The organism is Pedobacter zeae, assembly GCF_014196715.1.
Lineage (GTDB): Bacteria > Bacteroidota > Bacteroidia > Sphingobacteriales > Sphingobacteriaceae > Pedobacter > Pedobacter zeae.
The window spans coordinates 1,151,553-1,209,223 of record NZ_JACIEF010000002.1 but is presented as its reverse complement, the minus strand read 5'-3'; the positions used below and the strand labels follow the sequence as shown (position 1 = coordinate 1,209,223).

General features: G+C 42.8%; 47 protein-coding genes and 4 tRNA genes (2 of these 51 cut by a window edge). 28 read left to right on the top strand and 23 right to left on the bottom strand.

The genetic code is table 11. From position 1 onward, the window contains the following. Positions 1-235: the 3' end of a rhomboid family intramembrane serine protease gene (locus GGQ60_RS11845; protein WP_183764087.1), read on the top strand. Its footprint begins 1,235 nt before the window's first position; the window shows 235 of its 1,470 coding nt (coding positions 1,236-1,470); the start codon falls outside the window, past its left edge; the stop codon is at positions 233-235. A gap of 303 nt (positions 236-538) precedes the next feature. On the opposite strand, the gene GGQ60_RS11840 is transcribed toward GGQ60_RS11845, so the two are convergent. From GGQ60_RS11840 to trpD, 5 genes are all read right to left on the bottom strand, one after another. Next, entirely contained in the window at positions 539-1,180 is a 642-nt protein-coding gene (locus tag GGQ60_RS11840) for an NAD(P)-dependent oxidoreductase (RefSeq protein ID WP_183764084.1), read from the bottom strand. A 408-nt stretch (positions 1,181-1,588) separates the two neighbouring features. After that, positions 1,589-2,356 carry a tryptophan synthase subunit alpha gene (gene trpA / locus GGQ60_RS11835; protein ID WP_183764080.1) on the bottom strand — a complete coding sequence of 256 codons (768 nt, stop codon included), beginning with the start codon at positions 2,354-2,356 and terminating at the stop codon, positions 1,589-1,591. Between the two features lie 94 nt (positions 2,357-2,450). Further along, on the bottom strand, positions 2,451-3,632 hold the full coding sequence (gene trpB / locus GGQ60_RS11830) for a tryptophan synthase subunit beta (protein WP_183764077.1): 1,182 nt from the start codon (positions 3,630-3,632) through the stop codon (positions 2,451-2,453). A gap of 176 nt (positions 3,633-3,808) precedes the next feature. Further along, positions 3,809-4,438: a phosphoribosylanthranilate isomerase gene (locus tag GGQ60_RS11825; protein WP_229685013.1), complete on the bottom strand. Its 630-nt coding sequence runs from the start codon at positions 4,436-4,438 to the stop codon at positions 3,809-3,811. Beyond that, the gene (trpD, locus tag GGQ60_RS11820) at positions 4,432-5,421 is read right to left on the bottom strand and encodes an anthranilate phosphoribosyltransferase (protein WP_183764074.1); all 990 of its coding nucleotides are present in this window, start codon (positions 5,419-5,421) and stop codon (positions 4,432-4,434) included. Before trpD ends, GGQ60_RS11825 begins: the two co-directional genes overlap by 7 nt. Positions 5,422-5,765: 344 nt before the next feature. Between trpD and GGQ60_RS11815 the strand changes: the two genes are divergently transcribed. Further along, positions 5,766-6,707: an ion channel gene (locus tag GGQ60_RS11815; protein WP_183764071.1), complete on the top strand. Its 942-nt coding sequence runs from the start codon at positions 5,766-5,768 to the stop codon at positions 6,705-6,707. 645 nt (positions 6,708-7,352) lie between these two features. On the opposite strand, the gene GGQ60_RS11810 is transcribed toward GGQ60_RS11815, so the two are convergent. The 3 genes from GGQ60_RS11810 to recR form a co-directional block, all read right to left on the bottom strand. Then, a complete protein-coding gene (locus tag GGQ60_RS11810) occupies positions 7,353-8,192 on the bottom strand; it encodes an alpha/beta hydrolase (protein WP_183764068.1) in 840 nt (279 codons plus the stop codon). Positions 8,193-8,411: 219 nt separating this feature from the next. Continuing rightward, positions 8,412-9,230 carry an SDR family oxidoreductase gene (locus tag GGQ60_RS11805; RefSeq protein ID WP_183764065.1) on the bottom strand — a complete coding sequence of 273 codons (819 nt, stop codon included), beginning with the start codon at positions 9,228-9,230 and terminating at the stop codon, positions 8,412-8,414. A gap of 188 nt (positions 9,231-9,418) precedes the next feature. Beyond that, positions 9,419-10,036 carry a recombination mediator RecR gene (recR, locus tag GGQ60_RS11800; protein ID WP_183764062.1) on the bottom strand — a complete coding sequence of 206 codons (618 nt, stop codon included), beginning with the start codon at positions 10,034-10,036 and terminating at the stop codon, positions 9,419-9,421. A gap of 402 nt (positions 10,037-10,438) precedes the next feature. On the opposite strand from recR, the gene GGQ60_RS11795 reads away from it, so the two are divergent. The 4 genes from GGQ60_RS11795 to GGQ60_RS11780 all read left to right on the top strand — a co-directional run bounded on the left by GGQ60_RS11795 (position 10,439) and on the right by GGQ60_RS11780 (position 13,938). After that, positions 10,439-11,947 carry a sodium:solute symporter gene (locus GGQ60_RS11795; protein ID WP_183764059.1) on the top strand — a complete coding sequence of 503 codons (1,509 nt, stop codon included), beginning with the start codon at positions 10,439-10,441 and terminating at the stop codon, positions 11,945-11,947. A gap of 17 nt (positions 11,948-11,964) precedes the next feature. Beyond that, the gene (locus GGQ60_RS11790) at positions 11,965-12,672 is read left to right on the top strand and encodes an LOG family protein (RefSeq protein WP_183764056.1); all 708 of its coding nucleotides are present in this window, start codon (positions 11,965-11,967) and stop codon (positions 12,670-12,672) included. A gap of 238 nt (positions 12,673-12,910) precedes the next feature. Next, a complete protein-coding gene (locus GGQ60_RS11785) occupies positions 12,911-13,414 on the top strand; it encodes a hypothetical protein (protein WP_183764053.1) in 504 nt (167 codons plus the stop codon). 29 nt (positions 13,415-13,443) lie between these two features. Beyond that, positions 13,444-13,938 carry a hypothetical protein gene (locus GGQ60_RS11780; protein ID WP_183764050.1) on the top strand — a complete coding sequence of 165 codons (495 nt, stop codon included), beginning with the start codon at positions 13,444-13,446 and terminating at the stop codon, positions 13,936-13,938. A 23-nt stretch (positions 13,939-13,961) separates the two neighbouring features. On the opposite strand, the gene arsC is transcribed toward GGQ60_RS11780, so the two are convergent. The 3 genes from arsC to GGQ60_RS11765 all read right to left on the bottom strand — a co-directional run bounded on the left by arsC (position 13,962) and on the right by GGQ60_RS11765 (position 17,654). Beyond that, entirely contained in the window at positions 13,962-14,306 is a 345-nt protein-coding gene (gene arsC, locus GGQ60_RS11775; RefSeq protein ID WP_183764047.1) for an arsenate reductase (glutaredoxin), read from the bottom strand. A gap of 13 nt (positions 14,307-14,319) precedes the next feature. Beyond that, positions 14,320-14,910, bottom strand: coding sequence for a DUF502 domain-containing protein (locus tag GGQ60_RS11770; RefSeq protein WP_183764043.1), 591 nt, complete (start codon positions 14,908-14,910; stop codon positions 14,320-14,322). 284 nt (positions 14,911-15,194) lie between these two features. Further along, positions 15,195-17,654 (bottom strand): bifunctional UDP-N-acetylmuramoyl-tripeptide:D-alanyl-D-alanine ligase/alanine racemase, encoded by a 2,460-nt coding sequence (locus tag GGQ60_RS11765; protein WP_183764041.1) that lies wholly within the window; start codon positions 17,652-17,654, stop codon positions 15,195-15,197. 61 nt (positions 17,655-17,715) lie between these two features. Here GGQ60_RS11765 and GGQ60_RS11760 point away from each other — a divergent pair, with 61 nt between their 5' ends. The 3 genes from GGQ60_RS11760 (at position 17,716) to GGQ60_RS11750 (ending at position 18,504) form a co-directional block, all read left to right on the top strand. Continuing rightward, positions 17,716-18,204, top strand: a complete 489-nt coding sequence (locus tag GGQ60_RS11760; protein ID WP_183764038.1) for a regulatory protein RecX — start codon at positions 17,716-17,718, stop codon at positions 18,202-18,204. A 94-nt stretch (positions 18,205-18,298) separates the two neighbouring features. Next, positions 18,299-18,371 (top strand) — tRNA-Gly (locus GGQ60_RS11755). Positions 18,372-18,419: 48 nt separating this feature from the next. After that, positions 18,420-18,504: transfer RNA gene (locus tag GGQ60_RS11750), tRNA-Leu, on the top strand. A 131-nt stretch (positions 18,505-18,635) separates the two neighbouring features. Here the strand turns inward: GGQ60_RS11750 and GGQ60_RS11745 are convergent. Further along, on the bottom strand, positions 18,636-19,661 hold the full coding sequence (locus GGQ60_RS11745; RefSeq protein ID WP_183764035.1) for a serine hydrolase domain-containing protein: 1,026 nt from the start codon (positions 19,659-19,661) through the stop codon (positions 18,636-18,638). 309 nt (positions 19,662-19,970) lie between these two features. Then, positions 19,971-20,942 (bottom strand): ROK family protein, encoded by a 972-nt coding sequence (locus GGQ60_RS11740; protein ID WP_229685014.1) that lies wholly within the window; start codon positions 20,940-20,942, stop codon positions 19,971-19,973. Positions 20,943-21,391: 449 nt separating this feature from the next. Between GGQ60_RS11740 and GGQ60_RS11735 the strand changes: the two genes are divergently transcribed. Both GGQ60_RS11735 and GGQ60_RS11730 read left to right on the top strand, forming a co-directional pair. Next, a tRNA-Gly gene (locus GGQ60_RS11735) sits at positions 21,392-21,467 on the top strand. A gap of 63 nt (positions 21,468-21,530) precedes the next feature. Further along, positions 21,531-21,615 (top strand) — tRNA-Leu (locus tag GGQ60_RS11730). Positions 21,616-22,227: 612 nt separating this feature from the next. Here GGQ60_RS11730 and GGQ60_RS11725 read toward each other — a convergent pair. Beyond that, positions 22,228-26,103 carry an RICIN domain-containing protein gene (locus GGQ60_RS11725; protein WP_183764032.1) on the bottom strand — a complete coding sequence of 1,292 codons (3,876 nt, stop codon included), beginning with the start codon at positions 26,101-26,103 and terminating at the stop codon, positions 22,228-22,230. A 431-nt stretch (positions 26,104-26,534) separates the two neighbouring features. On the opposite strand from GGQ60_RS11725, the gene GGQ60_RS11720 reads away from it, so the two are divergent. The 5 genes from GGQ60_RS11720 (at position 26,535) to GGQ60_RS11700 (ending at position 31,169) form a co-directional block, all read left to right on the top strand. Further along, a complete protein-coding gene (locus GGQ60_RS11720; protein WP_221235933.1) occupies positions 26,535-27,575 on the top strand; it encodes an SDR family oxidoreductase in 1,041 nt (346 codons plus the stop codon). A gap of 10 nt (positions 27,576-27,585) precedes the next feature. Continuing rightward, positions 27,586-28,374, top strand: a complete 789-nt coding sequence (locus GGQ60_RS11715) for a helix-turn-helix domain-containing protein (RefSeq protein ID WP_183764030.1) — start codon at positions 27,586-27,588, stop codon at positions 28,372-28,374. A 220-nt stretch (positions 28,375-28,594) separates the two neighbouring features. Then, positions 28,595-29,395 carry an SDR family oxidoreductase gene (locus tag GGQ60_RS11710; RefSeq protein ID WP_183764027.1) on the top strand — a complete coding sequence of 267 codons (801 nt, stop codon included), beginning with the start codon at positions 28,595-28,597 and terminating at the stop codon, positions 29,393-29,395. 4 nt (positions 29,396-29,399) lie between these two features. Then, the gene (locus GGQ60_RS11705; RefSeq protein WP_183764024.1) at positions 29,400-30,203 is read left to right on the top strand and encodes an SDR family oxidoreductase; all 804 of its coding nucleotides are present in this window, start codon (positions 29,400-29,402) and stop codon (positions 30,201-30,203) included. 45 nt (positions 30,204-30,248) lie between these two features. After that, entirely contained in the window at positions 30,249-31,169 is a 921-nt protein-coding gene (locus tag GGQ60_RS11700; RefSeq protein WP_183764020.1) for a helix-turn-helix domain-containing protein, read from the top strand. Positions 31,170-31,319: 150 nt separating this feature from the next. Here GGQ60_RS11700 and GGQ60_RS11695 read toward each other — a convergent pair whose 3' ends face one another. Then, positions 31,320-31,913 (bottom strand): dihydrofolate reductase family protein, encoded by a 594-nt coding sequence (locus GGQ60_RS11695; protein WP_183764017.1) that lies wholly within the window; start codon positions 31,911-31,913, stop codon positions 31,320-31,322. 40 nt (positions 31,914-31,953) lie between these two features. After that, complete coding sequence (locus GGQ60_RS11690) at positions 31,954-32,826, bottom strand: alpha/beta fold hydrolase (RefSeq protein ID WP_183764014.1); 873 nt, start codon at positions 32,824-32,826, stop codon at positions 31,954-31,956. Positions 32,827-33,213: 387 nt separating this feature from the next. Here GGQ60_RS11690 and GGQ60_RS11685 point away from each other — a divergent pair, with 387 nt between their 5' ends. Further along, positions 33,214-34,356 (top strand): epoxide hydrolase family protein, encoded by a 1,143-nt coding sequence (locus tag GGQ60_RS11685; RefSeq protein ID WP_183764011.1) that lies wholly within the window; start codon positions 33,214-33,216, stop codon positions 34,354-34,356. A gap of 90 nt (positions 34,357-34,446) precedes the next feature. On the opposite strand, the gene GGQ60_RS11680 is transcribed toward GGQ60_RS11685, so the two are convergent. Both GGQ60_RS11680 and GGQ60_RS11675 read right to left on the bottom strand, forming a co-directional pair. After that, a complete protein-coding gene (locus GGQ60_RS11680; protein WP_183764008.1) occupies positions 34,447-34,701 on the bottom strand; it encodes a hypothetical protein in 255 nt (84 codons plus the stop codon). A gap of 258 nt (positions 34,702-34,959) precedes the next feature. Further along, the gene (locus GGQ60_RS11675) at positions 34,960-35,778 is read right to left on the bottom strand and encodes an alpha/beta hydrolase (RefSeq protein WP_183764005.1); all 819 of its coding nucleotides are present in this window, start codon (positions 35,776-35,778) and stop codon (positions 34,960-34,962) included. Between the two features lie 103 nt (positions 35,779-35,881). Here GGQ60_RS11675 and GGQ60_RS11670 point away from each other — a divergent pair, with 103 nt between their 5' ends. The 6 genes from GGQ60_RS11670 (at position 35,882) to GGQ60_RS11645 (ending at position 44,666) form a co-directional block, all read left to right on the top strand. Then, entirely contained in the window at positions 35,882-37,075 is a 1,194-nt protein-coding gene (locus GGQ60_RS11670) for an SGNH/GDSL hydrolase family protein (RefSeq protein ID WP_221235931.1), read from the top strand. Between the two features lie 106 nt (positions 37,076-37,181). Continuing rightward, positions 37,182-37,610, top strand: coding sequence for an SRPBCC family protein (locus tag GGQ60_RS11665; protein WP_183764003.1), 429 nt, complete (start codon positions 37,182-37,184; stop codon positions 37,608-37,610). Positions 37,611-37,894: 284 nt separating this feature from the next. Beyond that, positions 37,895-39,286: a TolC family protein gene (locus GGQ60_RS11660; protein ID WP_183764000.1), complete on the top strand. Its 1,392-nt coding sequence runs from the start codon at positions 37,895-37,897 to the stop codon at positions 39,284-39,286. A 13-nt stretch (positions 39,287-39,299) separates the two neighbouring features. After that, on the top strand, positions 39,300-42,584 hold the full coding sequence (locus GGQ60_RS11655) for an efflux RND transporter permease subunit (protein WP_183763997.1): 3,285 nt from the start codon (positions 39,300-39,302) through the stop codon (positions 42,582-42,584). Positions 42,585-42,598: 14 nt separating this feature from the next. Beyond that, positions 42,599-43,699 (top strand): efflux RND transporter periplasmic adaptor subunit, encoded by a 1,101-nt coding sequence (locus GGQ60_RS11650; RefSeq protein ID WP_183763994.1) that lies wholly within the window; start codon positions 42,599-42,601, stop codon positions 43,697-43,699. A 64-nt stretch (positions 43,700-43,763) separates the two neighbouring features. Continuing rightward, complete coding sequence (locus tag GGQ60_RS11645; RefSeq protein ID WP_183764794.1) at positions 43,764-44,666, top strand: helix-turn-helix domain-containing protein; 903 nt, start codon at positions 43,764-43,766, stop codon at positions 44,664-44,666. Between the two features lie 241 nt (positions 44,667-44,907). Here the strand turns inward: GGQ60_RS11645 and GGQ60_RS11640 are convergent, their stop codons facing one another. After that, a complete protein-coding gene (locus tag GGQ60_RS11640; protein WP_183763991.1) occupies positions 44,908-48,426 on the bottom strand; it encodes an ABC transporter permease/M1 family aminopeptidase in 3,519 nt (1,172 codons plus the stop codon). After that, the gene (locus GGQ60_RS11635; protein WP_183763988.1) at positions 48,423-49,322 is read right to left on the bottom strand and encodes an ABC transporter ATP-binding protein; all 900 of its coding nucleotides are present in this window, start codon (positions 49,320-49,322) and stop codon (positions 48,423-48,425) included. The genes GGQ60_RS11640 and GGQ60_RS11635 overlap by 4 nt, the downstream gene beginning before the upstream one ends. Positions 49,323-49,595: 273 nt before the next feature. On the opposite strand from GGQ60_RS11635, the gene GGQ60_RS11630 reads away from it, so the two are divergent. The 5 genes from GGQ60_RS11630 (at position 49,596) to GGQ60_RS11610 (ending at position 55,003) form a co-directional block, all read left to right on the top strand. Next, on the top strand, positions 49,596-51,092 hold the full coding sequence (locus GGQ60_RS11630; RefSeq protein ID WP_183763985.1) for a sensor histidine kinase: 1,497 nt from the start codon (positions 49,596-49,598) through the stop codon (positions 51,090-51,092). Beyond that, positions 51,089-51,814 (top strand): LytR/AlgR family response regulator transcription factor, encoded by a 726-nt coding sequence (locus GGQ60_RS11625; RefSeq protein ID WP_183763982.1) that lies wholly within the window; start codon positions 51,089-51,091, stop codon positions 51,812-51,814. The genes GGQ60_RS11630 and GGQ60_RS11625 overlap by 4 nt, the downstream gene beginning before the upstream one ends. 158 nt (positions 51,815-51,972) lie before the next feature. Further along, complete coding sequence (locus tag GGQ60_RS11620) at positions 51,973-52,977, top strand: phosphotransferase enzyme family protein (RefSeq protein ID WP_183763979.1); 1,005 nt, start codon at positions 51,973-51,975, stop codon at positions 52,975-52,977. A gap of 62 nt (positions 52,978-53,039) precedes the next feature. After that, the gene (locus GGQ60_RS11615; RefSeq protein WP_183763976.1) at positions 53,040-53,903 is read left to right on the top strand and encodes a dienelactone hydrolase family protein; all 864 of its coding nucleotides are present in this window, start codon (positions 53,040-53,042) and stop codon (positions 53,901-53,903) included. A gap of 794 nt (positions 53,904-54,697) precedes the next feature. Beyond that, positions 54,698-55,003, top strand: a complete 306-nt coding sequence (locus GGQ60_RS11610; RefSeq protein WP_183763973.1) for a GIY-YIG nuclease family protein — start codon at positions 54,698-54,700, stop codon at positions 55,001-55,003. 460 nt (positions 55,004-55,463) lie between these two features. On the opposite strand, the gene GGQ60_RS11605 is transcribed toward GGQ60_RS11610, so the two are convergent. The 3 genes in view from GGQ60_RS11605 to GGQ60_RS11595 are tightly spaced (at most 27 nt apart) and all read right to left on the bottom strand, a layout consistent with a single transcriptional unit that may run on beyond the window. Continuing rightward, complete coding sequence (locus GGQ60_RS11605) at positions 55,464-56,426, bottom strand: hypothetical protein (RefSeq protein WP_183763970.1); 963 nt, start codon at positions 56,424-56,426, stop codon at positions 55,464-55,466. 8 nt (positions 56,427-56,434) lie between these two features. Continuing rightward, entirely contained in the window at positions 56,435-57,532 is a 1,098-nt protein-coding gene (locus GGQ60_RS11600; protein WP_183763967.1) for a toxic anion resistance protein, read from the bottom strand. A gap of 27 nt (positions 57,533-57,559) precedes the next feature. Then, a protein-coding gene (locus tag GGQ60_RS11595; RefSeq protein WP_183763964.1) for a TerD family protein crosses the window boundary here: on the bottom strand, positions 57,560-57,671 show its end. Its footprint extends 503 nt past the window's final position; the window shows 112 of its 615 coding nt (coding positions 504-615); its start codon lies off the right edge, out of view; the stop codon is at positions 57,560-57,562.

The following is a 57,671-nucleotide window of genomic DNA, read 5'->3' as shown; positions in this document are numbered from 1 at the left end:
CGACCGTGGAATTTATTACTGGAATGAAAACATCAGTTTATTAGATAGTTTAGATCAATTGAACCTTCCGCCAATGGTTAAGGAGCGAGATAAGGTTTTAAAAGAATATTGTAATTTACGTATTAAGGCCTACGAGTTGATGTATAAAGCTGTGGATGAAAATTCGCACAAATACGACGCTGATATTGCAAAAATAAACAAGCAGATCGAATCCGTACTTAAATCTTTTGAATAATGTAATTCGATTTATCGGCTGCCATTTTTAAATCGGCATGTGGATCTGATCATGACCGATGCCAATAAAAGCCTGGTCGCTTCGCGGGTAGCCCTAAAACCATATAAGACAGATAAGTTGCATGTAAGCTCGATTCTTACTATGTACTTAAATGCCTTATATGGTAATTATACAGTATTTACCATGTAAGACAGGTAAGTTACCTATAAGCCCAATTCCTGATCTGTTCTTAAATTTCTTATATGGTGATATTAACCAGGCACAAAGTTATATGGTGTCTTCGTGCCTTAGTGGTAAAACAATCTAATTATTCCAGATAAAGGGGGCCTGTTTTATAAACGCCTCCTCTCTTAACTGCTTAATAATAAACTGTGCAAGGTTGGCCGCATTAATCTGATCGCCAGCGCAATTAATTAAACTCGTACCAATTGGTGTTTGCTCATCAGTTTGTATAATAAGGGGCAGGCGGATTAAAGTCCAATCCAGATCACTTTCAGCCAAGATGTTATATTCCGCTTGTTTATTGGTGGTAGAAACGGGAAAATGATCGTACATCCATTGGGTAGCCAAGCGGGTCTTTTCGTCCTTATGATCTAAAGGGGTGTTTACATTCAAACCCGTAATAGCGATATAACGCTTTAAGCCCATCGTTTCCATAGCGGTAATGATATTTAGGGTTGATTGGGTAAATATGGTTTTCTCACTGGCAGGATGACCTAAACCCAATGCACTGATTACGATATCGCAACCCTTGATAAGATGGTGTACCGCTCCGCTGTCACCAACATCGCCTGTTGTAACGGTTAAAGCCGGATGATTGACCTTGATTTTTTCCGGATTCCTGACCAGGGCTTTTACCTGGAAGTTTTGCGCCAGCAGCGCTTTTAAAATATAAGTACCAGCTTTACCTGTAGCACCGATTAACGCAATTTTTAAATCTTGCATGATGTTCTCTTTATAAAATTTAGAAAATAATGTTTTAACCCTGTATCGGACGATAAGGGGAATGCAGAACCAGGTTCTGTTAGGGGAAATATGTTATAAAGAGATTTTAATGAGACTAATATATGAAATTTTCCGTCATTTCGATTGAATAGTAATCCAGTGCAGTATTCCGTCATCTCGACCGGTGCATAGCGGAGTGGAGAGATCTAAATTCAACATCATCCCAATATAGATTTCTCGACTGCGTTGCACTTCGCTCGAAATGACGCCCCGGAAGAGGATGTCACGTATATTGATTTTTATACAATAAATTATTCCTCAGGGTGACGAACCGCAAGCGTGATCGTCAATTGCGAGAAAGCTTCGTCGTTCCTCCTCGCAATGACGGTTACTCAAAGGAGTTTAGATTTAATCCCTAAACTTCTTCATGAAGTTGCTTATGCTTTCTTCCAGGTTTCCACCGGCAAGGGCCTTAACAAAAGCGGTACCGATAATAGCCCCATTGGCATAACTACAGGCTTTATCGAAAGTTTGTTTATCGCTGATCCCGAAACCGATCATGGTTGGGTTTTTCAGATTCATGGCTTTAATGCGGCTAAAATAAGCTTCGGTGGTATTACCCACTTCTAAATTTTTACCGGTAGTGGCCGATGATGAAAGCAGGTAAATAAAGCTGTTGGTTAGCCCGTCTATTTTATGGATGCGTTCTTCAGCCGTTTGTGGCGTAATCAGGAATACATTGCTCAGGTTGTGTTTTTCAAAACAATCCTGGTAAAATTCTTCGTACTCTGCTATCGGCAAATCGGGTACAATACAACCATCTACCCCTACTTCGGCACAGGCTTTACAAAAGTTTTCTACGCCGAACTGCAAAACCGGGTTTACGTAGCCCATCAACAAAACCGGGATGCTCACGTGTTTACGTAAATCTTTCAACTGTTCGAAAAGCACCTTGAGGGTCATGCCCTGATCTAAAGCTTGCTTGCTGCTGGCCTGGATCACCGGTCCGTCGGCAACAGGATCTGAATAGGGAAAGCCGATTTCCAGCAGATCAGCACCCGATTTTTGCAGTGCTTCAGCAATCTGGATGGTATCGCCCAAATTAGGGTAACCGGCGGTATAATAAATTGATAATATATTTTTCTTCTCCTGGAAGAGTTTTTTGATTCTGTTCATGTTTTTGAGATGTGAGATGGGAGATTGGAGATTGGAGATTTTAGATTGGAGAACCAGACAGGAGGTCTAATAGCTCATCTCTATTGTCTCCTATCTATAAGTTAAAATATTTAATGTACGTATCCAGGTCCTTGTCGCCGCGGCCCGAAAGGCAAACCACTACATTTTCGCCGCCTTTAAACTCCATTTTTTCCAGGTAAGCCAATGCATGTGCACTTTCTATGGCGGGGATAATGCCTTCCAGTTTGGTGCACAATAAACCGGCTTCCAGGCTTTCGTCGTCGGTAATGGAAACATACTGCCCCCTGCCGGTTTTAAACAAATGGGCATGTTGCGGACCAATGCCAGGGTAATCCAGTCCGGCAGAAACCGAATGCGGCTCCACCACCTGGCCATCTGCTGTTTGCATTAAGATGCTCCGGCTACCGTGTAAAACACCTTCTTTACCCAGGTAGGTGGTTGCGGCCGAGAATCCGCTCGAAACCCCTTTACCTGCAGCTTCTACGGCAATCAGTTTTACCTGCTCATCGTCCATAAAGTGGTAGAACATCCCCATGGCATTACTGCCGCCCCCCACACAGGCCAATACATAATCGGGCTGGTCGCTGCCGGTTTGCTCCAGTAATTGCTTTTTGGTTTCTTCTGAAATGATGGACTGGAAAATGGCTACCATATCAGGATAAGGGTGCGGACCCACTACCGAACCAATAATATAATGCGTATCAACCGGGTTGTTAATCCAATCGCGCATGGCCTCGTTGGTGGCATCCTTTAATGTTTTGCTGCCCGAACTTGCCGGAACCACCTTTGCACCCAGCATTTTCATACGGGCCACGTTAGGTGCCTGGCGTTCAATATCGACCTCGCCCATGTAAATAACACACTCCAGGTTACGCAAAGCACAAACTGTAGCCGTAGCCACACCGTGCTGGCCGGCACCGGTTTCGGCAATGATCCGTTTTTTGCCCAGCTTCTCGGCCAGTAAAATCTGCCCGATGGTATTGTTGATTTTATGCGCGCCGGTATGGTTTAAATCTTCCCTTTTCAGGAAAATATTGGCGCCATATTTTTCAGAATACCTTTTGGCCAGGTACAGGGGCGAAGGGCGGCCAACGTAATCTTTCAGCAGCTGATGAAATTCCTTCTGGAAATCAGGGTCAGCAATAATCTTTAAATAATTCTGACGCAATTCTTCTACATTCGGATAAAGCATCTCGGGAATGTACGCGCCTCCAAAATCTCCGTAATATCCTTTTTCGTTTACTTTGTATTTCATGATATTTTTATCAAATCTTGTATCGTTATTATCAGAACATCATCCTTTCATATCAGGAGAACAATCGTCATCTCGACTGGAGTGAGCGGAATGGAGAGATCTAAATATTCACCATATAGATTTCTCGACTGCGCTCGAAATGACGACCTGTGTTAACCAGATCTTGGGAAAATATTCTATATAGTCATTTCTCTAATAAATTCTTTAATTTTTGCAACATCTTTCAGCCCTGGTTCTGTTTCGAACCGGCTGTTAATGTCGAGTGCATATAAACGACTGTCGTTTAGTTTTTTAATGGTAGTGCTATGTTCCAAATCAATTCCACCGCTTAAAAAATAAGGTTTATTGTAGGTATACCGGTTTAAAACAGACCAGTTGAAGGTTTTACCCGATCCGCCATGCGCCTTGGTTTTGGTATCGAACAGAAAATAATCTGCCGTTCCTAAATAAGCTTCCAAAACCGAAAAATCAAAATCTTCATCTATTCCAAAAGCCTTAATCACTTCAATGTTGGGGAAACTCGATTTTAACGCTGCACCATATTCTGGCAACTCGCTTCCATGCAATTGAACGGCTTTTAACTTTAAGCTGCTTATTTTTTCTTTTACCTTTTCCAGATCTTCGTTCACAAATACACCTGTTGTTTTAATTTCGGCAGGGATGTATCTGATCAATTCTGCAGAGACCTCGCTGATAAAACGCGGGGATTTTTCATAAAAGATAAAGCCCAGGTAATCGGGCTGAAGCTCAGCCACCGCAGCAATATTGGCGGCCAAACGCATGCCGCAAACCTTTAATTTTAGCATGCCAGTAATTGTTTAAAACTGTGTAAGGCTTTTTTACTCATCAGCGATTCTTCCGCTTCGTAATAGCAATCGGCAAATGAGCGTTCCGGTTTAATGGTCCGGATGGCCAATGCCGAATTACAAAGTACCACGTTGTTCTGCACATCGGTTGCCTCGCCATTTAATACATCCATAAATATTTTAGCCGACGATTCTACCGTATCGCCACCTTTTATCGCACTGGTGGATACTTTTTCGAATCCCATATCATCAAGGGTTAAAATCTGCTCGCCTTTGTTGCTGAAGGTTTTCACATCGCAGGTAAGCGAAACTTCATCGTAACCTTCCAGTGCATGCACAATGGTATAGTTTTTATCGGTTTCCTGGTATAAATACGCATACAGGCGGGCCAGCTCCAGGCTAAACACGCCTACCATCTGGTGTTTGGGCTGCCCGGGGTTAACCATTGGCCCCAGCATATTGAAAAAGGTTTTTACACCCAGTTCTTTCCTGATCGGAGCTACAATTTTCATGGCCGGGTTAAAAAGCGGCGCGTGTAAAAAGCAAATGCCTGCTGCATCCAGGTTGCGTTTTAAAGTGGCTTCATCATTGGTGAAACGATAGCCCAGGTATTCCATTACGTTTGATGATCCGCAGCCCGAAGAAACACCGTAGTTGCCGTGTTTGGCTACATGGTGCCCCGCCCCTGCTACCACAAATGAGGATAAGGTAGAAATGTTGAAGGTATCTTTGCCATCGCCGCCGGTACCGCAAAGGTCGATCAGTTCGTAAGCAGAAAGGTCTACTTTTACGCACATATCCAGCATGGCATCCCTAAAGCCCTGTAATTCCTGTACGGTAATATTGCGCATGGCATAGGCGGTGATAAAAGCGGCAATTTGCGAGGAATTAAAAGCACCTTCCGAAATGGAAATCAGGATGTTTTTGGCTTCTTCCCTGCTAAAACTTTTGTTCTCGAATAAATGGTTTAATATCTTTTTCATGTTTTGCATACATCTTACCGTCATGCTGAACTCAATTCAGCATGACGATTCCTCAAAAAATTTATCTGTAACAGGGTCCGTATCTGCACGAACCATTTATTTAAACTCCATTTAGTGAGGACACGAAACGGGGCGTTGTTAAAAAAATATCACAAAAAAAGAGGATTGCTTTTTAGGCAATCCTCTTCGTTGTGTATAAAATATTTTAAAATATATAACAATAGAAATGCCTAACGAATTTCGTTATGCCACCACCAATTGTTATTTAAATTTTTAATTATCATGTTTGTATAAAGCAAATATTGATATACTTTTTTAATATTCCAAAATCTTTCTGAAAATATATGGTCTTTTTTAAAAGAAAAGTACAGTTTAACGATGATCTGGGTTTTGCATCAAATCCGGTAACCAAAAACCAGCGGATGATTAATCCCGATGGATCGGCCAATATCGAGCGTACGGGCCTGCCCTGGTTTAAGTTCGACGATACCTATACCCGCCTGGTTACCATGAGCTGGCCCCGTTTCTTCCTCGTTATCCTGGTGGCCTACCTCCTGGTGAACACTTTTTTTGCCATTCTCTATAACCTCATCGGGATCGAAAATTTAGTCGGGGCAAATGGCGTTACCCTGCGCGATCAGTTTTTCGATGCTTTTTTCTTTTCGGCGCAAACCATCTCTACTGTAGGCTACGGCCACATTTCGCCGCAGGGTTTTATTACCAGTGTGCTGGCCGCTTTCGAAAGTATGCTTGGCCTATTGGCCTTTGCCCTCGCCACCGGTTTATTGTACGGCCGTTTTAGCCGCCCCACATCGAAAGTAAGTTTCAGTAAAAAAATGGTCATTGCACCTTATAAGAATGGCCATGGCTTAATGTGCCGGCTGGTTAATTTACGGCGCAACCAGCTTATTGAAGTGGAAGTGCAGATGGTGATGTCGTACAACGAAATGGTTGATGATAAACAGGTAAGGCGTTTTTACCCGCTTCAGCTGGAGCGCGATAAAATCAGCATCCTCTCCTTAAACTGGACACTGGTGCATCCCATTACCGAAGAGAGTCCGCTGTTCGAAAAATCACTTATCGAATTGCAGCTGGCAGAAGTTGAGGTATTTGTGATGTTAAAGGCTTTTGATGATACTTTTGCACAAACCATCCACACGCGCACCAGTTACCAGGACGAAGAAATTGAAATGGATGCCCGTTTCGAGAAAATGTATTACCATAACGAAGCCGGTAAAACGGTGATGGATTACAGTAAGCTCGACGAGATCACAAAAACGGTATAGGGGTCTTTTGTTTTTGAACAGTCTTTTTTGGAAAGCAATGGTCGTGCTCATCGGTCACTGCAGTCCCGTCATCCGCTGCAATCTTTTTGTTTACTGTTATTCCGGAGGCACGAAGGAGCTGCAGGCTATGAAACAGTTGCTTCGTACCTCAGCATGACGGTCTATTGAAAGTTACTGCAAACAAAAAGGATTTCCGCTGCTACCGGGTTTAATGATGAAAGCTTCTGCAAAAAAGCCCGGCTACCGCACTATACTTTTGCACAAAGCATCCACACGCGCACCAGCTACCAGGACGAAGAAATTGAAATGGGTACCCGTTTCGCGAAGGTGATGGATTACAGTAAACTCGACGAGATCACAAAACGGTATAGGGGTCTTTTGTTTTTGAACAGATCTTGGTTTTTTGGAAAGCAATGGTCGTGCTCATCGGTCACTGCAGTCCCGTCATCCGCTGCAATCTTTTTGTTTACTGTTATTCCGGAGGCACGAAGGAGCTGCAAGCTATGAAACAGCTGCTTCGTACCTCAGCATGACGGTCTACTGAAAGTTACTGCAACAAAAAGGATTTCCGCTGCTACCGGGTTTAATGATGAAAGCTTCTGCAAAAAAGCCCTGCTACCGCATTAAGGCATTAAGATTGCCATGCTATGGCGATGTGTTTTGAATAAAATCCAAAATATCCTGATACAACCGGTTGCCTCCAAAAATCATCTGACTGATCATCGGGATATGGCTTTTGCCTTTAATTTCTCTCAGCTCAACCGGAATGCCATTGGCTTTGAGTTTTTCGTATAACCTGGGTGTTTGTAATTTAATGGCACCATAAGTTTTAGCCCCATAAAAAAGCAGGTGCGGGTTTTTGATCTCCTTTACATATTCCATCGGCGAAGCAGTTTTCCAAACGTTAGCCTGCCGGGTAAAGGTTCTGATGAAATCGAAATAATAATGATCCTTTTCGGCCGTGGTTAAATACTCGTGCATATCCAGCCCGAAAGGATCGTTAAGGATAACGCCATTAATCGGGTTCGCTATGCCTGCCTGCTTAAAATATTTCGGGTCGGCGTTAATCAGCTCGGCCAGGTGCCCGCCCGCCGAATGGCCCATTACGAAGATCTTACCCGGACTTGCCTGGTAACTGCTTATATTTTCGTGCACCCATTTTACTGCCAGAGCGCAATCACCGGCCATTTTTTCGTATTGCACGTTGGGAGCGAGAGGATAATTGATAATAACACTAACCACACCTTTCCGTGCAAAATTACGGCCCAACCACCAATAGGTTTCTTTCTTGCCGCTGCTCCAGGAGCCCCCGTGAATGAAAACCAGTACCGGTTTATTTTTTAAGCTATCATCACGGTAAAATACATTCAGCGTATTGGCTTCTTCGTGGTTACCCGCGTAGTTAATGTTTTTTACTTTTTTAACCTGAGCCGAAGTCAATAGGGTTTGAAACAGGAGCATAAATAAAAGCAGGGATTTGGGCATACAGCAGTTAATTATCGAAATAGTAAATAAACGAAATTGTTAAAAGCGTGGATTTTTGGCACAGTACTGAGCAGAGCGAAGTATCAAGTATCAAAACAGATTAAACTGTATCATAAGTGCTCACATATAACCTTCAGCCCTAAACCCTACACCCTATACCTTCAGCCCTAAGCCTTAAACCCTATACCTTAAGCCCTACACCCTATACCTAAAGCCTTTCTACCCTTTAATCAACGGATTTTTCTCCTTCGCAAACAAATCAAAAACCTTTTTATCTACAAAAGCCGGGAAGAGTTTATTCATCCATACCGCCAGTTTGCCTTGCCTGGTCATCACCAGCGTGCGTTTACGCTGTTCAATACCATCGGCAATAATACTGGCCACTTCTTCTGACGACATCATTTTACCTTCATCCATACTGGTTTCGCCGTGGGCTGCACCATCTTTTGATAGGGCCGTTACACGGATATTGGAAGCGGTAAAACCCGGGCAGGCTACCATCACATGTACCCCGGTTTTAAGCAACTCGGTACGCAACGACTCCATAAAACCGTTCATGGCAAACTTAGAAGCCGAATAACCTGTACGGCCCGGTAAACCACGGTAACCTGCGATTGATGATACACCTACCACGGTTCCTTTGGTTTTTAAAATTTCGGGCAGCGCATATTTGGTGCAATATACTGTTCCCCAGAAATTCACATCCATCAGGTTTTTCAGCACTGATAAATCGAGCTCGTTAAACAGGGCCCGCATCGATAAACCGGCATTATTAACCAGGATATCGATTCTTTGAAAGGAAACCAGCGTTTGTTTAATAATTAATTCACAATCAGCTTCTTTACTCACATCGGCCTGTACGGCAACCGCCCTGATGCCATATTTCTTTTCTAAACCGGCAGTAATTTCGCAAAGGGTAACGTATTGACGGGCTGCCAGAACCAGATTGGCCCCGCGTTTGGCAAATTCTTCGGCGCAGGCTTTTCCAATTCCGCTTGATGCGCCTGTAATGATGATTACTTTATCTTTTAAGTTCATTTGGTATTATAGTATGGAGTAGCAAGTATGGAGTATCGGGTATTGAGTAATTAGTATCGAGAAATTGGTATCAGGTATAGCGTATTAAGTAGCAAATATAAAGTAGTTCGCATTTAAACAAGTCTTGTTACTTGATACTTGTTATTAGTTTTTGCTACAGGTCTTACTACTTGATACTCGTTACCAGGTTATTTCATCATCGCAGTTTCGTAAGGTACACGGGTAACGATCGAACGGCCAAGGGTAATTTCATCGGCATATTCGAGTTCGCCACCAAAAGCAATTCCGCGCGCAATAGTAGTAACCGGCACATTAAATTCTTTCAGCCTTTTATAAAGATAGAATAAAGTGGTATCGCCTTCCATATTGGGACTTAAAGCTAAAATAATTTCTTTAATGCCACCAGCAGCAACACGGTTTACCAAACCATCAATAAACAAATCAGCAGGCCCTATCCCATCCATCGGCGAAATTAAACCGCCTAAAACATGGTACACGCCAAAATACTGTCCGGTGTTTTCGATCGCCATTACATCACGTGTATCTTCCACCACACAAATGGTTTCTTTATCTCGTTTATGCGAAGTACAGATTTCGCAAATGGCATAATCAGAAATATTGTGGCAGGTTGTGCAGTGTTTAATCTGTTGTTTAAGTTTAATAAATGTATTGCCAAACTGGTTTACCTCCTCCTGCTCTTTGCTTAAGAGATGTAATACCAGGCGCAAAGCGGTTTTTTGTCCTACACCGGGCAGTTTCGAAAATTCGTTTACGGCATCCTCGAGTAGTTTGGATGAAAAATTCATAGTACAAAAATAGGGAAAAGGTTTATTAGTTCATTAGTCATTGGTTTATTAGTTCATTGGTTCAATAGTCATCAGTTCAATGGTTCATTGGTCATTGGTTCATTGGTTCAGTTGATCATTGGTCATTGGTTTATTGGTCATTGGTAACTGGTTATTGGTTCATTGGTCATTAGTTCATTGGTTCATTGGCCATTAGTTCATTGGTAACTGTAGACTGTTAACTGGTCATTGGTTCATTGGTCATTGGTTCAATAGTCATCAGTTCATTGGTTCAGTTGGTCATTGGTAACTGGTTATTGGTCGCACTAACTTCAGACCCCGGACTTCCGACTGCGGACTTCGGACTGAATATATTGCTTGATTTAATAGTTTTCTTTACATTTATCAGCTTAAAACAAAACTATGTCACCAACCATCCTCTTGTGTTTCCTAATTGGCTACTTCCTGCTACTGATTATCATTTCGTTTGTAACCTCTCAAAAATCTTCAGACAATACTACTTTTTTTGTTGCCAACAGAAACTCTAAATGGTACCTGGTGGCCTTTGGAATGATTGGGACTGCACTTTCGGGGGTTACTTTTATATCGGTACCTGGTGAGGTCGGGGCTCCGGCCGGAAACCAGTTCCAGTATTTTCAGTTTGTATTGGGCAATGCAGTAGGCTTTATCATTATAGCCACCGTTTTATTGCCACTGTATTACCGGATGCATTTAACTTCCATTTACAGCTACATTGAGAAACGGCTTGGCCACTACAGTTACAAAACCGCCGCCTCGATATTTTTATTAAGCAGAACACTTGGATCGGCTACACGGTTATACCTGGTTGTAATTGTACTGCAACGCTTTATATTCGATAATTATGGCATTCCGTTTTGGTTAACGGTTTTAATTTCTTTGGCCTTAATCTGGTCGTATACCTTTAAAGGTGGTTTAAAAACCATTATTATTACCGATACCTTGCAAACCTTCTTTTTGGTTTTATCGGTTTTTTTAACCATTTATTTTATCTGCAACCGCCTCGGTTTCAGCATTCCGCAGGCCTTTGAAACGGTAAAAAACAGCAGTTATTCTAAAATATTCTTCCTGGATGATTTCCTCATCAACAAGTTCTATTTCAGCAAACAGTTTATTGGCGGTATTTTCGTAACCATCGCCATGACCGGGCTCGACCAGGACCTGATGCAGAAAAACCTGAGCATGAGCACCATCAAAGAAGCTCAGAAAAACATGTTTACCTTTACCGGTGTATTTGTAATCTTAAATGTTTTCTTTTTAAGTGTAGGGGCATTATTATACATCTACGCCAGCAAAAACGGCATCGATATCCCTTTAGATCATGTAACGGGTAAACCACGTACCGATTTATTGTTCCCTGAAATTGCCCTGAATAACCTGGGTTCCGTTCCGGCCATTATTTTTATGCTGGGCTTAACTGCGGCTACCTTTGCCACCACCGATTCGGCATTAACGGCCCTTACCACTTCTTTCTGTGTCGACTTTTTAGGCATGGACAAGGCCAAAAATATTGATGAAAAAACTGCCGTTAAAAAGCGTCATACGGTACATATAGCCTTTTCGGTGTTAATGTTCCTGGTGATTATTGTGATTAATGCATTAAACAGCTCATCGGTAGTGAGTTTAATTTTTACCATAGCTTCTTATACCTACGGCCCTCTGCTGGGCTTGTACAGTTTTGGATTGTTTGTAAAAAAACGCGGACTCCATGATAAATTAGTACCGATAGTTTGTTTATTATCACCTTTTTTATGTTACTTGCTTGCAAGCAATTCGGCTGCCATATTGGGCGGCTATGTTTTTAGTGTTGAACTGATTTTAATTAACGGTTTAATCACATTTATAGGTTTGTTGTTCATCAGCAAAAAAACTGATGCACAAACCCGATTTTAATATTAGAATAACAGTTTATGACGAGTGAAGAAAAAATTAGAAGTGCTTTCGAAAACAAAGACTGGCAGGAAATTAAAGTAACCGATTCCTGGCAAATTTTTAAAATTATGGCTGAATTTGTAGATGGCTTTGAAAAGCTGGCTAAAATTGGGCCATGTGTTACCATTTACGGATCGGCCCGTACCGCCCAAACCCACCGCTATTACCAACTAGCAGAGCAGTGCGGCAAATTATTAACCGATCGCGGTTACGGGGTAATTACCGGTGGCGGCCCGGGTATTATGGAAGCCGGTAACAAAGGTGCACATACCAACGGCGGTAAATCGGTAGGTTTAAACATTGAGCTGCCTTTTGAGCAGTTCCACAATAAATATATCGACCATAATAAACTATTGGAATTCGATTATTTCTTTGTACGCAAAGTGATGTTCATGAAATACAGTCAGGGTTTTGTGGTATTACCAGGCGGTTTTGGTACCATGGATGAGCTTTTTGAAGCCTTAACCTTAATCCAGACCGGCAAAATTGCCCGTTTCCCGATCGTATTACTGGGTGTTGATTATTGGAGCGGATTAATCGACTGGATTAAAAACACCATGCTTCAAAAAGAGCATAATATCCACGAAGAAGACTTAAACCTTTTCCGACTGGTTGATACCGCCGAAGAAGCTGCAGAACATATCTTCCGTTTCTACGATAAATATGTACTGAAACCGAATTTCTAGGTCATTGGTTCATTGGTAATTACTCATTAGTCAATGGTTCATTAGGTCATTGGTAATTGGTCATTAGTTCATTGGTCATTAGTCATTAGTCATTGGTCATTAATATTCCAGGATGTTACTGCTAACTGCCAACTGAAAATTGCTAACTGCCAACTGAAAAAGTGCTGATCAACAATTAAGCACTTTTTTTATGTAACAACTGGCAGAAAGTATGATCTAAAAATAAAACGCAGTGAAGATGTCGAAATTGATCAACTGGAAAAGCGATTGGTTTAGCAATAACTTTCATTTATTTGTTGATGGAATCCAAAAAGGTGCGATTACTTTTGGGACGTGGAGGAGTAATGCCGAAAGCAGGTTTGAAGATCAGAACTACCAGTTTGTGAACAAAGGATTTTGGCAATCCAGCACCAGGATAACCGATAAGAAAACAAACGAAGTGCTTGCCGTGATTACGTACGACAGCTGGAAATCGAAAGCCGTAATCAGTTTAAAAACCGGGGAACAGTACGAATGGAAATCGAAGGGGCTATGGAAATCGCAATGGACGGTAAGCAATTATAAAGATGAGCATATTGTGTATACTTCGGGCAGCAACAGTGGCTCCATCGCTTCCGATACCGATCATAAATTATTGATCATAGCGGGTTTATTTATTAAACAGGTTTACAACAAACGAACCATTTTAATGATGGCCTGTATCGTTCCGGTTATTACAACATCAACACTACATCATCACTAATTACCATACGAATTAAATCCTTTTGTGCGATGGAACAGGTATTATTTTGGAGAAAAGGTTTATTTGATAGTAACTATCAGGTCATCAGTAATGGCTACCTAAAATTCTCATTGAATTTTGGCACATGGAAAAACACGGCCATTGCCACTACACAATCGGGGATCTATCTCTTAAAAAGCGAGGGGTTTTCAAAACCTGAAACCCGTATTTTAAATAACCAGAACGAAACGCTGGCTACTATCACCTACGATTGGCTGGGATTTAAGGCCAGGGTCGTTTTTGCATCAGGCGAAACCTTCGATTGGCGTTACCAGAATAGCTGGCTCAGCCGTTGGTCGCTTAATAACCTTAAAGATAAACAGATCCTGTTCAGTGCATCGGCCGGGAACGGCAATATCCACAGCAATATCGACGATGACATGCTGATATTTACCGGACTTTTTATCCGCGAGTATTATTCGAGGTTATTGTTCGGGTTAATTATTTTTGTGATTATCCTGTTCAGCTGCAAAAATATTTTTTAAGCACCAGGCTAAGGCCGGCAAGGTTACCCTAAAATTTCCTGTATTTTTTCTGTGGGGCGGGCAATAACGGCCTGGTTACCTGAAATTACGATCGGACGTTCAATTAAAACAGGGTGTTTAACCATGGCTTCGATCCATTCTTCATCACTAAGGGTTTTGCCTTTATAGTGGTCGATAAAAACCCGCTCCCCTTTTCTAACCAATTCTATTGGCTTAATACCCAGTTTGGCTACAATTGTGGTAAGCACTGCTTGGTTTGGTGGTGTATCCAGGTAGTACACTATTTCAAATTCTTTTCCGCTTTTTTCGAGTTCCTGTAAAGCACTCCGGCTTTTGCTGCACCTGTTATTGTGATAAATGGTAATCATGGTCTGTATCTGTTTAGAGTCCACTTACCCCACCGCTTACCACCAGTTTCATGGCATCAGCAGCAGTCATTTTCAAATCGGTAACCTTATCGCGCTGTACAATACACAGCTGGCCGGCAAAGGAATAGGAAAGCGGAAAATAAACCGCCACCTCGTTGGGCAAATCCAGTTTGTTTAGGTCGTTCTGCGTTAAAAAACCAATCTTTTTTAAGCCACCTTCTACCTCAACCAATACCGGGTGATTGAACTTCTTTTCGTCGCCCACAAAGGCTTCAGTCAGATCTTTTATAGAGGAGTAGATGAAATTAAGCAGCGGTAACCTGTGCATCATCCGCTGGAACCAGTTATACATGGGTTCGGTAACAAAATTGGTTACAAAAATACCTGCCAGTAAAATAATGGTCACTACGGTAAGTAAACCCAGGCCTGGGATGTTCCTGCTTTCGCCGGTAAGCGGATTAACGCCAAATATATTCTTTACATTTAGCCAGCTATCAACCGTTGTAACTGCCCAAAGCACAATAAAAACACTCACGGCAATGGGTACAACTATTAATAAGCCTTTAATGAGATAGTTTAAAATGGCTTTCCCAACTTTATTCATGGCGCAAAAATAACATATTTTTAGTTATAAGTGTTCAATCGTTCATTGGTCATTAGTCATTGGTTCATTTGTGCGAGTTGCATACCATTACAATTGGCCGTTAACGTAGGCTATGAACCATCAAACTATTAACCAACGGACCATTAGGCAATCTGTCCTACTAATGACCAATGAACAAATGAACCATTAGACAATCTGCCAGACTAATAACCAATGAACAAGTGAACCAATGAACCATTAGACGATTTACCGTACTAATGACCAATGAACCAATGACTAATGAACTACTCATAGAAATAAACCCTTTTAACCCGTTGTGAAATATTGGTCAGGATTTCATATGGAATAGTATTAATATCTTTGGCGAGCTGCATAATGGTATGCTCCTGGTTAAAAACAATGGCTTCGTCGCCGGGCTTTACATCGATCCCTGTTACATCCAGCATGGTCATATCCATACAGATCGAGCCTATTACCGGCACTAAATGTCCGTTTATGAGCATTTTACCTACGCCATTGCCAAAGTACCTCGTATACCCGTCTGCATAGCCGATTTTTACCGTGGCTATTTTTCCCCCGTTTGGCATGATGCCTCTCCTGCTATACCCCACGGTTTCACCAGGTTGCAGGTTTTTTACCTGCGTAACGGTTGTTTTAAGCACCATTACGGTTTGTAGTCCGCGGTTGTTGGCCAATGCGGCATCGAAACCATACAGGCCAATTCCTAAACGCACCATATCCATCTGGGCCTCGGGCCAGCGTGAGATGCCGGAAGTGTTAGCAATATGCAGTAATGGCTTGTAGCCTAAAACGTTTACCAGCTGGTGGGCAATAATTTTAAATGTATCGATCTGCTGCCGGGTAAATCCATCATGTTCGGCAGCATCGCTCGCCACCAGGTGAGAAAAAATACTCTGCACTTTTACCCTTGCCGAATCTTTTAACAGGGCCGCTAAGGCATCCACTTCAGTTTGATCGAAACCTAAACGGTGCATGCCACTGTCGATTTTAATGTGGATCGGGTAATCGAAGTCGTAATCCGATAGCGCATTTAAAAAACTGTTCAGGATTTCTAAGCTGTAAATTTCGGGCTCGAGCCTGTGCCTGATAATGGCTTCGAAGGCCGATTCTTCCGGACTCATCACCATAATCGGTAGCGTAATACCGGCTTTGCGTAAGGCTATACCCTCATCGGCATAAGCTACCGCAAGATAATCTACCTTATGAAACTGCAATAAATTGGCAATTTCGAAACTGCCACTCCCGTAAGAGAAAGCTTTAACCATGGCCATGATCTTCACACCCGGCTTAATTTTGGAACGGTAAAACTGCAGGTTGCCTACCATTGCATTGAGGTCGATTTCCAAAACCGTATCGTGTATTTTTTGGGTAAGCAATTTACTGATCCGGCCAAAACCGAAACGCCTCGCCCCTTTTACCAATATGGTTTCGTGACTGAATTGTAAACCCGGAAAAGCTTCTACAAAGGCATTGGTATCGTCAAAAAATTGGGTTTCGAAATTAAAAAGATCAGCATACCGCGAAATATGTGTTCCGATACCGATTAAGCGGTTTACCTTTTTTTGAGCAAGTAACTCCGCAATTTCGGTATATAAATCAAGATCATCCCTTCCGGTTTCAAATAATTCGGAAAGAATAACGGTTTTTTTGGGGTGTTGGTTCTGCTGATTTAAAAAATCGAGTGCAATAGCCAGGGAAGAGATATCGGCGCTGTACGAATCGTCGATAATGGAACACTGGTTAATGCCATTTTTCAGTTCCAGGCGCATGCTAACATGGCTTAGTTTTTCTAAACGCGCATCGGCCTGTTCGGGGGTATAACCCAGGGCCAATAAGGTTGCCCAGCAGATCATGCCATTTTCTATTGAAGCTTTATCCTTAAAAGGGAGCATGCAGGCTATTTCGGTATCCTGATAAATGGCCCTTAAATAGCAATTTCCTTCAATGGGTTCAACAGCGGTAATCTGTAGGTCTGCAAGCTGCTTGCTGCTCCAGGTAAATTTTTTCTTACCGGGTAGATCTTTTGTACTGATCCCGGTTACATATTCGGGCGAATAAATGAATAGGTCTGAGCCGCTAAAAAGCTTCAGTTTCTCGGTGAGTTTTTCTTTTTTGGAGCTGAACCCTTCGGCATGTGCTTCACCGATGTTGGTTAAAATTCCTATTCCGGGCTGAATAATCTCGGCCAGGCGCTGCATTTCGTTTGCGGCAGAAATACCGGCTTCGAAAATCCCCAAGGTATGATCGGCTTCAATCTGCCAAACCGAAAGCGGCACACCAATTTGCGAGTTGTAACTTTTAGGACTTTTAACAATATTGAAATCGGCTGCCAAAAGCTGATAAAGCCACTCCTTTACTATGGTTTTCCCGTTACTGCCTGTAATGCCAATGGTTTGGAGCTGAAACTGTTCCCGATGGTAAATGCTGAGTTGCTGCAGGGCGGCCAAAACATTATCAACCAGTAAAAAATTACCATCCGGATATTGATTTACATATTCAGCTTTGGTGACCACAAAATTACGGATATCCCTGGCGTAAGCATCTTTTATGAACTCGTGCCCGTCGCGGTGCGAAGACAAAGCAAAAAACACAGAATTTTCTGGCACCAGAATGGAACGGCTATCGATTACCAGGTATTGAATAATCACCTCTGCATCAACTAATTTGGAATCAGCATTTAAAATTTCGGCTATTTTGGCAATGGTATATATTGGGTTTTGCATGGTATTATATTCAGAAAAATACGGTAATCGCTTTTATTTTTACGAATTTCAGTAATTAATTATGAAAAGCAGTAAACAAGACGCAGTATTATTGGATAAAAAACAAGCTTTGGCCAAAGCCGAAAATTTTTGCGTTTACCAGGAGCGCTCGCAACAGGAAGTACGCTATAAACTGGTAGAATGGGGCATGCGTGGTGAGGAGCTGGAAGAAATCATCACCGAACTGATTGTAAACAATTTTTTAAATGAAGAGCGTTTTGCGAAAAGTTATGTTTCTGGCAAATTTAACATCAAACATTGGGGAAGGCTTAAAATTAAACAGGGTTTAAAACTGAAAGGCGTACCGGATAAAATTTTACAAAAGGCAATTTACAGTATTGATGAGGATGATTATGAACAGACGATAGCAAGATTAGCACTTAAAAAAGCAGAAAGCCTCTCCGAAAATGATCCGTTTAAAAGAAAAAATAAGCTCATGAGCTACCTCCAGGCAAAAGGTTTTGAAACGGATTTAATTTTACTTGCACTGAAAGCCAGCAATTTAAATTAAATATTAATTTTTTAACAAGAAATTCCTTGACAGATATATAAATCTGCCTATATTTGCATCACCAAAACGAAACAACAACATCAGTTTTGTTGATGCGAAAGTAGCTCAGTTGGTAGAGCACGACCTTGCCAAGGTCGGGGTCGCGAGTTCGAATCTCGTCTTTCGCTCTAAATGCTTTCTTAACGGAAAGCATTTTATTTAAAAGGTGAACACCTGCTCAGATGGTGGAACTGGTAGACACGCAGGACTTAAAATCCTGTGCCCTCAACAGGCGTGCGGGTTCGATTCCCGCTCTGAGTACAACAAAAGAATCGAACAAAAAGCCTTGATGAAAATCGAGGCTTTTTTGTTTACTATTATTGCTAAGCGGCAATATTAGGGATCAATCCTATCGCTTCGTTCAATCTACAATCCCGATAAAGAATTACATACTATTTCAAGGTCTCTGTTATGTCATTCAGAAAATCAAAAACAGGAAAGGCATCACCCTGATTGGTTAGTGCAATTATCGTGTAGCCGTTTTTTAGGTTTCGCCAAAACAGGCTTCTGAAACCTGCTAATCCACCTGTATGTTGGGCGATCATGTCCCCATCAATTTTTTTAATAAACCATCCTGCTCCATATTTAGAACTGGTGCCATCTTTCAACACCGGTGTTTGATATAGCTGTTTGGTACGTTCTTCTGATAACAATTGATTGGTTCTTAATGCCTTATCCAGTTTAAAAAGATCTTCTGCCGTGGAATAAATGCCCCCATCTCCTGTCGTCAGTATGGAATAATCATCCACTTCTTTATCCTTGTTATACCCGATCGCCTTGCTGGCTATAACCGTACCTGACTCATAAACCGTGGTGTGATGCATCTGCAAAGGATCGAAAATATTTTGTTTCAAAAATTCGGCATAGGTCATTTTGGAAATCTTTTCGATGATCAACGACAAAATAATGTAGCCTGAATTGCTGTACTGAAATTTTGTTCCGGGTTCAAATGCCAACCCATCCTGCCCATGAAGCCAATAAACTACATCGGTATTGCTAAGACCTTTCTTTTTGAGTACATTTTCATAATCTCTTATTCCCGATGTATGATTTAACAATTGCTTTATGGTCATATTGCGGGTGTAAGCAGGAAGGTTTTCAACAAATTTTACAGCTTTATCATTAAATGAAAGCAGTCCTTTTTCTGCCATAAGCGTAATTGCAATGGCTGTTATGGGTTTACTCAATGAAGCAATATAAAATGGTATCTCTTTGTTTAGTGCTGTTTTATTATTTAAATCCCGGTAGCCGAAAACTGTATCGATAACGACTTGGTTATTTTGAGCGATCAATATGCTTCCATTGAATTTCCCGCTTTGGTAATAGTGATCAACAATTTCAACCGGGGTTTGACCCGTAGTTTTACACCCGGTTAGGAAGCCTAATATTAAGGAGAAAATAAGGTAAAATGGTTTCATACACAATATGCAGTTAAAATAAGAAAAAATGCGGAGACAAAGCTGTGTATCAACTGAGTTCAGCAGCTTGGGAAAAATCACCGGCTTTTCCTAACTGGGCTTAGCCATTGGCTCCCGCTTTCACCGGTATATGAAGTGTTTGAAAAACTGTAAGATTGAGCGTACAACAAGAGAATCGAAACGTTTCCCCGGATTAGGTTTCCGACTCCCTTTACAATAGCAAACATGTGTTTAGCAATTTTACCGCTGAGGATAAATATCCGTTAGTTCAATAACCCTCCTTACCTACCAGGGCTATTGAACTAAAATTTAAGTGGTTACGTAATCGAATGCTTTAAATTTTTGAAAAACGTTAGCGGCGCAGCCCAGCAAACCTGCTTTATTGCCCAATTTGGCCGGAACAACCAGTGAGCGTATAGCAGACACCGGAACGGCCACTGTTTTGATTCTCCGCTCTATTTCCCTGGTATAAAAAGCTCCGGCTTCACTGATACCGCCGCCAATTACAATTTTTTCGGGACTAAAAATATTAATAAAACTGATGATACCTATAGCCAGGTAATCGAAATGCAGTTCCATTGCTTTTACCGCGTACTCCTCACCTTCCAGGTACTTTTCTACGATATACCTGCCATCCACTTCATCTGTTTCGGGAATCCCCGGATGAATAAACTGATAGTGTTTCAATAATGCGGTTACCGAAGCATAGGCTTCCAAACATCCTTTGGTACCGCAGGCACAGGCTAAACCATTGTGCTGAATAATAATATGCCCTAATTCTGTTCCCCGGTTTCTGAACCCGCCGTATAACTTATTGTCAATCATCACCGCACCCCCTACTCCTGTACCAACCGTAAGAAAAACCACATCGCTACAATCTTTGGCTGCACCATAGGTCATTTCGCCAAGTCCCATTAAATTGGCATCATTATCCATGATAATGTTGTAACGGGTTACATCCTGCAAAATTTCGCCAAGGGCCAGTTGTTTAAAGCCCGGTAAATTATCTGCGCCAGCAATAATTTTATTGTTGTATATCGTTCCCGGAAATCCTATTCCAACCCCCAGAATAGGTTGTTTAACCTTCGAAGCACAGGTTTGGATCGCCTCCACAATGAGCGCAATAACAGCACCTTGTGTTTTTGCTTTTTTCATCGGAATCAATGTGGAATATAAAATTTCACCTTGCTGGTTCACTACACCGCATTTGAGCGATGAGCCACCCACATCAATCCCAATTGCACAAGATTGGTCCATGTTGGTATGGTTTAAAGTTTTCATTTGTTTGAGGTTTTGATCTTAGTCTGACTGCCTTTTAACAATTATAAAACAATTATTAACAAATATCAAAGATTCAAACCTGAACGCGATGAAAAAAGCCTTTGAGGTCGACCACCCTTAGCTGACTTCCTACTTATCTTCTTTGTGGTAAAAAATTATCCTATTAATCTCCGTGCAACAGGCTTTTGCCTGGACAGCACAACATCCAATACCTGCGGTTTACCGGTTGTGCCGCACCTTGCCGAATGGATTTGCTACTTTCATTTTTATTATAATTATTGGCTTCAGTACACAGCAGCACCATGATTACGAATAACCATTTCAATTTATCGTCCTCATTTTTAGCCAGTAATCCATTTAGCACATTTTTTTTATTTTATTTTTTTGCATTGAAAAGTTAAATTTCTATATTTGCAACCCCAAAGGAACACAGCGAATGTGTAAATTTTGCGAAAGTAGCTCAGTTGGTAGAGCACGACCTTGCCAAGGTCGGGGTCGCGAGTTCGAATCTCGTCTTTCGCTCCACGATGCCTTCCTACCAGAAGGCATTTTTAATTAGGTAACCCGATGGAAACCGGGAAGAACTAGGCTCAGATGGTGGAACTGGTAGACACGCAGGACTTAAAATCCTGTGCCCTCAACAGGCGTGCGGGTTCGATTCCCGCTCTGAGTACAAGATAGGACTGATGTCCAAATATCATTGGGTTGTTCGATTCTGAACACCCTTTTTTTTTATAATCAGCGCTTTATCCAAAAAAAGGACTGGTTACAGGTATTCTAAACGCTACTTCTCAATAGCTGATTTTTGCCCTGAACACCAGTTTTATAAGATTATTGCTTTTCCAAGGTTGCTTTTTAGAGCTGCCGCATATTGGAAAGTCCCCAGGATTTTTTTTCAATAACGCCATTAGGTCATACCCGCGACCAAGATTTGCGCAATCAACATCGGCATTCCATACTGCAAAATCTTTTCTGAATTTTTCCTGCCACTTTTTATAATTTTCCCAATCTATTGCATCATTTACAAATTTCTCCGTCAGCCCATCATGTTTTTTTTACTTCCGCAATAGATCTCGTAAGTGCAGAAATTACAGTTTCGGGATCCCCCATCTTTTGACTAAATAATTTCTTCACCTTGTTAGCAATGAATTCCAAATGACCTGGTTCAAAACTTATTATATCCAGCAAATCCTTGAGCCAAGAAACTAAAAACAGCCGCTGTTTTCAGAGCAACGGCTGTGTTTTTTCCACCTTTTTAGTCGGCTTTCAGTTAAGCAGGAATTAACTAGCAAGTCACCGTAATCGTTACAAGTATCATACCATCAGGGGCGATGGTCTGGTTGATTATAGTCTGGTATGGGGCATAATTGTACTGATTCTTGTAGGATAGGATAGCAGGTATCGAGGTGTTTGGCGTCCAGCTCTGGTAAGTATTGAATACCTCTACATTCATCACATTTCCGCCCTGCGAATCCGTGATCGTTATGCCCGGCCCGAGGTTTGGTGCTGCAAGGGCATATGGGGTGTCCTCACCGTTCGAGTCAGTATGGTATACCCAGGATGCACCCGCAAACTGCAGGGCCCGGTATGCGCTGATATTATAAGTTTGAGGAGTATATTTAAACGGGTAATCAAAATAACTTCCTTCTCCCACCAGGGACGACAGGGTTAAGGTTAGGACAAGTTCGACATTGGTAAAGTTCTCCACTGTGACCAGTGCACTCGCGCCGGCCGGGACGCCAGATTTACCTGTTATCAGCATATCCTGATAGCTGTAGGGAAGATGCCATCCGTTCAGTCCACGATAGAAACTTATCGCTTTGGTGCCACATGCCCAGAGCTGGTTCATTACCTGCTGGCTGACGTTGGTGGAATACATGTTCTCCGTCCCATCCTGGTTTTCGGTGAAGTAATTCCCATTGTGCCAACCCTCCCCCTGGCGGTTCTGGTAATTAGTATGCATGGTAGCACTGATGTGATAGCTTGCGTTGGCAGGAAGCAGTGTCTTCAGCACTTCTACCGTATAGGGGAGCAGCATCTGCTGAACGTCCCTGGCTGTCATCGTGGAAGGCCAGAAAAGAGAAGACATATCGCCGATACGGTTGCTCATTTCATATACCGCCTGTGTCTTTCCCCAGTCTGAAAGGATAAAGGTCTCAATATTGCCGAGTGCTGTCCCCAGTGCCTCAAACTCCTGCAGTAGCATCTGTTGCAATTGGGCAACTGTCATTTCATAATTGTAGAAATCCTGCTGGATCTTCTGTGCCTCATAAGCTACATAAGAGGAGGTCTGCTGGCTGCCCTGATAGGTAGAATAACCCGTTGCCATAATATTGGCGAAGCAAGGAAGGCCGTTTTTCATGAATTTGACAAACAACGATGCCTCTGTTCCTGCCGCGGGGTCAGCAACAAAAGTACCGGCAACGTTCATCACCGTGTACAGCACCCCCTCCAGGAGGGGGCCGAACCAGCCGTTCTTCTTTTTGGGTGGGGTCACTTTCGCACTGATGCCGGTGGTCAGTTCACACGCAGTGATCAGTTCAGAAAGCGTCATTGACTGCGCTTGACTGAGAGAAAGATATAATGTCGTCGCCTGTCCGAAAAGCGCCTGTACCGCGGATACTGCCGTAAATTCTTTGCTCAATTGCTGGGCCACTGATATAAAGTCGCCGATTGCCGTTCCTGCCGGCAGGGCAGTATGACCACTGGCGTAACCGGTCAGTATCACGCTGATCTGCGATTGGAAGCCACCAACGGGGGCAGCCAGATTGATGTACTGAGACCGGATATCACTTTGGTTAAGCTGGCTGCAGATATCTGAATATGCTGTTGCCTCACTTCCGGTGAAAGTTGGATAAGCCCAGCTTGGCTGTGCAAGAACTGTTTGCAAGGCCTTACCCGGTGAAAAATCCCATACCTGCAATGCGGTAGCTGTGTCGCCCGATACACCTTCAGTAGTAATCGCTGCGCCCGGTGAGGCCGCTGCGATGGTTAGTGCCTTCCCATTATACTGGTTTATGATCAGTCCTTCATCACTGATCGTCCACAGTTGGAAAAGCTTGCCCCCTGGATCCTTCATGTAGGTAACAACGCTGTTGAGATATTTTGGATTCTGTGGGGTACCGGAGGGATCGATTTCGAGTGAGAGTACGATTCCCGGATCAAGGGCACTCACCATGTAGCCCGGGTATTCATACTGCCACATCGTTAGGTCAGCATCGCTGGAAATAGCGCCTACGGTGACTGGATAGATACCATCCTTTTCATAGGAATCGGGCAATGACAAGAAAAGTCCAGCTTGCCCATTACCTGCATTCCGGATTGTAGTCGGTTCTGAAAAAGGCATGCCGTGCGGGACGATAGCCCAGAGTGCATCGTTGGGGTATGAGCTTCCTGATGACGGAGGGTTCTGCAGCACATTACCGCAAAGTATCTGCTTATAATGCAGGTTCTCAATTGTTCCTGCCACGGCTTTCTTTAACGGGCCTTTTATGCTTTCAAGCTGGGAATAATTTGTAGTCCAAAGCTGTTTATCGTTGGTTGGATCAAGCGGGGCGATGGTCAGGCTGCTTGCCCCCTCAGTGGCGGTCAGGACCATGCCGGGATTCGTTGCGCTCAGGATATGACCATCAGTGGTCTTACGCCATAACTGAAACAGTGCCGCGTATCCTGTAGGGGTAACCAGACCTCCAGATGGGGGCGCAAGAGTTGCCACACCTCCGGGCGTAAGTGACAGCAAGTTGCTCATTGGCCCGCTTTGGGCGTAAGCTGCATTGCGAATCGTAAAATAAAGCCCTTCGGGCTCGTATGGCAGCGCGGTCCAAAGTTCATTGGATGCTGTGCTAAAGCCATAAGTGATCAGGTTCTGGCCTGCCGTTGCATTGCCCCCTCCCTGAACATTGAGGTAAAAGTTATCCCCAGACGAACCTGTAGCAAGCATACCATTGCTCATCAAAAACCATTGTACCCAATAACTCCCCCCTGTGGCCTCGAGCGTGACGTTGTGATCGTCAGGTGTGGATGCAAGTGCAAGACCTGGATTCAGCGAATTGACGATAACTCCATCGCCTTGCATCCTCCAGAGCTGTGTCGGCGATCCGGGATTCAGCGGTTGTATTACCACAGGTGTTCCTGCTGATATGTTTGTATCCGAAACAGTCATCACGTAGACGCTATGGTCGCCGGCACTATTGGGCATATTTGTTTTCAGGTAAAACCATTCTCCCATCATGATGGGCGATGCAGGGATGGTATACCAGATTTCATTATTACCTGAAGTTTGCTCATAGGTGACCACCTCAGCTCCGGAAGTCTGATTGCCACCATCGACATTAAGATACACTATCCCAACAACCGGGCTGTCTAGGTCTACCCAAAACTGATTGTTGCTATAGTTCCATGTTTGGGCGGGACTGGGGGTCTGGGTGGCACTATTAAAGGTTTCCAACGTTACCTGTCCGCTTCCAGAACTATTTGCGGTCAGAACGACCTGATAGTTCCCAATTGGAGTTATGGTTCCATTTGGGTTTATTGTCCATATCTGGCTGCCGCTCCCCGGTGCAAGCTGTTCAATCACAACAGCATTATCGCTGTTGACGCTAAGCACATAGGGATTAGCCTGTCCGTTTACTTCTCCGCTCATGCCCGTCTGAATATAGAAATTGTTGCTGGCTTGCTGGCTATCAGTTGCCGGGAACAGGAACCATTTCTCATTATCCCCATCTGAAGTCTCATAAGTGATAACCATTGTGCCCGGCGAAAGATCAGCATTGTAAAGATTCAGATAAACCGTGCCGATACTTCCACCCATGTCAACAGAAAAGTGGTTGTTTTGCATGGTCCAGATCTGGGCCGCGCTTAAGGCCTGGCTACCATCATAAGCTTCGAGCGTGATCTGAACGCAACTGGTGGGACTGGTACTCTGAGCAGTCAGCACCTGTGATGTTGTCTGCCAGGGACTGATGCTCCCATCAGCATTGAGTTGCCACATCTGTTCTGGGCTGCCTGGCGACCAGTCATCTATAATGATACCATTTCTGCGGGACATCACTGATTTTGGATAGGCATTGTTGGGACTTCCGCTGATAGCGGTCTGGAAGTAGAACGGCACGCCGGTCATCAGTTGAGGTCCACTTTGGGAGGATTGGTTTGTGTTGGACATATGTTTTTCTTTTTTTAATAGAACAATAGACTAAATATAGTCTGCCTACTATTACATGGCTATAATAATACATGCAACCATTTTAGCCATTTACTTACAGCAGTGCCTGTTCAGTTAATTCAGTTTTACGCCGAAAAGTGTAATCTATTTAATAGAAAGTGCATGAGAAAGGGATGGGAAACATTATTCTACATGAATTCCGGGAGAATTGCCGCAAACCCAGGGGTAAGGAATGTATTACCGTCTGTAAACATTATAGCCGGCAACATCAGGGATAATACTGCTACGCCCCCCCCTTTTAACAACCGACTAAACTCATCAAACTGATTCGCCAAATCTAAATGCCCGCCTTTTAAACAAAGTATATTACGCCTTTTAAACAAAACAGCCTGCTTACTTTATACTGAATTTTGGGTCATCAAAAACATTAGATGATGAACACAGATTTAAATGCTGACAAATTAGTACTGGTGACAGGTGGCGCGGGCTTTATTGCCGTGCATTGTATCCTGCAATTATTAACTGCCGGTTACCGGGTTAGAACCACCCTACGGGATCTCAACCGGGAAACAACCGTAAGATCGATGCTGCATGAGGCCGGTGTTGAAGCGGGCGAACGGCTGATGTTTATACAAACAGATCTGTCTGGCGATGCGAATTGGGATAAGGCAGTTAAAGATTGTACTTATGTACTTCATGTAGCTTCGCCAACACCTAAGCTAAACTTCAAGCATGAGGATGAAATGATCATTCCTGCGAGGGATGGCGTACTGCGGGTATTGCGTGCCTCGAGGGATGCAGGTGTATTGCGGGTTGTGCTCACCTCGGCGATTGGAGCGATTGTATACGGGCACCCCAAACAAACAGCACCTTATGATGAAACGGACTGGACAGATACCACCCACGCGCCCGCTTATCAAAAATCAAAAACATTAGCGGAGCAAGCTGCCTGGGAATTTATAGCGCGCGAAGGGGGCAGCCTGGAACTGTCGGTGGTGAACCCCGCAGCAGTAATGGGACCGGTATTGGGCCCCGATTACTCCCATTCCATTTACCTGGTCAAAAATCTGCTCACCGGTAAAATGGCGGGATGCCCAAGGATTAATGCCTGTTTCGTCGACGTTCGGGATGTAGCTGATTTGCACCTGAAAGCCATGATTGATCCGAAAGCGAAGGGCGAACGTTTTATTGCTACCGGTGGCGAAAGTATCTGGCTGAGAGAGGTGGCAAAGATCCTGAAAGCCAACCTGGGCGATAAAGCTAAAAAAGTAAAGGCTAATCAGCTGCCCAATATCCTGTTGCGCATTGCGGCACTAAAAGATCCGATGGTAAAAAGCATGGTACCTTTACTGGGCATTCCGATGAACCTGACCAGTGCCAAAGCCATCAATCTGCTGGGTTGGTCGCCCCGCACTGCAGAAGAGGCCATCGTTGCTTCTGCCAAAAGCCTGATACGTTTAAATTTGTTATAATTGCAGGGTTATGGAAATTGCTGAAGTTTTTATTTCTTGTAAGAAGGAAGTGCATTACAGCCGTGAACTGACGCTGTCGCAGCCGGCGTTGATTCGCGTGATATCGGGCGAAATGAGAATCATGGCTGCAGACCGCAGCTTTCGCTTCTTAGCCGGTGATACGGTACTGTTCCCGCGCGACCAATTGGCACGAATGAGTAAATTGCCCTTGAACGGCGAACCCTGCGTAGTGATATCTGTCATTTTCCGTAAAGACCGGTTACAACGGTACTATGAGCACATACAACCATTGGCCCCGCGTAACCATGAGCCGGTAGCGTTTATCGATCACCCGTTACTGAAAAGCCTGTTTAATTCTTTAACACCTTATTTTGAACTGACTGATGCACTGCCTGCTGATATCGCCGCCTTTAAAGTAGAGGAGGCGATCCGTGTACTGCGTACTGTTAAACCTGCTGCAGACGGGCTGCTGGGATATTTCGATGTGCCTGGTAAACTTGACCTGGCGCAGTTCATGGAACAGAACTTCAGATACAACCTGCCTTTAGAAAAATTCGGCTACTTGACCGGCAGAAGCCTAACTACCTTCAAAAAAGATTTTAAGCAGGTATTTCACCAAACACCTAGCCGCTGGCTTACACAAAAGCGCCTGGAGCTGGCGCATTACCAACTGGCGGAACAAGGCCGAAAACCTTCAGAAGTTTACCTGGATGCAGGTTTTGAGGATTTATCTCATTTCTCTTTTGCCTTTAAAAAGCATTACGGCTATCCGCCCAGCCGGTTTTCAGGCAGTCGCTAACCGCAGAGAGCGGTTTATAAACCCGTACCGGACAAGACTAACAGGCGGAAAAACCGACTTGCTTTAATACCAGGTGCACTCCCAACAAGCAGGAAGAACAAATGGCTGTTACCTGCCTGGATTTTGTTCAGCACGTATTTTAGGATACAATCAAACTCAATACGGCTACAATTGGCACAGGCCTGCTGCTGAACTTTGTGTTATCAAATACAGCAGTAAAATGAGTAAGACAATTTTTATTACCGGCGCATCTTCCGGTTTAGGTAAGGCTACCGCTAAATTATTTCATAATAAAGGCTGGCAGGTGATTGCCACTATGCGAAGCCCGGAAAAGGAGACTGAATTAAGTCAGTTACCCAATGTTACCCTGTTAGCCCTCGATGTGACAGACCCCCAACAGATCAATGCAGTTGCAGATAAGGTATCCGAAGCGTTTGAGCTTGATGTGGTATTCAACAACGCAGGTTATGGTTTATCCGGAGCATTGGAAGCCATTTCAGAAGATCAGTTATTGCGACAGATCAATACCAATCTCCTGGGGGTTATTCGCGTAACCAAGGCATTTATTCCATATTTCCGAACCAGAGGCAAGGGTCTTTTTATCACCACCACCTCACTGGGCGGACTGATCGGCTTTCCTTTTTCTTCCCTCTACCATGCCACCAAGTGGGCACTGGAAGGCTGGAGCGAAAGCATGGCCTACGAACTTAAGAGTATTAACGTGGGCATAAAAGTAATTGAGCCGGGTGCTATTGCAACCAACTTTATGGATCGTTCTTATGACAAAGCTTTCCACCCGGCTTACGATGAGCTGTTTAACCGCTTTTTCGCCAACGTGGATGACGTTACCTTCACACCGGCTGAAAAGATTGCCGAAGTGGTTTATGAAGCGGCAACTGACGGAAAGGATCAGCTGCGCTACCTTGCCGGCGATGATGCCAAAGCCATTTATCAGCAACGCTTAGCGCTGGGCGACGAAGCATTCCGCCAGTTTATGGCACAAACATTTTTAGGGCAATAAAGGTATGCAAAACACTATTTTTATTACCGGCGCATCGTCGGGTTTTGGAAAAGAAACTGCGCTGCTGTTTCAGCGCAGTGGCTGGAACGTAGTTGCCACCATGCGCTCTCCGGAAAAGGAAACAGATTTGGCTGAATTACCAAACCTATTAGTTGTGCCACTCGATGTAACAGATCAGGCCAGTATTAACCAGGCTGTAAGTGAGGCTACCGAACGCTTTGGAAAAATAGACGTGCTGATCAATAACGCGGGTTATGGATTAATCGGGGTTTTTGAATCGGCAACGGCCAAACAAATACAAAACCAATATGATGTAAACGTCTTTGGTTTGATGATGGTTACTAAAGCAGTATTACCGGTTATGCGAAAACAGCGGCAGGGCGTTATCATTAACATATCTTCTTTTGGTGGTGTTACCGCCGGGCAATTTTCCAGCCTCTACAATAGTTCAAAATTTGCGGTAGAAGGTTTCTCGGAAGCGCTATCGCATGAATTGGCGCCCCTTGGCATAGCGGTAAAAATCATTGAGCCGGGCAGCGTGTCAACCAATTTCAGGAGCGGCATGGAGATGATCCAAAATTCCATTCCGGATTATGATGCCGGGTTAAGTCTGCTCATGAGCCGCTATGTTACACGAACTGCACATTTAGCGAAGGCTTCTGCCGCTGATGTTGCAAATGTGATCTATGAGGCGGCGACCGATGGCACATTACGGCTTCGTTATGTGGTAGGTGATGATGCTGCCTTTTATATCGATCTGAAGCAAAAGAATAGCGAGCAGGACTTTTTAAGGCTGATGCGGGAATAACCGCTTATAAATAAGAAACATTGCGTAAATTTGAATGATCAAGACGTGAAGAAAGATACAAGACCTCCATACCGATTTTCGTCAATTATAGAGCTGCACCAGGTACTGGAGCTGCCAAAACCTCTTCACCCGTTGGTCAGCCTTTTTGATAACACTCAAATCGCGGTCAATAAAAAGCAGTTGCCTTCCAGTTTTATCTTCGACTTTTACAGCATATCCTACAAGAAAAAAACAAAAGGCCGTACTGGTTACGGGCAAAGCTATTACGATTTCGACGATGGCACGATGACTTTTGTGGCCCCTTCGCAACTGGTAGCAACTTCCCGCGAGACCGAATACTTTGGTATATCCTTATTGTTTCATGCCGATTTTATCCGCAATTATCCTTTAGGCAAACTCATTAAGCGTTTTGGCTTCTTTAGTTACGAGAGCAACGAGGCATTGCACCTTTCTGAAAAAGAAAAGGAAATCATTCTTAACCTCTTTAAAAACATCAGGACAGAGCTCGAAAACCCGATAGATGATTTTAGCCAGGACATCGTGGTATCGCACCTGGAAACACTATTAAACTATAGTAACCGCTTTTATAAACGACAGTTTATAACCCGTAAAACCGTCAGCCATGATCTGCTAAGCCAGTTGGAACAAATACTGGACGATTATTTCGCCAGCGAACAGGGTCTACATTCGGGATTGCCGACGGTAGAATACCTGGCTTCCAGGCTGAACCTGTCGCCCCGTTACCTGAGCGACATGTTGCGTAGCATCACAGGACAAAGCGGGCAGCAGCACATCCATGAAAAGCTGATTGAAAAAGCCAAGGAATATTTATCTACAACGAATCTGACTGTTGCCGAAGTGGCCTATAAACTGGGCTTCGAATACCCACAATCCTTTAACAAGCTTTTCAAGAACAAAACCGAGTTAACCCCGGTCGCTTTTAAAGCCAGATTTCTGAGCAGCTAATACCATTTTTATATTTTAAAAATACGGGGTATTGTTTCCGAATATTACGAACGGCCCCTGAGCAATGTCATTAATTTTAGCCTCCCCTGCTTTTTGAACCCCGTTATCCATGTCGCATTTAAGCACTGTTAATAACGGGGTTTCTCTCACTTAAACCTCTATACTGCCTGTTTTTACCTCTCCTGCTCTTTTATAACTCACCACAATAATTCCACTGGGGGCTACAACACTTTCTGTCAGGGTAAGTGCTGCCGGGATGGCACCGTTTTCGAACAGTTTTTTTCCCTGGCCCAGCGTTAGCGGGTAAATTTTAAGGCGAAGCTCGTCTACCAGGTCGTTTTTGAGTAATAACTGGATCAGCTCGCTGCTGCCCCATACCTGAATATCGGCTCCTTCTGATTTTTTAAGCGCTTCGATATCGGCTACGCTTTTAAGGAAGCTGGTATTTTTCCAATCTGATTTCTCCCTGCTTTCTGACAGCACATACTTAGCGCCATCGTTAATACCCGGCCAGAAACCGGCATGCTGAGGCCAGTAGGATTCGAAAATTTCAAATGTTTTTCTACCCAAAAGGTACTCGGCAGGTTTTAACTCTTCCTGCATAATCTTGCCAAAAACCTCATCGCCGTAAGAAGCAGTCCAGCCGCCGTATTTAAAGCCACCCGATGTATCTTCTTCAGGACCGCCTGGCGCCTGCATCACGCCATCTAAGGTCAGCATGGTTAAAACTGTTATCTTTCTCATATCGTTTCGATTTATAGTTGAACTTAATATTTTTAATTGTCTATTTTAAAAAACCATTCAGGTATCCCAAAATTGTTTTGGTCTGCGCCATCAGGCTCACATGTCCCTGTGCGGGAACAATGGCCAGCTGCGATTTTGGCATCACCCCGAAATCGGCTACTTTGCCACCACCCAGTAATTGATAGGTCTTCGCGAGCTCAATTTTATCCAAACCGTCGTTATCACCTGCAATAATCAACACTGGCGCGGTAATTTTAGAGATATTGGCTTCGCCCAGATCAAATGGTGCTGCAGCTGATGCCATCATCTGCTCTAAAAACGGTATCCATTTTGTTTTATCAGGCGCAACGGCATCATAAGCAGCTTTCATGGGGCTGTTCTCAAAAAGTTCGGGTTTCATGTTTTTAAATGCATTGTTGATCTCGGGCAACCAGCCTGTGCTTTTATAAGTCGAAGAAATAATCACCAGCTTGCCCAGGCGTTTGGGACTCTGTATAGCAAATTCGTAAGCAATTGCACCACCAAAACTATAACCCGCTACATCGGCACTGTCAACTTTCAGGTAATCCATTACCTTAACCACATCGTTTGCCAGGGTGCTATGCGATAATTTTCTTTCCGAGTAGGGTGTATGTCCGTGTCCCTGTAATTCAATGGCAATTACTTTCCTGGTTTTGGCCAGCTCCGGGACTAACTCACCCCAATTCATGCCAATAGTCATAAACGCACCGTGCAGCAGTACCAATGGTTTACCATTGCCATATACTTCATAATAAACTTTGGTACCGTTAACCGGCACATAACCGCTGTCAGCAGGTTTCACCTGTGCATTTAATCGCGATACACTAGATACAACCACTGCAATAAGCAGCAGAGATTTGAGGATATTGCTGGTGTTAAATAAGTTTTTCATATCGTTTTTTTTAGTTTTATTTTTTTTGACAATACAAATATGGGGCTCGTTTCAGAATTTGATCGCGTGAGGAAACGACAACTTTGGGGGCAAATTCCGACAGCCATAATTTTAAGGTGAAGTAAAGGAATTAAATGTTTGTTTTTTTAAAAGCGATGCCTGATCAAGCACCTGATTTGAGCATAAAAAGCCTGATAGATGCAGTATAATGGGGTAAAAGAGCCCGACAATGAAATAATAGGAATTACTGATGCTGGCTTTTACCTAAAGACTACAACAAACTGACCATCAACCAGTTTAACCAATTTTCCTATAGGTTTCTTTCAAAATATCAAGACGATTCCCTATTTTTAAAAATACCATTTTATACCTATAAAAATATACCTTATGAAAAACCTCAGCCCATTTAAAATCGAAGTCGAACAGACCGTACTCGACGATCTGCAGTACCGCTTACAGCACACCCGCTGGACAGATGAACCTGAAGGTGCCGATTGGAGTTATGGCACCAACGGGGCTTATTTAAAGCAGCTACTTACCTATTGGCAAAACGATTATGATTGGCGTAAACATGAATCGGCACTGAACGTGCTCCCCCACTTTAAAGCTGAAATAGATGGCATCAACATCCATTTCATCCACGTTAAAGGCAAGGGCAAAAATCCGAAGCCACTTCTGCTTACCCACGGCTGGCCGGATAGTTTTTACCGCTTTTATAAGGCAATTCCCCTGCTAAGTGATCCGGAAAGTGCTGGGGGCAATAGCGACCAATCTTTTGACCTGGTTATACCTTCCTTACCTGGCTTTGGTTTTTCAGACCGCGTGGCACTCAATACGGATAAGGTGGCAGCGTTATGGGCAAAATTAATGACAGAAGTTTTGGGCTATGACCGGTATTATGCCGCCGGCGGCGATATAGGTGCAATAGTAACCAAATCGCTTGCGAACCAGCAACCCGGCCAGGTTATTGCCATCCACCTTACTGATGTTGGTTATCCCAACGGACAGGAAGATTGGTCTACCATGTCGGCTGCCGAGCAGGAATTTGGCCAATTTATTCAACATTGGTGGTATAGCGAAGGGGCGTATAATATGATCCAGTCTACCAAACCACAAACCTTAGGTTATGGACTTAACGATTCGCCAGCCGGGCTGGCCGCATGGATAATTGAAAAATTTAACAGCTGGAGCGACACCAATGGCGATATCGAAAATAGCTTTACCAAGGATGAACTGATTACCAATATCATGATTTATTGGGTAAGCCAAAGTATTAATACCTCTATCCGTACTTACCTCGAAAATGCAAGAGCAGCATGGTCGGGCCAGCCTTCGCCTTCTGCCGGATACGTGCAAACGCCTACCGGAGTAAGCCTATTCCCTGCCGAGGCACCGGCACCGATAGAATGGGCACAACGCATGGTTAATGTAAAGCGCTTTAACAAAATGGAAAAAGGCGGACATTTCGCTGCATTGGAAGTACCCGATGCCTGGGCAAACGAGCTCCGCAGCTTTTTCTACAACTTATAGCAACAATTTAACGGCATAATTGCTTAAACTGTAAAATAAAAAAAGGCTTTCTTCGAGATAAAGAAAGCCTTGCCCAGAAAAATCCAATATTTAGCTGAGGATGATCTGGTAATTAACATTTACTCTTTTCGGATAATTGCTTTCCTCATTATTTAAGGATACAAAGGCGGCATTTCCGTGAACCTGGTTTTTCAAGGCATGTTCGTAATGCGCCTGGATAGTTTCTTGATAATCGTGCTGAAGGTTTTTGGTAGTTTCGGCTAAAAGATTTCTGTCGTTCAGATTTTCCGGTAATAACGTGATATCGCAATTCCCCTCACTGATTTCTTTGACTAAGTACTTCATTTTTGGTTTTAATCTTTGTTTCCTGCTTGATGAATAACATTTCGAGAACGGCCAAAAATAGGAGAAGTCTTTATTTTTCATGTAATCTGAAAGTTAATTTTCGACTGAAAGGCCACTGATCCAAATTCAGCCGCTAACCTGCCCACAAATCAACTGACCGGTCATATCGCTGTGCCCATGACCCCGGCCTGGATTACCGGGTTTACGACCTGAAAAATTTTACCTTCAACATCCGCTAACTGCAATCCCATTTGCAGCTTAAGGTTTCTGCCCAAAGAAATTGCTCATAAATACACTTTGAAATTTAATGGCGTTTGCCCAATATTCCCAATTATGAGCACCTGGCCTGGTGGTAAAATCGTGCGGAATATTGTAATATAACAGCTCATCATGCAAACGCATATTAACCTTATAGAAAAAATCATCCACACCACAATCGATGATAAGGGCTAACGATTTGGGTTTAACCAGGTAAACGAGGTCGATCACGCTATGCTGTTTCCAACGTTCCGGGAATTCATCTTCGGGTCCTAATCTTTGCGGAATATTCCACCCGTTAGGGAAAGGTTTAATATCAACCCCACCGCTCATACTGCCTGCCACACCAAAAACATCCTGGTGTTTAAAAGCCAGATAAAGTGCACCATGCCCACCCATACTTAAACCCGTTATGGCCCTTCCCCTTTTATCGGCAATGGTTTTATATTGTTTATCTATATAGGCCACCAGTTCTTTGGCTACATAGGTTTCATATTTCCATTCCGGATCAACCGGGCTATCGAAATACCAGCTGGTAACATTTCCATCGGGACATACAATAATAAACTGATACTGATCGGCCAGGTTTTTAATTCCCGGTACTTTTTTTACCCATTCGGCATAACTGCCGCCAGCCCCATGAAGCAGGTACATTACCGGAAAAGCGTTGCCATTTTTATAGGCATCGGGTTTAATTACAACTGCCTTGATATTTTTTTTCATCGATTTGCTGTAAGTCACAGCAGTATCTACTTCTGCTGCACTGGCAGCACACGTAAACAGGAATAAACAAATGGCTACCAAAAAGCTATTTTTCATGCGTTGTTTTTAATGAGGTTACAATATGGTGCTAAATTTATAAAATTACGCTGCATTCTTTGCCAGGTGTTAATTTTATTACTTTTGGTTTATTCTGATCAACGTGAAACTGACGTCTTTTCTTTACTTTACCCTGCTGGTAACCACACTGATTACTAAAAGCGCTGCGCAAAACAAACTGCAATCTGCCAGCTTCATTACTTTTAACAGCTACAGCAATACTTTCGCCGAAAAACTCCAAAAAAATGAACCTGTAAGCGTTGCTTTCTTAGGCGGATCGATTACCAATATGGAAGGCTGGCGCGGAATGGTTTGCAATTACCTGTCTAACACCTACCCACAAACTAAGTTTAAATTTATCAATGCAGGCATTCCATCCCTGGGTAGTTTGCCACATGCTTTCAGGCTCCAGCAGGATGTATTGGATAGTGGCAAAATAGATCTCTTATTTATCGAATCGGCGGTTAACGACCATGTAAATCAAACGGCAGAAAAAACGCAGCGCCGTGCACTCGAAGGTATCATCAGGCATACGCTAAACAAAAATCCTAAGGCCAACATGGTGCTGATGGCTTTTGCCGATGAAGATAAAAATAATGATTTTGACAATGGTAAGATACCCACAGAAGTAAAAGTACACAGCGATTTGGCCGAATATTACCATTTGCCTTTTATTAACCTGGCTTTGGAAGTAGATAAACGCATAGCCAATAAAGAATTTACCTGGGCAGGTGATTTCAAAGACCTGCACCCCTCGCCTTTTGGACAACAACTCTATTTTAATACCATTAAAACCTATCTGGAAGAAAACCAGAAAAACACGGCTAATAAAACCGGTGGCAGCCTGCCTAAGATTTTAGATAAGTTTGCGTATACCAAAGGGCAGTATGTTAGCGTTGCTGCTGCCGAAAACTTAAATACCTTTAGCATCGATAAAAACTGGAAACCTAACGACGCCTTGGAAACAAGGCCTGGTTTTGTTAATATCCCAGTGCTCGGAAGCAGCACACGCAACAGTACTTTCGATTTAATTTTTAGAGGCAATGCGGTTGGTATTGCTGTGCTGTCAGGCCCTGATGCAGGTATGCTGCATTACCGCATTGATAACGGAGAAGAAAAAACAATCGATCTGTTTACGCAGTGGAGCACAAGCCTGCATTTACCCTGGTATTTGCTGTTGGGCGATGAGCTGGGCGGAGGTGAGCATAAATTGAGCGTTCGCATTAGCGAATATCACAATAAAAAATCGTCGGGTTATGCTTGCCGGATTGTACACTTTTTGGTCAACGCAAATTAAAACAGCTAAGCCTGTTGAGTATTTCACCCCTACATTTGTCGCATTCACACTTTTTGGGCTATAAAAGTTCGCATAACTTTACCCTATAATTTTTTAAAAGAAGAAAATGGAAAATACAACACCGATCACCGTAGAAACCACAGTAAATGCACCTGTAGAAAAAGTTTGGGAATGCTGGAACAATCCCGATCACATTACCAAATGGAGTTTTGCTTCGCCCGACTGGCACACTCCTTATTCGGAAAACGATTTAAAAGTGGGTGGTAAATTTAAAAATACCATGGCTGCAAAAGATGGCAGCATGAGTTTCGATTTTGGCGGCACCTATACCACGGTTGATGCCCATAAAAAAATTGAGTACAGTTTGGAAGATGGCAGAAAGGTAAGTATCCTTTTCGAAGCGCTTAGCGAACAAACCAGGATCATTGAAACTTTTGATCCGGAATCAACCAACCCTATCGAAATGCAGCGCGGCGGATGGCAGGCCATCCTGGATAACTTTAAGAAGTATACAGAAGAAGTGGGCGTACTTTAAATAAATGGCGTCATCCCGACCGGAATGCAGTGGAGCGGAGAGATCTATCCCCGGACATGTTGCCGACTTCGTTGCACTCCGTTCGAAATGGCGATTTTTTGTAATCCTTTTGTCTTATTTTAAAGCATGGTGCGATAAATGATCAACCAACATTGGTAAAAACGTCGTTTTTATAGGTCATTAAGTAACATTTCGATTATTATTTGATTCGCATAATTTTTGATTTGAACCAAATACTTTGATGTTCCTTCCATAATTTACATTTGCTGTGTAAATTATACACTATGTACCGTATATCTTTATCTTATTTTTTAGTCCTATTATTCATTACCCTATCCTTTGGCGTTCGTGCTCAAACGCTAAGCCTTAAACAAGCCGTTAGCACCGCCCTTACGAATTATGGCACCATCAGGGCCAAAAGCAACTATGCAGAAGCCTCAAAATCGGCTGTACAGCAGGCCAAAAGAGAATACCTTCCCAATTTAAACTTAAGTGCTCAACAGGATTACGGCACCATTAACGGGCAAAATGGCCCCCAGTATGGTTTAGGTGGTTTGGGAGTGGCGTCGGCTGGTCCGGCTTTAGCTAAACAAAACTGGAATGCTGCCTTCGGCGGACTTTATCTGGCCAATGTAAACTGGGATTTTTTCACCTTTGGAAGAATCAGGGAGCGGGTAAAGGTAGCCAATGCTGCTTACCAAAGGGATCAGAACGACCTGGAACAGGAAAAATTTCAACAGAAAATCCGTGTTTCGGCGGCTTACCTTAACCTCCTGGCCGCACAAAGGTTAACCAAATCGCAACAGAAAAACCTCGAGCGTGCCATTACCTTTCAGAATACCGCCATTATCAGGGCAAAAAACGGGCTTATAGCCGGTGTAGATTCTTCATTTGCCAAAGCAGAGGTTTCGAACGCCAGAATTGCCTTAACAAAAGCAAAGGATCTTGAGCAGGAACAGGCCAACCGTTTAGGTTTACTGATGGGTTTAACGGCTACTTCTTACGATTTGGATACGGCTTCCATCGCCCACATTCCGGGCAACCTGCTGGAAGATACCCTAGTTAAAAGTACACATCCGCTTTTAAAGTTTTACCGAAACCGGATAGATGTAAGCGATGAGCAGGTTAACTATTTCAAAAAACTCTATTACCCAACCTTTACTTTTTTTGGGGTAATGCAGGGCAAGGGATCAGGTTTTGGTCCGGGTTATGCCCTCGATCAGAGCGCTTATTCTACCAGTTATGCCGATGGTATTAACCCCACCCGCAGCAACTATTTGATTGGCATAGGAATGACCTGGAATTTATCAACCCTGCTTAAAAACCGCCCACAAGTACGTGCGCAACAGTACATTAGCCAGGGCTTAAAAGAAGAATATAATTTGGCCGATCAGCAGTTAAGGGCACAATTGGCCCTTGCCGAAACCAAGCTGAACAATGCCCTGGCCAATTATAAGGAAGCCCCCATACAGGTTAAAGCCGCAGCGGAAGCCTATCTGCAGAAAAATACACTCTACAAAAATGGCTTAACCACTTTGGTTGATCTTACCCAGGCACTTTTTACATTAAACCGGGCCGAAACCGACCGGGATATTGCCTTTACCAACGTTTGGCAGGCTTTGCTCTTAAAATCGGCAGCCTTGGGCAACTACGAGATATTTATCAATGAATTTTAATCTGGCTATATAAATGAATTTAATACGTTTCGCACTCCGCAAACCCATATCCATCTTAGTTTTAGTAGCAGGATTGTTCTTTTTCGGCATCGGGGCCATCAACCAGATCAAGGTGGATATCCTGCCGCAGATGAACCTTCCGGTGATTTATATTGCCCATCCCTTTGGCGGTTACACACCAGATCAGATGGAGGCTTATTTCGGCAAGCAATACGTTAACATCCTGCTTTTTGCAAACGGTATTAAAAGTATCGAAACCAAAAATACCCAGGGCTTAATGCTCATGAAATTAACGTATTACGAAGGTACCAATATGGCCCAGGCAGCAGCAGAGCTGAGTGCCCTCTCTACCCGGGCACAGGCCATTTTCCCGCCGGGTTCGCAACCGCCTTTTGTGATCCGTTTTGATGCTTCTTCCCTGCCCGTTGGTCAGTTGGTACTGAGCAGCCCGATCCGTACCAATAACGAACTGCAGGATTTGGCAAACACCTATGTACGCCCGAGTTTCTCTGCCATCCCGGGCTTACTTTCCCCTGCCCCGTTTGGAGGCAGTCCGCGAACGATAGAGATCAATGTTAACCCTTCATTGCTCCGTTCGCACAATTTAACGGTAGACCAGGTGGTAGAAGCCATCAGGTTAAATAACCAGACGGCCCCTTCAGGAAATGTACGTATAGGTGATAAAAACTACCTTACCCCTACCAATTATACCATCAAAAAAGTTAAGGATTTTGAAAATATCCCTTTATTTAAAGGCAGTATACAAAACCTTCAGCTCCGCGATGTAGCCACCGTAAAAGATGGTGCCGACCTGGTTCAGGGTTATGCGCTGGTTAATGGCAAACGCTCGGTATACCTGAGTATTGCCAAATCTGGCGATGCTTCTACCTGGGATGTGGTTAAAAACCTGAAGAAAAACCTGCCCAATATCCAGAATACCCTGCCCGAAGATGTTAAACTCTCTTATGAGTTCGACCAATCGGTATACGTCATCAATTCGGTAAAGAGTTTGATCAGTGAAGGTGCAATTGGCGCCATTTTAACGGGTTTGATGGTATTGCTTTTCCTTGGCGACAAAAGGGCAGCCTTGATTGTAATCCTGACCATTCCAACTTCCATTATTTCGGGGGTACTCTTCCTTAAATTATTCGGGCAAACGATCAACATCATGACTTTGAGCGGATTGGCCCTGGCCATTGGTATCCTGGTAGATGAATCGACGGTTACCATAGAAAACATCCACCAGCATTTTGATATGGGCAAACCGAAGGCACTTGCCATATGGGATGCCTGTAAGGAAATCGCCTTTCCTAAATTGTTAATTCTTTTCTGTATCCTGGCCGTATTTGCGCCGGCCTTTACCATGTCGGGGATACCAGGTGCTTTATTCTTACCGTTGGCCCTGGCCATCGGCTTCTCGATGGTGGTTTCGTTTCTGCTATCACAAACTTTTGTACCGATTATGGCCAATTGGCTGATGATTGCACACCCTAAAAAAGGAGCTGCCCATCACCCTGGTATTACACAGGATGAGGCTGATTTTAAAGCAACAGGAATTGAAATTGAAACCGAGCAAGATACCCTGAACCAAAAAAAGATACTGGTAGAGCGCGAAGACTTTAGCGGAAACGGTAAAATTGGCATTTTCGACCGGTTCAGGAACCGTTTTATCCGCTTTCTCGACAGAATATTACCTTACCGGAAACCGGTTGTTTTAATTTACCTGATGGTAATTATTGGCCTGGCTGCCTTGTTATTGGCTAATATCGGTCGCGATGTTCTGCCCCGTGTTAATTCAAGCCAGTTCCAGTTGCGTTTGCGTGCACCCGATGGAACCCGGTTAGAGCGTACCGAAGAGAAAGCCAATGTGGTATTGGCCGAACTAAAAAAAATGGTTGGTGCAGAGCATGTGGGTATTTCTTCCGTGTACGTAGGCCAACACCCTTCGCAATTTTCTGTAAACCCCATTTATCAATATATGGCGGGTCCTCACGAAGCTGTTTTCCAGGTAAGTTTAAAGGATTTTGAAGAAGACATGGACGATTTTAAAGATCAGTTCAGGGAAAAGATCAAAAAGCTTTTACCGGATGTTAAACTTTCGTTCGAGCCTATCGAGTTAACCGATAAAGTATTGAGCCAGGGTTCTCCTACTCCTGTTGAAGTGCGCATTGCCGGTAAAAACAAAAAACTGAACGAAAAATATGCCAATAAGATCCTGGCAGAGCTGAAACAGATCCCTTATATGCGCGATGTGCAGATTGCCCAGCCGATCAAATATCCTTCATTAAACATCGATATCGACAGAACGCGTGCAGCACAGATCGGAGTAGATATGGCTGATATTTCGAGGTCGTTGATTGCTTCAACCTCCTCATCCCGTTATACGGATAAAAATATCTGGCTGGATGAAAAGGCGGCCTTACCGTATAATGTGCAGGTACAGGTACCACTTAACCAGATGGCCAGCAAAGATGATATCGGAGAGATTCCATTGCTTAAAAACGCGGCCCGACCGGTACTGAGCGATGTGGCTAAAATTACACCTGATACCACTGCCGGCGAAAATGATAACATTGGCGCCATGCCTTTCTTATCGGTAACGGCAAATCTTTACCATACCGATCTGGGAACGGCATCAAAAGATGTAGATAAAGCCATAAAAAATATTGGCGAACTGCCAAGAGGATTAAATGTTACCCCTATTGGGTTAAGTAAGGTGCTGAACGATACTTTAGACAGTTTACAATCGGGGTTATTTGTGGCCATTGTGGTTATTTTCCTGATGTTATCAGCCAACTTTCAATCGTTTAAAGTTCCGCTGGTTATTCTAACTACAGTACCTGCGGTAATTTTAGGCTCGTTGCTGTTGTTAACCATTACCGGATCAACCTTAAACCTTCAATCGTACATGGGTATCATCATGTCGGTAGGAGTATCTATTGCCAATGCGGTACTGTTGATCACCAATGCAGAGCAGTTAAGGAAACACAGTGGCGACGCCCTTCAATCGGCAAGGGAGGCAGCAGCTTTACGTATACGCCCGATCATCATGACCAGTATTGCCATGGTTGCGGGTATGTTACCCATGGCCATTGGGCACGGCGAGGGCGGTGGAGCAGTTTCCCCACTGGGCAGAGCAGTTATAGGCGGTTTATTGGCTTCAACATTCGCCGTACTGATTATATTGCCATTGGTATTTGCATGGGTTCAGGGCAAACAGACAACTGATTCGATGTCGCTCGATCCCGAAGATAAAGACAGCATCCATTACATTAAAGGTTTAGCAGAAAACGAATAAATTTATCATCACAAATGAATACAAAGATATTTTCAACAGGATTATTAAGTTCAGGATTTTTAATGCTTACAGCCCTATACGGTTGTGGGTCTTCAGAATCCAAAGCCCCGGTAAAAAAAGAAAAGGAAGCGGCCATTGCAACTTTCGACCTTAAAAAAGAAAAATTATCGACCCAATTAAGTTTACCGGGCGAGCTGATCGCGTATCAACAGGTTGATTTATACGCCAAAGTGAGCAGTTTTGTTAAAACGTTACATGCTGATATCGGTTCGGAAGTAAAAAAAGGCCAGTTGTTGATGACTTTAGAGGCTCCTGAAATGACTTCGCAGCTGGCGGCTACGCAATCGAGAATAAAAGCACAGGAAGCCATTTACACTGCGAGCAAAGCCAATTATAACCGGTTATACGAAACCAGCAAAACCCCGGGAACCATTTCTACCAACGACCTTGATCAGGCACTGGCTAAAAAGAATTCGGACCTGGCACAGCTCGAAGCGGCAAAAGCTGCTTATAAAGAAGTAGGTTCGGTTCTGGATTATTTAACCATCAGGGCGCCGTTTAGCGGTGTAATTTCAGCCAGGAACGTCAATCCCGGTGCTTATGTGGGACCAACGGGTAAAGGTTCAGATTTACCTTTGTTTACCTTACAGGATCAGAAAAACCTGCGTTTGGCGGTATCCATACCCGAAGTTTATACCGGCTATCTAAAAGTTGGCGATGAAGTTAGCTTCACCGTAAAATCATTACCCGACCAAACGTTTAAGGCAAAAGTAAAACGTTTATCGGGTGCTTTAGATGTTCGTTTACGTTCTGAACGTGTAGAGATGGATGTACCCAATGCCTCGAAAATTTTATTGCCGGGGATGGTGGCCGAGCTCAATATCCCGCTCCCAGCCAATGCCAGCACTTTTATCATTGCTAAAAAAGCCTTGCTCGATACCAGCGAAGGTTTGTTTGTTTTAAAAGTTGCTGATAACAAAGCGGTTAAGATCAATGTAAAAAAAGGAAGGGAAACCGACGATAAAGTTGAAATTTTCGGGAATTTAAAAGAAGGTGACAAATTAGTGGCAGAACCTACGGAGGAAATGCATGAAGGAATGGTGATTAAACCATAACTTTACGTTTACCAAGGATTGAATTATGTTATCAAAAAACCAGGAGCTTTCTACCCTTCATAAAATGGAAACTTTAGAGGATTTTTATAATAGGCTAAAAATTAACCGGCCAGAAATCCCCGTTCCCAGTTTAGGGATGATTAACGATTTAGGGCATTTTAATGTTTTTAACCGGAGTACCGTTTGTACCAATATCCCATCGGCCTTTAGCCGCAGGGATTTTTATAAAATCTCCCTGATTATTGGAAACGGGATCTTGCATTATCCTGATGCCCAGATCGAAATTAAAGAAAGGGCTTTATTGTTTACCAACCCCAATATTCCATATTCATGGGAAAGCACTTCGCCGAAACCCGCAGGTTTTTTCTGCCTGTTTACTGAAAATTTTATTCATAACCGCAGCGAAACCCTGCGCGATTCCCTGTTGTTACGCATTAACGATAGTCCGGTAATCCATATCGATGAAGAGCAGGAAATAACCCTCAAAGATATTTTCTGTAAAATGTTAAAAGAGATGGATGGCGATTATATCCATAAGTATGATCTTTTAAGGAATTACGTGCAGCTGATTGTTCACGAAGGTTTAAAAGTGAAACCCCAGGATGCTATTTTTAAACAGAATACGGCATCTGCACGATTAACCTCCCTCTTCCTCGAATTACTGGAAAGGCAGTTTCCGATCGGTTCTACCGAACACATCCTGGAATTAAAAACAGCACACGATTTTGCCTGCCGTTTACTGGTACATGTAAATCACCTTAACCATGCTGTAAAAGAAGTAACAGGAAAAACCACCTCAGAGCATATTTCGAGAAGGATTGCAACAGAGGCCGTGGCGTTGTTAAAACATACCGAATGGAATATTGCACAGATTGCTTATTGCCTTGGTTTCGAATACCCAGCCAATTTCAATATTTTTTTTAAACGCCAGATGCATTGTACACCAAAGGTGTTCAGGACTAATTAGTAAAAGCCATCTCTTCGTGCCGTTATCTCTACCGGAGCTTGCTGGTTTTTCGTTGGCAGCGAAGCGGATAAATCAACATAGAGAGATTTAGCCTCGTCGAGCCCTAACGTGGTGCTCGGTTGCGTTGCACTCCGCTATGACTATCCCAGAGAAGCCTGTCATGATGAGCCTGTCGAAGGACTCATCATCAGATATTTCGACAAGGCCAACATCACAACAATCAATTCAATGAGTAATGGTTTTAATCCAACACTGCAACATTATTGCTCCTATCTCCATCCAATAAATACCCATAAGGATCAACAGCTATTGTTTTTGGTTTACGATCAACAACGACAGAAATTTTGGTCCTGTTCTGTTTAAGGTGGTACTTTTTAAAATAAACCGGTTTGGTTTTTGGATCCCATTCCCTCTCCAATTGGTTAAAACAGGCCAGATCTATTTCCAGATCAGGCGATTGTTTATTGCCATCACCTAGCCTTTCGGCAGCTATTTCTACATCAATTTTATACTTACCATTTTTCAAAGCTTTACAATCAAGCATGCTGATCCCTAAATTATAAGTCACCACCTCATTAAAGCAATCGTTTATAAATTTCTGCTGCTCTGGTCGCGCCTGACTGAGCAGTGCATTTACAAAATCACTGGCTGTAGCTTTAGGTTTAGGATATTCGTGATCTACGATAAACCGTTGCAATAAGGTATTAAACTGTTGCTCACCTATAATCTCCTTAATTGCATACATCATGAGCCCACCTTTTTGGTAATGCACATAAGGCTGGTCTAAAGTTTTAGCTAAAGGCCTTTCCTTATCACCATTGTTCCGGTTCAAAAAATAGAGGTTATGATCATAAGCCAGGTACCTGCGCAGGTACATTTTACCAAAGCGCTTTTCGATCAGCACATTTTCGGTGTATTTGGCCAGCGATTCGGTAAGCATGGCATAACCGGCACCATCTACCGGTACCAGTTTATTGGCCCACCATTGATGTGCCGTTTCGTGGGCCGCAATGGCATAACTTTGATCTATAGCACCATTTTGACTATAATTACCCAGGAAATTAATATTTTCGGCGCTAAAAATTACGCCCGGGTAAGCGGTTGCAGCCCCTTTATATTGAGGAATTTCGGCAAGGATTAATTGCTTTAAAGGATATTCTGCAAAGTTTTTGCTGCCATAATCCAATGCATCTTTAAGGGCATTAAACATGCTTTTCAGGTTATATTCCTGCCCTGGCTGATAATAAATACGCAGCGCTATACCTTTATGGTTCTCCTTTTTAACCGCATACCTTGCGCTGCTAACTGCAAACATAAAATTGACCGGCCTGGAGGTTTTGTATTTAAAATACCTGCGCTGATCCGATACCCATTCTTGTTGTAATTCGCCTACTGTAATCACTTGTTGGTCTGCTTCGGTAGAAATTGTGGTTTCCAGATCAATCCGTTCGTCATTACGCTGGTATGTGGGGGCTGTCGCAATTTCAGGCAAACCCGCTTTCTTCCGTTCCAATTTGTTGTCGCTTTCAAAATGATAACAGTAGCCAAAATGGGGAACAAATTTCTCCAGTTCGATGTATGTTCCATTTTTTACAACGGCATTCTCCTTATTTAAAGGTGTAAAGCCCGACCGGATCACCTCCACAGAAAAATCCATAGTTATGATTTCATTGGGCATTAAAGGTTTTTTCAGATCAATAAACTGTTGGCCAAAACGTTCATCCCTTTCGCTGTTGCGCCCCCCGGCCATTTCAACAGTAAATGAGCTTACTTCGGGATCAACACAGGCCCAGATTTTTGAAATGGGAAATTGCGTTTCATTTTTCAGCAAGTAATTACCCTTAATGGTATATTTCCCTTCATTTACATATAAATCTACCCTCGTTTTAACTGCCTTTACCACAGGTTGAGGTAAATTTGCCCATGTTTTATATTTCTTTTCATAAGTTAAGCGCCATTTGAGTTGTGCCTGTTTATTTTGATATTTTCCAATAATATTGGTTTGATAAAAAATAAATGCTGCAGAGGAAAGCCAGACCAGCAAGGCAAAAAGGCTAATCCATTGGTACTGTTTAACTGTTTTACCGATTGTTTTAAACCGGTTAACAGCCTTTATTTCAGCCTTATCCTGCCACATTCCGACAGTTAAAACAGCAATAATAACGGAGAAAGCCGCCCAGTATAACAGGTACCCGTTAAATGCGCTGGCATAATAACCAAAACCGTTGAAATAAGAATGAAGCAGATCTGGCATGGAAGCAAAGCGGAGCAGGTAATGTTCGATTCCGAATCTTTCGGCATAAGAAATCAGAAACACCATAAGCATACTCAATACCATACCCAGGTATTTGTTGCTGCTTAAATTCTGAATAAACAGTATCAGCACCACAAAAAGCAACATCGGCAATGCGCTATAATAGTATAAAGTTAAATATAGCGGCAGTTCGATCCGGAAATAGCCATGTGTAAGCTGTAGAATAATGCCAATCCCAATATTTAGCGTAACGAGGGTAAATACGAGACTGAAAAGGCTTGTACATTTGGCCATCCACATGGCTGAATGCTGAACGGGAGTGCTATAAATTAAAGCATGAATATTGACCGATTTTTCCCTGCTGATGGTTTCTGCAGCGTAAAACAGAATCAGCACCAGCCCAAATTTTATGGAGCGCAATTCTTCAATGATGATGCCCGTTGCCGGGTAACTGTGGATGCTGTAAGTACCACTGAACAGCTGGTCTTTCAGTTCTACGCCATACAAAAATACCCACAGTAAAAGCATCACCATAATGGGTATATTTTTAAACAGGAAGATCATTTCGAACTTGCACTGTGTTTTTAAAGTACCCAGAAAATAGCGGAAACCATTGGGCAAAACAGGTAAAACACGATATGGGATAAATGCCAGCTGCTCCGATTTAACGGTTTGTACCTTTACCTGCCGCTCGCGCTGCAACCTGAAATGGAAGAAGCAGTAAGTAATCATCATGATTAGGACGGGTATGCCGATCCACAATAACCTGTTGAGTAAAAATGCTCCCTCAACCGGAAATAACTGCTGATTGCGCTGCACATCGGTCCAGGTTCTGGTTTCACCGAAAAATGAAGCCAGCGCAAAGGGATCTAAAAGTAAAGGCAAAACATTGGGTTTAACCGCTTTCATGGTAGAAGTAGCCAACAGGGGCGAATTGCCCAATATGGAAGCCAGCATATATAAAATGTAAATCAGCACGCCAATTACATAAATTGCCCTGGCACTTTTGGTTAATACGGCTGTACAGAATAAAATGGCTGTTGCAATGAACACGTTCGGAAGGGCAAAAATTAAAAGCGGCTGTAAAAAACAGAGAACATTGAAGGAACCTAAACGGGCTGGGTCGATAAAAAAACAACCTATAAAAACCCCGAAAACTACCAGGAGGTACAAACTGAAAACGGCAAGGAACAGGCCTAAAAACCTTACCCCAAAATAAGTTGCTTTACTGATTGAAGTGGTAAAAATTACCGCTTCCATCCGGTACATGTTATCCCTTAATATGACGTTTGCACTGAATATAGTACCGGTGAATATGGAAAATAACGAAAGTAATGCCGTAATATTGGTAATTACATAAGGCGAATTTTTATGTACCTCTGCCGAACCAAAACCACCTTTAACTACACAGAAGTAACCCAAGGTAAAAAACACAGATGCGGCAACTTTAAAAGATACCTGGCTAAAATGGTACCTTATTTCGAATTGGAGTAAATTCCTGGTCATAAGCCTGCCTCCATGTTTTGATTGGACGAATTAAATAAAGAAGAAAAATAAACCTCTTCCAGGCCCGGGTACACCGCTTCGAAACCTACGGCAGGCAGTTGATCGTCCAATACAAATAAATTCAATTTACCTGCTATGATTTTGGTCGAAATCATGCTGTAGCGGGCAGCGTAATGGGGCAGATCTGTCTTTTCAATCGCCTTCCGCCAGATTCTGCCATTCAGTTTCTGCGTTAAATCGGCCGGTTTGCCCTGTAAAATCAGTTTACCTTTAGCTATTACCGCCATTTCAGGACAGAGATCATTCACATCTTCTACTATATGTGTAGACAGGATCACCACGCGGTCTGAGCCGATTTCGCTCAGCAGATCATGAAAACGGTTCCGTTCCTGAGGATCCAGACCTGCAGTAGGCTCATCCACAATGATCAGTTGCGGATTACCCAATAAGGCCTGTGCTATACCAAAACGTTGACGCATCCCGCCGGAAAAAGTACCTACAGATCTTTTCCTGACCTCAAACAGATTGGTTTGCTGTAAAAGTGAAAGCACCTGTTCTTTGCGCTCATTTTTATTTTGAAGCCCTTTTAAAACCGCTAAATGATTTAAAAGATCAAAAGCCGGAATTTTAGGATAAACACCAAAATCCTGCGGTAAATAACCTAATTTACTCCGCATCTCATCTGGGTTTTGCACAATGTCGCTCCCATCAAAAAAAATCTGCCCCGCATCCGGTAGCTGCAGGGTAGCGAGTGTACGCATCAGCGATGACTTACCTGCACCATTTGGTCCCAATAAACCAAACATACCGTTTTTGATGTTCAACGTAATATCGTCAAGGGCCTTCACCCCATTATGATAAGTTTTTGTAAGCTGCTGTATTTTAAGCCGTACCATATTATTCTAACATAAGATGGGCGCAAATTATAAAGCCTAAATCGGTCTGTTAAATTTAAGTGACGAAGGGCTCCGAAATGATGATAAACGGAAATGGCAACAGGCCATATTCCTTTCATCACGAAAAATGCACCTTTCATCATGTAAATTTTACGCTGAGGATAAACTTTGGTAATTTTAATATTCCATGGGCGGACCCAGTCTTGTTGTTACAAACGGTAACCAGGCAAGGTGATCTGCAAGTATGCAAACCATGTATATAGTAAACGAACGATGCTTAATATCAAAAATTTAAACTTCAGTTATCAATACCAGGATTTTTTTATCAACGTTGGTCTGCTGCTGTGGGTTGCTATATTCAACACCTATTCTTTACCGGGCAACATCTGGTTAACTTATGCAAGCTGCATTCTGGCTTTAGGCCTTTGTTTGCTGCCCGTATTCATTTTTTCTTTTGTTAAAACCAGGTTAAAAACTACTTTAACTAAAAAACAATATGCCTTGTACTGGTGCCTGGCTTATCTTGTTCTGCTACCCGTTTTTATAATTATTGTAATTAACTGCAAACTGGCAAAACTCGAAGATTCCATTTTTATTTCAACCGCTTTGGCTGCACTTGCACTCGAGCTGATGTTGATTGGCAACCAATATTACCAGAAAAAGGTACAGCACATTAAGTGGATCAAAAAAATCGGCCTGGAGAATGCCGTATTAATTACCATCATTTTGCTCGCCGCAACCATTTCGGTTATGGCTGTATCCAGTTTGGAAAACCCCATTTATCAAAGAAAAGGCTTCCGCCTGGTGGGTTTTGAATTTGATGCTAAAATGCTGGTTCACAACTTTGGCACATTTTTAAGTTTCTTTTCACAATTCCTGATCATGTACCTTTGCGGATACCTGCTTTTTTTCATCAACAGCAGGTTTTTAGTCTCCAAAATACTGAAGGAAAGAGGGTTATTAATTTACCTCTTCACACTTTCTGCCACCGTTGCCATTCTTTATCCTTTATTTGCACAGGTATTAATTTCATTGCCGATCAATACTGTTTTTGGACGCGACATATTTGTAGCTAATCCCTTCGAGCTCGAAAATGCTTTTGGTGCCTTTGCCATCATGCTCATCAGTTTGCCCGTGGTTTTGGCCCTGCAGTGGGGAAAACAGAATAACAGGATCCTGGCACTTGAAAAGGAAAAATCTCAAAATGAACTCGATTTGCTGAAACAGCAGCTCAACCCGCATTTCTTTTTTAATACGCTTAACAACCTTTACGCCTTGAGTTTACAGAAATCGGAAAAAACCCCCGAAAGTATCCTGCAGCTATCAGAGCTGATGCGGTATACCATTTACAAAGGGCAGGAGAAAACAGTTAAGCTTTCGCAGGAACTGGATTATATCGAAGATTATATCCGGTTACAGCAGATCCGTTTACGGAAAACGCTGCATTTTGAGTTTAATAAACAGGTTGATAACGATCAGATTGATATTGCACCGCTCCTGCTCATCGTTTTTATCGAAAATGCCTTTAAACATGGTATTGAACCTGCAGAAGACGCAGCTAGCCTAAAACTTTCATTAATCAGCGATCGTGATGCTTTCATTTTCACCTGCGAAAACTCTTTCGATCCGGAAGAAATACAAGAAAGCAGGGGAATTGGCATCAATAACCTGAAAAAACGGCTCGAATTGCTCTATCCAAATCGTTATACGTTGCATATCAGCGCAATTGGTAATATCTTTAAAGCCGAACTTAAACTCCGGATTGCATGAGCTTACGTTGCTTAATTGTAGATGACGAACCGCTTGCCCATGGCATTATAACCGAATATGTAAAAGATATTCCTTTTATCAGCATTGTTGGGCATTGCTACCGCGCTACAGAAGCACTGCTTTTCTTGAGCAAGCAACAGGTAGACCTGATTTTCCTTGACATCAGGATGCCGAAACTGAACGGCCTGGATTTTTTGAGGACTTTACAGCAAAAACCGCTCGTAATTGTGACTTCGGCTTATGAAGAATATGCTTTGGAAAGTTTCGACCTCGCGGTTTGCGATTACCTTTTAAAGCCTTTTAGGCTGGATCGCTTTTTAAAGGCCATTAACCGGGCGCTTGAGCTTTACCAGCTTAAAAAACAGAATGTAACCACCGGTATTGAAAAAACGGTAAACCAGACCGGGGAACAGATTTCGCTCAAGGTAGATAAAAAGCACATCCTCATCAATACAGAAGAAATACACTATTTGGAAAGCCTAGGCAACTATGTAAAAGTTTGGAAAGGCAACGAATTTTTACTTACCCCACGAACTTTGGGCAGTTTCGAGACACAGTTACCTGCCGATAATTTTATCAGGGTACACAAATCGTTTATCCTCAATAAAAAATATGTCGATTACCTTGAGGGCAATACCATTGTGCTTAAAAACGGGCAGCAGGTGCCCATTGGTAAAAATTTCAGGGGCATTATTAAACCGCTCCTGAATATAGATGATTAACTGATGGAACGTTTTGGGCTTCCATTACGCTGAAAACCGGTTGATGTATTTTCTTTCGTAGACCTTAAAACAATAGTCTTAAGCCTGGCATGGCAACCTTAATTATGGCAAAAATGTAGTTTTGAAAATTTATATTTGAAATCCCAAAGCCCATTTCCATGCAGAATTTCTTCCCGGCCCAATATTCTACCTTATCAGCTGCCGCTTTAAAAAACCATATCATTGAGGCCTACCGTTTAGATCCCTCTACAAACTGCCGTTTACTGATCAGAAATGTAAGTGATACCTATATCCTGGAAAACGATTCTGAAAAATACATTTTAAAGATTTACCGCGATGCCCACCGTAAAAGGAGCGAAATTGAAGGTGAGGTAGCATTACTCAATATTTTAAAAGCTGAGGGAAATCGGGTCTCCTATCCCTTGAGTGATGTGAAAGGGGAACATATCCAGCAGTTTAACGCCATTGAAGGCCTGAGAAACGGGGTGTTGTTTTCTTTTGCAGAAGGAGAAGTAGTTTTAGACCTCAGTGACCAGCAGCTCATCCGCCTGGGACACGATATAGCCAAAATGCATCAAACTACTGCTGCCATTAAACTGGCTTACCCCAGGCCGGTTTTTGATTTTGAAACAACCTTATTTCAGCCCTTAAGAGACCTGAAACCCCACTTTGCTGAAATGAAAGACGAATTCGATTACCTCAACACGATCGCAAACAAAGTGGTAAAAAAATTTGAAGGATTTGATACTGCAGCATTCAGCTACGGTTATTGCCATTACGATTTCTTTCCAAAAAACTTTCACGTTGATGAACAGGGAAATATTACTTTTTTTGATTTCGATTTTGCGGGCGAGGGCTACCTCATTAACGATCTAATGAGCTTCCTGAACCATTATTTCTTCCACCAGCTTAACAACCTGATCACTAAAGAACAGGCTGAAAAAGATTTTGGCACTTTTTTACAGGCTTACCAGGAGATCCGGCCATTAACACGTGATGAATTAAAGGCCATCCCTTATCTGGGTATTACTTTTCATATTTTTTTCCTCAAATTCTTTTATGATCATTACGACGACTGGTCGAATATATTTTTAACGCCGCGCTATACCAAACACCGGGTATCGCTGATCAAAAAGTGGGAAGAACAGTATTGTAACTTTTAGGCAACGCCAGGTTAAATATCAATCACCTTGATTATCTTGTAGGGTAATTAAAAATCAGTAAGATGGACCAGAAAATAATTAACCTGTACGATGAGTACACACACAGTCAGATCAGCAGAAAAGATTTCATGAAAAAACTGGCAGTCCTGGCGGGCAGCACAACTTTGGCAATGACGATTTTACCCCTGCTCGAAAACAACTATGTGGCAGCAGCCGCTTTTAAAAGCGACGATATTGAGGTTCAAAACATTACCTATCCAGGTGTTGATGGCGATATCAAAGCCGTTCTGGCCAAACCAAAAGGTAAAAAGAATCTGGGTAGTGTATTGGTTATCCACGAAAACCGCGGGTTAAACCCACATATTATTGAGGTAACGAAACGTGTTGCAGCCGAGGGTTTTATTGCTTTGGGGGTTGATGCACTATCGCCGTTTGGCGGGACACCTGCCGACGAAGATAAAGGACGTGAGCTGATCGGTAAACTGGATCCTGAAAAAAACTTACAAAATTATTTAAAAGGCCTGGAATACCTGCGCAACCGCAAAGATGGGAACGGTAAAGTAGGCTGTGTTGGCTTTTGCTGGGGCGGTGCAATGGCAAACAAACTGGCCGTTAACGATCCTAAACTACAGGCCGCGGTTGCCTACTATGGCGCACAGCCCAATGCCGCCGATGTACCAAAAATTAAGGCAAGTGTAATGCTGCATTATGGTGGATTAGATGAACGTATTAATGCTGGTATACCGGCCTACGAACAGGCATTAAAAGACAATAAGATCGATTATAAACTTTATATTTACGATGGCGTGAACCACGCTTTTAATAACAATACCTCGCCTACCCGGTATAACGAAGCAGCTGCAAAACTGGCCTGGAGCAGAACAATCGAGCTATTTAAACATAAATTGGCAGTGTTAACGAGGTAAGTCTTACTCTGATCGTCATCTCGAACGAAATGCAATGAAGCCGAGAACCACGAAGTGCTCAACGAAGCTAAATCTGCCGAGATATAGATCTCTCCATTCCGCAATGCTCCAGTCGAGATGACGACAATTTTGTTTAAAGCTACTTCGAGCAGGTTCACACGCTAATCGTCATCTCGAGCGAAGTGTAAAGAAGCCGAGAACCACGATTGCTCAGCGAAGCTAAATCTGCCTCGGGATAGATCTCTCCATTACGCGGTGCTCCAGTCGAGATGACGACAATTTTGTTTAAAGCTATTTCAAGCAGGTTCACACGCTAATCGTCATCTCGAGCGAAATGCACTGAAGCCGAGAACCACGAAGTGCTCAGCGAAGCTAAATCTACCGAGATATAGATCTCTCCATTCCGCAATGCTCCAGTCGAGATGACGACAATTTTGTTTAAAGCTATTTCGAGCAGGTTCACACGCTAATCGTCATCTCGAGCGAAATGCACTGAAGCCGAGAACCACGAAGTGCTCAGCGAAGCTAAATCTACCGAGATATAGATCTCTCCATTCCGCAATGCTCCAGTCGAGATGACGACAATTTTGTTTAAAGCTATTTCGAGCAGGTTCACACGCTGATCGTCATCTCGAGCGAAGTGTAAAGAAGCCGAGAACCACGATTGCTCAACGAAGCTAAATCTGCCTCGGGATAGATCTCTCCATTACGCGGCGCTGCAGTCGAGATGACGACAATTTTGTTTAAAATTATTTAGCATAATTACTACTAACTTTCTTCTTAAATAAATTAACATGGAACTTGGAGGATGGGTCTACATCATGACCAATTATGAAAGAACAACATTATACATCGGAGTAACTTCGGATTTAAGAAGCCGTATTTATGAACATCAACATAAAATTTATCCAAATTCTTTCACAGCTAAATACAATTTGATTTATTGCGTATATTATGAAACCTTTTTATCCATTGAAGAAGCTATAGACCGGGAAAAGCAACTAAAAAAATGGAATAGATCAAAGAAAGATAATTTGATTAATGGTTTTAATCGAAACTGGGATGATTTAAAAGCAGTTATAAATGATTGGGACGAATAAAGCCCTCTTTGTTCCAGTAGGAGCTTCCTCCTTATCGTCATCTCGAGCGAAATGCAATGAAGCCGAGAGATCTGCCTCGAGATAGATCTCTCCATTCCGCAATGCTCCAGTCGAGATGACGACAATTTTGTTTAAAGCTATTTCGAGCAGGTTCACACGCTGATCGTCATCTCGAGCGAATGCAATGAAGCCGAGAACCACGAAGTGCTCAGCGAAGCTAAATCTACCGAGATATAGATCTCTCCATTCCGCAATGCTCCAGTCGAGATGACGACAATTTTGTTTAAAGCTATTTCGAGCAGGTTCACACGCTGATCGTCATCTCGAGCGAAATGCAATGAAGCCGAGAACCACGAAGTGCTCAGCGAAGCTAAATCCGTCTCGGGATAGATCTCTCCATTACGCGGCGCTGCAGTCGAGATGACGATTTTACGTAATTAGCGTACTAAAAATCAAGCCGCTAAAACAAATCCGTTTTAAGCATGGTCTTTAATATATTCGATTGAACATCGAAATTACTGAGGTGATTTAAGAAATTGATATCCGATATCTTCGCATAGCTGTCTTCCAATAAATTAATAACTTCTTGCGGAATGGCCGTTTTTAATACCGCAGCATTGCTTTTTAATTTATCGTTCTTGTATTGTAATTCCTGTATAACCTTCTCTTTTTCAGAAAGGTTGGTAGACGTATCAAGATCTTTCAAAATTGCTAAATCGCAGAAAAGAAACAGGTTTCTGCTTGGAAAAAAAAGATAATAATCGTCTGTATCCAAAAATTTGTAAACCTCGATCACCTGCTCGCCTGATTTTAAACCAATATAAAATTCTGTACGGAAATCATATTTACACAGTTTCCCCATCAATTTCTTTTCGATAATGGCGTGTACATTCGTATATACCTGCCTGTTTTGAATATTGATCAGTTGTGCAAACTGCCCCGTACTAAGATCGAAATAAAAATCATTGGCATATTTAGCACTGAAAACGTTAATGTTTTTAGAGAAAGGGAATTCAGTACTTAAATCAGAGAGTACACTGAACAATTTCCGCAGAGACAGGTTTACTTTAAGTGATTGCTTTTGCTTATCCAGCCGGAAACTTTTTTGGTCGGCCAACGTTTCCGTCATCCTCCCGATCAGTTCTTCATTAAGATCGATTTCATCGTAAATGAGCGATACATTTTTTTCGTTGCTTTTTTTGATCTTTCTGAGCAGTTCTATTACACTATCGGTAAACTGGAGGTGGAAAAGGTCGAGTTTTTCGATTTCCAGTTCTTCATTATTCACAAATAGCTGATGAATAACCTGGCTGCGCAGGTAAATTTTATATATCACCTCATCATCAAAAAACACAGAGAGCAACTGTAACCGGTTGATCTCTGTGTTCGATTTTTTGATAATATTTATGCGGTATTCATCCATAGACTAATTTAATTCACCCTCGTCACGTTCTTTTTCAACTCTGCTTCCAAAGTTTTAAGTTCGCCATCCAACACACGTCTGCTTTGCGCACCCGCCTCATGAATCTGTTTTACCTCGTTAAGTGTTTCAATTAATGATGATGTGGTACGTTTCAGGGTTTCCAAAGATACCACTGTTTTTTCATTTTCTTTGGCTACATCAATACTGTTCTGTTTCAGCATTTCTGCATTTTTCTGCAAAATGGTATTGGTGGTATCCGAAATTTTCTTCTGCATCTCTACATTGGCTTTCTGCCTTTGTAAAGCCACAGCAATGGTTAGCTGGTTTTTCCAAACCGGAATAGTGGTAGAAACAATCGATTGTGCCTTTTCTGCGATAGAGGTATTGTTGTTCTGTACCACACGGATCTGCGCCAGCGACTGCAGCATAATAAAACGCACAATCTTCATATCGGCCAGCCTTTTATCCAAACGGCTGATGAAATCCCTTAAATCGGCAATTTCATAATCCTGGTAATCAGCAGGCCGGCCTTCCATTTCGGCCAGTTTAATACTTAATTCGTTGTATTTTAGCTGACCAGCGATAATAAGTTCCTCCATCTGGTGGATATAACCCACATTGCTATCGAACATGGTTTGCAGCGAACTGTTGTCTTTGATTGAGTTTAACCTTCCCGCTTTTATTTTATTAGTGATTTTATCGATATTGTTTACCACCACATCATATTTCTGGAAAAGTTTCTTCACATCAACTACCAGATTCTTTAAAAAAGGGATTTTAGCGATAAAACTCTTAAAACCACTTTGTTCGAGTTCAGAAACATCGATATAATTAAGTTCAGTTAACAGTTCGTTAATTAAACCGCCAACCTCGCCACTGTTGTAGGTGCGAACCGACGATAAAAATTCGTTACTGTATTTCTCCATCGAGTTTTGGGCTTCGCTTCCGTAATTCAGGATAGAATTTACATCAGATGGTTCAAGCGACTTTCCAATTTCCTTGTATTTTAGTGTTTCCTCGCTGGTTATTTTTTCAAGATCGACATTGCCATCCTTATCCAGTTTAACCGGTGTAAGGGCTTGGGGAAGATTTGGGTTGGTTTCCATAGTTTATTATATGATCAGCCTTGCAGCCTATAAATAATTTTGGGTTACGGTTTTAACGGTTTCCTCCAGTTTTCTGTCTTTGGTTGGCTCACCGATAGCATTAAATTTCCATTCGCCGTTTTTCTTATAGAAAACGCCC

What these genes read in the sequence shown, in the direction of transcription:
- arsC (WP_183764047.1), bottom strand. Translation starts at nt 14,306, where the DNA reads ATGATTACCATTTATCACAATAACAGGTGCAGCAAAAGCCGGAGTGCT.
- GGQ60_RS11710 (WP_183764027.1), top strand. Translation starts at nt 28,595, where the DNA reads ATGAGTAAGACAATTTTTATTACCGGCGCATCTTCCGGTTTAGGTAAG.
- GGQ60_RS11625 (WP_183763982.1), top strand. Translation starts at nt 51,089, where the DNA reads ATGAGCTTACGTTGCTTAATTGTAGATGACGAACCGCTTGCCCATGGC.
- trpD (WP_183764074.1), bottom strand. Translation starts at nt 5,421, where the DNA reads ATGAAAAAGATATTAAACCATTTATTCGAGAACAAAAGTTTTAGCAGG.
- GGQ60_RS11685 (WP_183764011.1), top strand. Translation starts at nt 33,214, where the DNA reads ATGAAAAACCTCAGCCCATTTAAAATCGAAGTCGAACAGACCGTACTC.
- GGQ60_RS11825 (WP_229685013.1), bottom strand. Translation starts at nt 4,438, where the DNA reads ATGCTAAAATTAAAGGTTTGCGGCATGCGTTTGGCCGCCAATATTGCT.
- GGQ60_RS11790 (WP_183764056.1), top strand. Translation starts at nt 11,965, where the DNA reads ATGACGAGTGAAGAAAAAATTAGAAGTGCTTTCGAAAACAAAGACTGG.
- GGQ60_RS11815 (WP_183764071.1), top strand. Translation starts at nt 5,766, where the DNA reads ATGGTCTTTTTTAAAAGAAAAGTACAGTTTAACGATGATCTGGGTTTT.
- GGQ60_RS11810 (WP_183764068.1), bottom strand. Translation starts at nt 8,192, where the DNA reads ATGCCCAAATCCCTGCTTTTATTTATGCTCCTGTTTCAAACCCTATTG.
- GGQ60_RS11660 (WP_183764000.1), top strand. Translation starts at nt 37,895, where the DNA reads ATGTACCGTATATCTTTATCTTATTTTTTAGTCCTATTATTCATTACC.
- GGQ60_RS11690 (WP_183764014.1), bottom strand. Translation starts at nt 32,826, where the DNA reads ATGAAAAACTTATTTAACACCAGCAATATCCTCAAATCTCTGCTGCTT.
- GGQ60_RS11740 (WP_229685014.1), bottom strand. Translation starts at nt 20,942, where the DNA reads ATGAAAACTTTAAACCATACCAACATGGACCAATCTTGTGCAATTGGG.
- GGQ60_RS11620 (WP_183763979.1), top strand. Translation starts at nt 51,973, where the DNA reads ATGCAGAATTTCTTCCCGGCCCAATATTCTACCTTATCAGCTGCCGCT.
- GGQ60_RS11650 (WP_183763994.1), top strand. Translation starts at nt 42,599, where the DNA reads ATGAATACAAAGATATTTTCAACAGGATTATTAAGTTCAGGATTTTTA.
- GGQ60_RS11605 (WP_183763970.1), bottom strand. Translation starts at nt 56,426, where the DNA reads ATGGATGAATACCGCATAAATATTATCAAAAAATCGAACACAGAGATC.
- GGQ60_RS11770 (WP_183764043.1), bottom strand. Translation starts at nt 14,910, where the DNA reads ATGAATAAAGTTGGGAAAGCCATTTTAAACTATCTCATTAAAGGCTTA.
- GGQ60_RS11655 (WP_183763997.1), top strand. Translation starts at nt 39,300, where the DNA reads ATGAATTTAATACGTTTCGCACTCCGCAAACCCATATCCATCTTAGTT.
- trpA (WP_183764080.1), bottom strand. Translation starts at nt 2,356, where the DNA reads ATGAACAGAATCAAAAAACTCTTCCAGGAGAAGAAAAATATATTATCA.
- GGQ60_RS11675 (WP_183764005.1), bottom strand. Translation starts at nt 35,778, where the DNA reads ATGAAAAATAGCTTTTTGGTAGCCATTTGTTTATTCCTGTTTACGTGT.
- GGQ60_RS11725 (WP_183764032.1), bottom strand. Translation starts at nt 26,103, where the DNA reads ATGTCCAACACAAACCAATCCTCCCAAAGTGGACCTCAACTGATGACC.
- GGQ60_RS11610 (WP_183763973.1), top strand. Translation starts at nt 54,698, where the DNA reads ATGGAACTTGGAGGATGGGTCTACATCATGACCAATTATGAAAGAACA.
- GGQ60_RS11760 (WP_183764038.1), top strand. Translation starts at nt 17,716, where the DNA reads ATGAAAAGCAGTAAACAAGACGCAGTATTATTGGATAAAAAACAAGCT.
- recR (WP_183764062.1), bottom strand. Translation starts at nt 10,036, where the DNA reads ATGAATTTTTCATCCAAACTACTCGAGGATGCCGTAAACGAATTTTCG.
- GGQ60_RS11765 (WP_183764041.1), bottom strand. Translation starts at nt 17,654, where the DNA reads ATGCAAAACCCAATATATACCATTGCCAAAATAGCCGAAATTTTAAAT.
- GGQ60_RS11615 (WP_183763976.1), top strand. Translation starts at nt 53,040, where the DNA reads ATGGACCAGAAAATAATTAACCTGTACGATGAGTACACACACAGTCAG.
- GGQ60_RS11780 (WP_183764050.1), top strand. Translation starts at nt 13,444, where the DNA reads ATGGAACAGGTATTATTTTGGAGAAAAGGTTTATTTGATAGTAACTAT.
- GGQ60_RS11720 (WP_221235933.1), top strand. Translation starts at nt 26,535, where the DNA reads ATGATGAACACAGATTTAAATGCTGACAAATTAGTACTGGTGACAGGT.
- GGQ60_RS11665 (WP_183764003.1), top strand. Translation starts at nt 37,182, where the DNA reads ATGGAAAATACAACACCGATCACCGTAGAAACCACAGTAAATGCACCT.
- GGQ60_RS11715 (WP_183764030.1), top strand. Translation starts at nt 27,586, where the DNA reads ATGGAAATTGCTGAAGTTTTTATTTCTTGTAAGAAGGAAGTGCATTAC.
- GGQ60_RS11795 (WP_183764059.1), top strand. Translation starts at nt 10,439, where the DNA reads ATGTCACCAACCATCCTCTTGTGTTTCCTAATTGGCTACTTCCTGCTA.
- GGQ60_RS11805 (WP_183764065.1), bottom strand. Translation starts at nt 9,230, where the DNA reads ATGAACTTAAAAGATAAAGTAATCATCATTACAGGCGCATCAAGCGGA.
- GGQ60_RS11705 (WP_183764024.1), top strand. Translation starts at nt 29,400, where the DNA reads ATGCAAAACACTATTTTTATTACCGGCGCATCGTCGGGTTTTGGAAAA.
- GGQ60_RS11785 (WP_183764053.1), top strand. Translation starts at nt 12,911, where the DNA reads ATGTCGAAATTGATCAACTGGAAAAGCGATTGGTTTAGCAATAACTTT.
- GGQ60_RS11640 (WP_183763991.1), bottom strand. Translation starts at nt 48,426, where the DNA reads ATGACCAGGAATTTACTCCAATTCGAAATAAGGTACCATTTTAGCCAG.
- GGQ60_RS11745 (WP_183764035.1), bottom strand. Translation starts at nt 19,661, where the DNA reads ATGAAACCATTTTACCTTATTTTCTCCTTAATATTAGGCTTCCTAACC.
- GGQ60_RS11695 (WP_183764017.1), bottom strand. Translation starts at nt 31,913, where the DNA reads ATGAGAAAGATAACAGTTTTAACCATGCTGACCTTAGATGGCGTGATG.
- GGQ60_RS11645 (WP_183764794.1), top strand. Translation starts at nt 43,764, where the DNA reads ATGGAAACTTTAGAGGATTTTTATAATAGGCTAAAAATTAACCGGCCA.
- GGQ60_RS11840 (WP_183764084.1), bottom strand. Translation starts at nt 1,180, where the DNA reads ATGCAAGATTTAAAAATTGCGTTAATCGGTGCTACAGGTAAAGCTGGT.
- trpB (WP_183764077.1), bottom strand. Translation starts at nt 3,632, where the DNA reads ATGAAATACAAAGTAAACGAAAAAGGATATTACGGAGATTTTGGAGGC.
- GGQ60_RS11600 (WP_183763967.1), bottom strand. Translation starts at nt 57,532, where the DNA reads ATGGAAACCAACCCAAATCTTCCCCAAGCCCTTACACCGGTTAAACTG.
- GGQ60_RS11680 (WP_183764008.1), bottom strand. Translation starts at nt 34,701, where the DNA reads ATGAAGTACTTAGTCAAAGAAATCAGTGAGGGGAATTGCGATATCACG.
- GGQ60_RS11630 (WP_183763985.1), top strand. Translation starts at nt 49,596, where the DNA reads ATGCTTAATATCAAAAATTTAAACTTCAGTTATCAATACCAGGATTTT.
- GGQ60_RS11635 (WP_183763988.1), bottom strand. Translation starts at nt 49,322, where the DNA reads ATGGTACGGCTTAAAATACAGCAGCTTACAAAAACTTATCATAATGGG.